48 protein-coding genes and 1 pseudogene (2 of these 49 cut by a window edge) are annotated in these 57,671 nt (G+C 65.1%); 28 read left to right on the top strand and 21 right to left on the bottom strand.

The window, feature by feature from the left end:
• Together ccsA and EPL01_RS02955 are read right to left on the bottom strand one after the other, a co-directional pair.
• Nucleotides 1–1,141: the 5' portion of a cytochrome c biogenesis protein CcsA gene (gene ccsA, locus EPL01_RS02960; RefSeq protein ID WP_135823767.1), read on the bottom strand. Its footprint begins 1,271 nt before the window's first position; only the first 1,141 of its 2,412 coding nucleotides appear in the window; the start codon lies at nt 1,139–1,141; the stop codon falls past the left edge of the window.
• Complete coding sequence (locus tag EPL01_RS02955) at nt 1,138–1,659, bottom strand: thioredoxin family protein (protein WP_246045618.1); 522 nt, start codon at nt 1,657–1,659, stop codon at nt 1,138–1,140. The genes ccsA and EPL01_RS02955 overlap by 4 nt, the downstream gene beginning before the upstream one ends.
• 274 nt (nt 1,660–1,933) lie before the next feature.
• Here EPL01_RS02955 and EPL01_RS02950 point away from each other — a divergent pair, with 274 nt between their 5' ends.
• From EPL01_RS02950 to EPL01_RS21395, 6 genes are all read left to right on the top strand, one after another.
• Nucleotides 1,934–3,385 carry a c-type cytochrome gene (locus EPL01_RS02950; protein WP_246045617.1) on the top strand — a complete coding sequence of 484 codons (1,452 nt, stop codon included), beginning with the start codon at nt 1,934–1,936 and terminating at the stop codon, nt 3,383–3,385.
• A gap of 34 nt (nt 3,386–3,419) precedes the next feature.
• The gene (locus tag EPL01_RS02945) at nt 3,420–4,109 is read left to right on the top strand and encodes a cytochrome c biogenesis CcdA family protein (protein WP_135823766.1); all 690 of its coding nucleotides are present in this window, start codon (nt 3,420–3,422) and stop codon (nt 4,107–4,109) included.
• 78 nt (nt 4,110–4,187) lie between these two features.
• On the top strand, nt 4,188–4,910 hold the full coding sequence (locus EPL01_RS02940; RefSeq protein WP_246045616.1) for a cytochrome c biogenesis protein: 723 nt from the start codon (nt 4,188–4,190) through the stop codon (nt 4,908–4,910).
• Nucleotides 4,911–4,916: 6 nt separating this feature from the next.
• Nucleotides 4,917–5,036, top strand: coding sequence for a CcmD family protein (locus EPL01_RS02935; protein WP_135823765.1), 120 nt, complete (start codon nt 4,917–4,919; stop codon nt 5,034–5,036).
• 200 nt (nt 5,037–5,236) lie between these two features.
• Nucleotides 5,237–5,953 (top strand): halocyanin domain-containing protein, encoded by a 717-nt coding sequence (locus tag EPL01_RS21940; protein ID WP_210424057.1) that lies wholly within the window; start codon nt 5,237–5,239, stop codon nt 5,951–5,953.
• 235 nt (nt 5,954–6,188) lie between these two features.
• On the top strand, nt 6,189–6,359 hold the full coding sequence (locus EPL01_RS21395) for a hypothetical protein (RefSeq protein ID WP_168215788.1): 171 nt from the start codon (nt 6,189–6,191) through the stop codon (nt 6,357–6,359).
• A gap of 113 nt (nt 6,360–6,472) precedes the next feature.
• Here EPL01_RS21395 and EPL01_RS02925 read toward each other — a convergent pair whose 3' ends face one another.
• Both EPL01_RS02925 and glmS read right to left on the bottom strand, forming a co-directional pair.
• Nucleotides 6,473–8,173, bottom strand: a complete 1,701-nt coding sequence (locus tag EPL01_RS02925; RefSeq protein ID WP_135823764.1) for an asparagine synthetase B family protein — start codon at nt 8,171–8,173, stop codon at nt 6,473–6,475.
• Between the two features lie 15 nt (nt 8,174–8,188).
• Entirely contained in the window at nt 8,189–10,000 is a 1,812-nt protein-coding gene (gene glmS / locus EPL01_RS02920; RefSeq protein ID WP_135823763.1) for a glutamine--fructose-6-phosphate transaminase (isomerizing), read from the bottom strand.
• Nucleotides 10,001–10,625: 625 nt separating this feature from the next.
• Here glmS and EPL01_RS02915 point away from each other — a divergent pair.
• Together EPL01_RS02915 and EPL01_RS02910 are read left to right on the top strand one after the other, a co-directional pair.
• A complete protein-coding gene (locus EPL01_RS02915; RefSeq protein ID WP_135823762.1) occupies nt 10,626–11,504 on the top strand; it encodes a DsbA family protein in 879 nt (292 codons plus the stop codon).
• 262 nt (nt 11,505–11,766) lie between these two features.
• Nucleotides 11,767–12,159 (top strand): cupin domain-containing protein, encoded by a 393-nt coding sequence (locus tag EPL01_RS02910; protein ID WP_135823761.1) that lies wholly within the window; start codon nt 11,767–11,769, stop codon nt 12,157–12,159.
• Between the two features lie 87 nt (nt 12,160–12,246).
• Here EPL01_RS02910 and EPL01_RS02905 read toward each other — a convergent pair whose 3' ends face one another.
• Nucleotides 12,247–13,440, bottom strand: a complete 1,194-nt coding sequence (locus EPL01_RS02905; protein WP_135823760.1) for a DUF7343 domain-containing protein — start codon at nt 13,438–13,440, stop codon at nt 12,247–12,249.
• 329 nt (nt 13,441–13,769) lie between these two features.
• Here EPL01_RS02905 and wecB point away from each other — a divergent pair, with 329 nt between their 5' ends.
• The 8 genes from wecB (at nt 13,770) to EPL01_RS02865 (ending at nt 24,623) form a co-directional block, all read left to right on the top strand.
• Nucleotides 13,770–14,867, top strand: coding sequence for a non-hydrolyzing UDP-N-acetylglucosamine 2-epimerase (wecB, locus tag EPL01_RS02900; RefSeq protein ID WP_135823759.1), 1,098 nt, complete (start codon nt 13,770–13,772; stop codon nt 14,865–14,867).
• The gene (locus EPL01_RS02895; protein ID WP_135823841.1) at nt 14,864–16,141 is read left to right on the top strand and encodes a nucleotide sugar dehydrogenase; all 1,278 of its coding nucleotides are present in this window, start codon (nt 14,864–14,866) and stop codon (nt 16,139–16,141) included. Before wecB ends, EPL01_RS02895 begins: the two co-directional genes overlap by 4 nt.
• 59 nt (nt 16,142–16,200) lie before the next feature.
• Nucleotides 16,201–17,316: a DUF354 domain-containing protein gene (locus EPL01_RS02890; RefSeq protein ID WP_394346240.1), complete on the top strand. Its 1,116-nt coding sequence runs from the start codon at nt 16,201–16,203 to the stop codon at nt 17,314–17,316.
• 149 nt (nt 17,317–17,465) lie between these two features.
• The gene (locus EPL01_RS02885) at nt 17,466–18,929 is read left to right on the top strand and encodes a nucleotide sugar dehydrogenase (RefSeq protein WP_210424056.1); all 1,464 of its coding nucleotides are present in this window, start codon (nt 17,466–17,468) and stop codon (nt 18,927–18,929) included.
• A gap of 1 nt (nt 18,930) precedes the next feature.
• Nucleotides 18,931–20,094 (top strand): glycosyltransferase family 2 protein, encoded by a 1,164-nt coding sequence (locus EPL01_RS02880; RefSeq protein WP_135823757.1) that lies wholly within the window; start codon nt 18,931–18,933, stop codon nt 20,092–20,094.
• Entirely contained in the window at nt 20,091–21,155 is a 1,065-nt protein-coding gene (locus EPL01_RS02875) for a glycosyltransferase (RefSeq protein WP_135823756.1), read from the top strand. The genes EPL01_RS02880 and EPL01_RS02875 overlap by 4 nt, the downstream gene beginning before the upstream one ends.
• Nucleotides 21,155–23,140, top strand: coding sequence for a hypothetical protein (locus EPL01_RS02870; protein ID WP_135823755.1), 1,986 nt, complete (start codon nt 21,155–21,157; stop codon nt 23,138–23,140). The genes EPL01_RS02875 and EPL01_RS02870 overlap by 1 nt, the downstream gene beginning before the upstream one ends.
• A 403-nt stretch (nt 23,141–23,543) precedes the next feature.
• Nucleotides 23,544–24,623: a rhodanese-like domain-containing protein gene (locus tag EPL01_RS02865; protein ID WP_135823754.1), complete on the top strand. Its 1,080-nt coding sequence runs from the start codon at nt 23,544–23,546 to the stop codon at nt 24,621–24,623.
• A gap of 80 nt (nt 24,624–24,703) precedes the next feature.
• Here the strand turns inward: EPL01_RS02865 and EPL01_RS02860 are convergent, their stop codons facing one another.
• Genes EPL01_RS02860 through EPL01_RS02850 form a run of 3 tightly spaced genes read right to left on the bottom strand, consistent with a single transcriptional unit; the run spans nt 24,704 to nt 28,853 of the window.
• On the bottom strand, nt 24,704–25,903 hold the full coding sequence (locus EPL01_RS02860) for a carboxylate--amine ligase (RefSeq protein ID WP_135823753.1): 1,200 nt from the start codon (nt 25,901–25,903) through the stop codon (nt 24,704–24,706).
• The gene (locus tag EPL01_RS02855) at nt 25,904–27,856 is read right to left on the bottom strand and encodes an asparagine synthase-related protein (RefSeq protein WP_135823752.1); all 1,953 of its coding nucleotides are present in this window, start codon (nt 27,854–27,856) and stop codon (nt 25,904–25,906) included.
• Nucleotides 27,849–28,853 (bottom strand): glycosyltransferase family 2 protein, encoded by a 1,005-nt coding sequence (locus EPL01_RS02850; protein ID WP_135823751.1) that lies wholly within the window; start codon nt 28,851–28,853, stop codon nt 27,849–27,851. The genes EPL01_RS02855 and EPL01_RS02850 overlap by 8 nt, the downstream gene beginning before the upstream one ends.
• A gap of 365 nt (nt 28,854–29,218) precedes the next feature.
• On the opposite strand from EPL01_RS02850, the gene EPL01_RS02845 reads away from it, so the two are divergent.
• Nucleotides 29,219–30,571 (top strand): PKD domain-containing protein, encoded by a 1,353-nt coding sequence (locus tag EPL01_RS02845; protein ID WP_135823750.1) that lies wholly within the window; start codon nt 29,219–29,221, stop codon nt 30,569–30,571.
• Nucleotides 30,572–30,614: 43 nt separating this feature from the next.
• Here EPL01_RS02845 and EPL01_RS02840 read toward each other — a convergent pair whose 3' ends face one another.
• From EPL01_RS02840 to EPL01_RS02820, 5 genes are all read right to left on the bottom strand, one after another.
• Complete coding sequence (locus tag EPL01_RS02840) at nt 30,615–32,132, bottom strand: right-handed parallel beta-helix repeat-containing protein (protein ID WP_135823749.1); 1,518 nt, start codon at nt 32,130–32,132, stop codon at nt 30,615–30,617.
• Between the two features lie 222 nt (nt 32,133–32,354).
• Nucleotides 32,355–32,933, bottom strand: a complete 579-nt coding sequence (locus EPL01_RS02835) for a metal-dependent hydrolase (RefSeq protein ID WP_135823748.1) — start codon at nt 32,931–32,933, stop codon at nt 32,355–32,357.
• Nucleotides 32,933–34,051 (bottom strand): DUF1616 domain-containing protein, encoded by a 1,119-nt coding sequence (locus EPL01_RS02830; RefSeq protein ID WP_135823747.1) that lies wholly within the window; start codon nt 34,049–34,051, stop codon nt 32,933–32,935. Before EPL01_RS02830 ends, EPL01_RS02835 begins: the two co-directional genes overlap by 1 nt.
• 97 nt (nt 34,052–34,148) lie before the next feature.
• Nucleotides 34,149–35,879: a hypothetical protein gene (locus tag EPL01_RS02825; RefSeq protein ID WP_135823746.1), complete on the bottom strand. Its 1,731-nt coding sequence runs from the start codon at nt 35,877–35,879 to the stop codon at nt 34,149–34,151.
• A gap of 286 nt (nt 35,880–36,165) precedes the next feature.
• Nucleotides 36,166–36,696, bottom strand: coding sequence for a hypothetical protein (locus EPL01_RS02820; RefSeq protein WP_135823745.1), 531 nt, complete (start codon nt 36,694–36,696; stop codon nt 36,166–36,168).
• Between the two features lie 171 nt (nt 36,697–36,867).
• Between EPL01_RS02820 and EPL01_RS02815 the strand changes: the two genes are divergently transcribed.
• From EPL01_RS02815 to EPL01_RS02790, 6 genes and pseudogenes are all read left to right on the top strand, one after another.
• Nucleotides 36,868–37,845 (top strand): DUF4129 domain-containing protein, encoded by a 978-nt coding sequence (locus EPL01_RS02815; protein ID WP_135823744.1) that lies wholly within the window; start codon nt 36,868–36,870, stop codon nt 37,843–37,845.
• Nucleotides 37,842–38,465: a DUF7269 family protein gene (locus EPL01_RS02810; RefSeq protein ID WP_135823743.1), complete on the top strand. Its 624-nt coding sequence runs from the start codon at nt 37,842–37,844 to the stop codon at nt 38,463–38,465. Before EPL01_RS02815 ends, EPL01_RS02810 begins: the two co-directional genes overlap by 4 nt.
• Nucleotides 38,462–39,730, top strand: coding sequence for a DUF58 domain-containing protein (locus EPL01_RS02805; protein ID WP_135823742.1), 1,269 nt, complete (start codon nt 38,462–38,464; stop codon nt 39,728–39,730). Before EPL01_RS02810 ends, EPL01_RS02805 begins: the two co-directional genes overlap by 4 nt.
• Nucleotides 39,727–40,536 carry a DUF7519 family protein gene (locus EPL01_RS02800; RefSeq protein WP_135823741.1) on the top strand — a complete coding sequence of 270 codons (810 nt, stop codon included), beginning with the start codon at nt 39,727–39,729 and terminating at the stop codon, nt 40,534–40,536. Before EPL01_RS02805 ends, EPL01_RS02800 begins: the two co-directional genes overlap by 4 nt.
• A 341-nt stretch (nt 40,537–40,877) precedes the next feature.
• Entirely contained in the window at nt 40,878–44,471 is a 3,594-nt protein-coding gene (locus tag EPL01_RS02795) for an Eco57I restriction-modification methylase domain-containing protein (RefSeq protein WP_135823740.1), read from the top strand.
• A gap of 20 nt (nt 44,472–44,491) precedes the next feature.
• Nucleotides 44,492–44,675: pseudogene (locus tag EPL01_RS02790) on the top strand (transposase); the annotation flags it as partial.
• 151 nt (nt 44,676–44,826) lie between these two features.
• On the opposite strand, the gene EPL01_RS02785 reads toward EPL01_RS02790, so the two are convergent.
• The 3 genes from EPL01_RS02785 to EPL01_RS21390 form a co-directional block, all read right to left on the bottom strand.
• Complete coding sequence (locus EPL01_RS02785; RefSeq protein ID WP_135823739.1) at nt 44,827–45,789, bottom strand: AAA family ATPase; 963 nt, start codon at nt 45,787–45,789, stop codon at nt 44,827–44,829.
• Nucleotides 45,790–45,846: 57 nt separating this feature from the next.
• Entirely contained in the window at nt 45,847–46,545 is a 699-nt protein-coding gene (locus EPL01_RS02780; RefSeq protein WP_135823738.1) for a helix-turn-helix domain-containing protein, read from the bottom strand.
• A gap of 123 nt (nt 46,546–46,668) precedes the next feature.
• Nucleotides 46,669–46,845 carry a hypothetical protein gene (locus tag EPL01_RS21390; RefSeq protein ID WP_168215787.1) on the bottom strand — a complete coding sequence of 59 codons (177 nt, stop codon included), beginning with the start codon at nt 46,843–46,845 and terminating at the stop codon, nt 46,669–46,671.
• A gap of 201 nt (nt 46,846–47,046) precedes the next feature.
• Between EPL01_RS21390 and EPL01_RS02775 the strand changes: the two genes are divergently transcribed.
• Together EPL01_RS02775 and EPL01_RS02770 are read left to right on the top strand one after the other, a co-directional pair.
• On the top strand, nt 47,047–47,379 hold the full coding sequence (locus tag EPL01_RS02775; RefSeq protein WP_135823737.1) for a hypothetical protein: 333 nt from the start codon (nt 47,047–47,049) through the stop codon (nt 47,377–47,379).
• A 126-nt stretch (nt 47,380–47,505) separates the two neighbouring features.
• A complete protein-coding gene (locus tag EPL01_RS02770; protein WP_135823736.1) occupies nt 47,506–48,060 on the top strand; it encodes a DUF7344 domain-containing protein in 555 nt (184 codons plus the stop codon).
• Nucleotides 48,061–48,334: 274 nt separating this feature from the next.
• On the opposite strand, the gene EPL01_RS02765 is transcribed toward EPL01_RS02770, so the two are convergent.
• Nucleotides 48,335–49,483 carry a tyrosine-type recombinase/integrase gene (locus EPL01_RS02765; protein ID WP_135823735.1) on the bottom strand — a complete coding sequence of 383 codons (1,149 nt, stop codon included), beginning with the start codon at nt 49,481–49,483 and terminating at the stop codon, nt 48,335–48,337.
• 365 nt (nt 49,484–49,848) lie between these two features.
• Here EPL01_RS02765 and EPL01_RS02760 point away from each other — a divergent pair, with 365 nt between their 5' ends.
• Nucleotides 49,849–51,672, top strand: a complete 1,824-nt coding sequence (locus tag EPL01_RS02760) for an SLC13 family permease (RefSeq protein WP_135823839.1) — start codon at nt 49,849–49,851, stop codon at nt 51,670–51,672.
• A 167-nt stretch (nt 51,673–51,839) separates the two neighbouring features.
• Nucleotides 51,840–52,262 (top strand): DUF7992 family protein, encoded by a 423-nt coding sequence (locus tag EPL01_RS02755; protein ID WP_135823838.1) that lies wholly within the window; start codon nt 51,840–51,842, stop codon nt 52,260–52,262.
• A gap of 98 nt (nt 52,263–52,360) precedes the next feature.
• Here EPL01_RS02755 and EPL01_RS02750 read toward each other — a convergent pair whose 3' ends face one another.
• The 3 genes from EPL01_RS02750 to EPL01_RS02740 form a co-directional block, all read right to left on the bottom strand.
• Nucleotides 52,361–53,791, bottom strand: coding sequence for an outer membrane protein assembly factor BamB family protein (locus EPL01_RS02750; RefSeq protein ID WP_135823734.1), 1,431 nt, complete (start codon nt 53,789–53,791; stop codon nt 52,361–52,363).
• Nucleotides 53,792–53,859: 68 nt separating this feature from the next.
• Nucleotides 53,860–54,627, bottom strand: a complete 768-nt coding sequence (locus EPL01_RS02745) for an SDR family oxidoreductase (protein ID WP_135823733.1) — start codon at nt 54,625–54,627, stop codon at nt 53,860–53,862.
• Nucleotides 54,628–54,826: 199 nt separating this feature from the next.
• Nucleotides 54,827–56,035, bottom strand: a complete 1,209-nt coding sequence (locus tag EPL01_RS02740; protein ID WP_135823732.1) for a CBS domain-containing protein — start codon at nt 56,033–56,035, stop codon at nt 54,827–54,829.
• A gap of 203 nt (nt 56,036–56,238) precedes the next feature.
• On the opposite strand from EPL01_RS02740, the gene EPL01_RS02735 reads away from it, so the two are divergent.
• Nucleotides 56,239–57,267, top strand: a complete 1,029-nt coding sequence (locus EPL01_RS02735; RefSeq protein ID WP_135823731.1) for a Gfo/Idh/MocA family protein — start codon at nt 56,239–56,241, stop codon at nt 57,265–57,267.
• A 5-nt stretch (nt 57,268–57,272) separates the two neighbouring features.
• Here the strand turns inward: EPL01_RS02735 and ppsA are convergent, their stop codons facing one another.
• Nucleotides 57,273–57,671 carry the end of a phosphoenolpyruvate synthase gene (gene ppsA, locus EPL01_RS02730; protein ID WP_135823730.1) on the bottom strand. 2,013 nt of this gene lie beyond the right edge of the window, so the window shows 399 of its 2,412 coding nt (coding positions 2,014–2,412); its start codon lies off the right edge, out of view — the gene reads right to left on this strand; it ends in the stop codon at nt 57,273–57,275.

The raw sequence follows: 57,671 nt of genomic DNA, 5'->3' as shown, positions 1-57,671 counted from the left end.
GTCCCCACAGCGAGACGAACGTCAGCAGACCCAACAGCAGGACCGCGCCGTGGAGCATGTTCGACCGCGTAATCCACTCGTCGGTCGAAGTCCGCTCCTCGCCGTCTCGCAGGAGCCAGTAGCCGAACGGGACGCCGACGCCGAGGACGGCGGTGATGCCCATCAGCACGAGCAGGGAGATGCCGATGCCGCCCGAGGCGAACGAGTGGACGGACCGGAAGACCCCGCTCCGGACGACCGAGGTAGTGTAGACCGCGAGCGCGAACGTCGTCGCGGTCATCGCCGGGGCGAGAATCGTGTACTCGCCGTCGGGTCGGTAGCGCGTCACCGCGTGCATCGTCGCCGTCAGGAACAGCCACGGGACGAGAATCGCGGTCTCGACCGGGTCCCACGCCCAGATGCCGCCCCAGCCGAGGACGGTGTACGACCAGAGGCCGCCGAGCGCGACCGCCGCGGTCAGGAACAGCCAACTCAGTCGGAGCCAGCGCGTGACGCTCCCAATCCACGTCGAGTACAGGCCGCCGTTCCCGCGCAGCAGCGAGATGAAGTGTGCCGCGCCGATGGCGAACGGCATCGTGAGCAGGGCGTAGGAGGCGAACATGACCGGCGGGTGGATGGCCATGTACGGGTCCACCAGCAGAGCGTTGAGGCCTTGCCCGCTAGTCGGAACGTACCCGTCGGGCGCGTTGGGGAGTTCGCTCCCGACCGGCGCGAACGGACTCCGCAGGAGCAACATCCCGACGAAGTAGGTGACGACGCCGACCGTCAGCGACTGGACCAGCTTCGTGTCTCTGCCCTCCATCCCGCGCAGGAGCGCCGCCGAGAGCGCGACGAACGAGACGATGGTCGCCCACAGCAGGATGGACCCCTCGTTGGCAGCGTAGACGCCGGTAATCCGATAGAGGAGCGGGAGGTAGTCGGCGGTGTTCTGCCAGACGTAGGCGTTCGAGTAGTCGGTCGTGACGAACTGGTAAGTCAGGTAGCCCAGCGCACTCGTCAGCAGGGCGACCGCGCCGCCCAGAAGCGGCGTCACGTACTCGACGTACTGGTCGTCGTCGGCCGCGTAGGCCCGCACGAGGAGTCCCGTCGCCGAGACCAGCGCGAGGAACGCCACCGCCAGCAGGATGGTCCCGGGCGTCATTGGCTCCCACCTGCGGTTGCAGTGGCGTTATTTGCTCCCGCCTCGGCGTTGGCCTTCTGCTTCGCTCGCTCCAGATACGCGAGGAAGTCCTGTTTCGGTGCGTAGCCCGAGATGCGGGTCAGCACCTCGCCCTCGGGCGTGACGATAACGTGTTGGGGCGGATAGTTGACGTTGTACTTGCGTTGCAAGCGCGAGGCTTCCGGACCGTCGTTGTCGAGGTTGACCGCGACGAGTACGAACTCGTCGAGGCGAGACTGAACTGTCTGGTCGGAATACACTTGTCGGTTGTAATCTTCGCAGTAGGTACACCACGTCGTCCAGAAATACAGTACGATGGGTTTGTTCTGCTCTGCGGCCACCTCCTCGGCCTGTGAGAAATCGGTTCGCCACGCGGTGTCGCCGTGATAGGAGTACTGCTCGTCGCTCAACACGGGGGCCGCGTGCATCGAGAGATACCCGATTCCCAGAACCAGCGCGAGAAACGCTAAGGTGGACGCCTTCCGGGGGGTTATCGGCATGCTACTCCTGTTTGTGGCCGCTGTCGCAAAAATGTACGGAATATCCATTACTCGAAATCTCGTATTCTTCCCGGTTGTTAATACCTCCCTATAAAAAAGAGGCGTGTACCCGCAATATTGTGGCCTTTCAGCCTTTTTCTAAAATGAACTTACATTTTTATCGGCCTTCAGCAGTAACGTTTAACACGGTCATGGGTATATTGTGAATTATCAGTTTCGGGCAAGAGAGCGGAAGACGAAAACGAAGCAACGAGATACGTGAGATGGACGAAATATGAGTCAAAGTAATTCAACGTTATACCTCAAACCGGCGCTTCTCATCGTCGGCGCGGCCGTATTCGCCGTGGTGCTGATGCTAAGCCTCAACGGCTTGCTGGCATTCATGAACGGCGGGTTCGCTGGAAGCGCACCCGCCGCCGACGGCGGCGGTGGCGGCAACGATACTGGCGCTGGTGACGGCGGCATTATCCAACTGCCGGGTGAATGGAGCGGTAACAAGTGGTACAGCAAGGACCTGCGAAACAACGGGTTCGAGTACAAGAACGCGACGGCCGGTAACAAGGTCCAGTTCCAGCCGAAGAAGATGAACAACTCGACGCTTCCGGAGAAGAAACAGCGTCGAGAACTGGTCAAGTACGGACGGGAACTGTTCGCCAACACGTCCAACGAGATGCCGAACCACACGGGCAGCACCCGAATGTCCTGCGCCCACTGTCACGGCGGCGGTGACATGCCGACGACGACCGGCATGGTCGGTCAGGACATCGACATGATTCCGCTGGTCGGCACGGCGGCGGGCTACCCCGAGTGGACCGGTCGCACCCAGCGGATGCGCGACATGCGACAGCGCATCATGGGTTGCTTCCTCCGGAGCATGGACGCGGCCAACTCCGAGGACGGCGTCCCGGCCTACGACAGCCGCGAGATTCAGGCCATGGAGTCCTACATGGTCTGGCTGAACAAGGGAACCCCGAGCCAGCGGGTGCCCTACTGGCGACACATCCGCAAGCCGAACGAGAGCGAGAAGGTGCCCGTGCCGGAAGTCAACCCGGTCCGAGGAGCCGAGCTCTACCTCGAAAACTGCGCGTCCTGTCACGGTAAGGACGGGCAGGGTACTGCCGGTCAGTACCCGCCGCTGTGGGGCGAGGAGTCCTTCAACGACGGGGCTGGCATGGGTCGGCTCTACACCTCGGCTGGCTTCATCCGCGAGGCGATGCCCTACGGCACCGCCCACACGTTCGAGAACTGGAGCGACGTCCACGACGTCGCCGGGTTCATGAACGCTCACAAGCGTCCGCACCTGCCGCGACAGCCCAAGGACTGGGCCGAGTCGGGCGTGAAGAAGGAAGGCATCTACTACCAGCGCGCTCAGGAGTACTGGGGCTACGACATGAACCCCATGACGAAGAAGCTGATGCTCGCTGGCATCCCCATCGGAGAGCAGCCGCTCAACGAGAGCGACATCCCGGACGACGTCGCCAAGTACGACGACCCGATGAAGAACGCTTCGGTCAACGGGTCGTGGAAGACGACGTGGTACAACAAGTCGAACACCTACGCGAACTGGGAGATGGGCGAGGGGTCGCTCAACGAGACCGACGACAACTCGACCTCGAACACCGACAACTCGACCTCGAACAGTTCGTCGCTGACGGCGCAGGGTGCGATTGCGGACGCGATGGCCGACGATGCGGCCGTCGCGTCGCGCGAGAACCAAGCGAGCTAAGGTTCTGCACCGTCTTCACAATTTTGCACACGTGATGGACGTACCAACGACGACCGCGGTGTTTCTGGCAGGCGTCCTGACGATACTGACGCCGTGTTGCCTCCCGATGATTCCGGTCCTCGTGGTCGGCGGGACGGGCCATCGGTTGCGCCCGGTCGCCGTCGTTGCGGGAAGCACACTCACGTTCACGGCGCTGGGAGTCGCTACCGGGTCGATTGGAGCGCTCACGCCCGACTCGGTTCGACTCCCGTTCGCGGTCCTGATGCTCGCGTTCGGGGCCGTGATGGCCGACGACGACCTCAACGCGATTTACTCGAAGCACGCTTCGCGGTTCGCCGGGCGGGCGAACGCCGCGACCCGAGTCTTAGACGAGGAGCGCTATCCCCTCGCCAACGCCTTCGTCGTCGGCCTGCTTCTGGGAGTCATCTGGCTCCCCTGCGTGGGTCCGGTCCTCGGAGGCGTCCTCGCGTACGTCGGGACGACGGGCGACGTGGCCCGGAGCGCGTGGCTCCTGTTCTCCTACGGGGTCGGCTTCTCGGTGCCGCTTCTGGCCGTCGCCTACACGGCCAAGCACGGCGGGCGGCGCGTCCTCGACTCGGTCACCGACCGGTCGTTCGCCGGGAGCGTCCAGACGGTGACGGGGTACAGCTTCGTGCTGTTGGGCGTCGCAATGCTGTTCGGACTGGACAAACTCGCGCTCGCCACGCTGGTCGAACTGCTATGATACCACGACTATGATAGGGACAGAAAACGACACGACGTTCGGGCGAACCGAATCGGAGCGAACGAAAAAGAGGGAGCGATGACGGGATTCAGCAACGTACTCGGCCGACTGACGCGGGCGATGAAGTGGCTGGTAGAGAGCAGAGGCGTCAAGTGGGGGACGCTCGTCTCGGGCGTCGCCTCGATGCTCCTCGTGTTCGGGGTCGCCTCGGACACGATGTACGGCATCGAACACGGCGGGAACTTGATTGCCTACTGGCACATCTCGCTGGCGTGGGTCGCCGCGCTCGCACTCGGGACGACGTTCGTGGGAAGCGCGCTGTATCTGCGCTATCGCGGGCGCTTCTGGAATCGACTCGCCCACAGCGCCGGGGAAATCGGCTTCATGTTCGCCACGCTCACGCTCGTCCTCGGCAGCATGTGGGGCAAGATTATCTGGAACTCGTGGTGGGAGTGGACCGACGTGCGACTGGTGACCTTCCTCGTCGTCTGGTTCATCTACGCGGGCTACCTCGTAGTCTACTCGGCGACAGAGCGTGGGAGCGACGAGGTCTACGCCTCGGTCTACGGCGTCGTCGGGTTCATCACAGTGCCCATCTCGTACCTCTCGACGCGTCTCTGGACGCCGACCTTCCACGAGACGACGGTGGGCAACCCGCAGGTCAGCGCCAACATCGACCCCCTCGCGCTGATGGTCTCGCTGGCCGCGGCGAGTTTCCTCTACCTGTATCTCGTCGGCATTCGCATCGAACTCCACGAACTGGAGGACAAAGTACTTCGACTGCACTCCCCGAGGAGGTGACAACGCATGGAACCACTACTGCTGGCCGGATACACGACGCTGTTCGTCGTGTTCTTCGGCTACGTCGCGTACCTGCATCGACGGATGGAGAAACTCGAACGCCGACTGACCGACCTCCGAGAGTGAGTTGTCGGGCCGAGGTGACTGACCTCCGCGGGCGAGTCGTCGGTCTGGAGTGACCGGCCTCAACGAGTGAGTCGTCGGGCCGAGGTGACCCACCTCGGCGAGTGAGTCGTCGGTCCGGGGCGACCGACCCCGAGTTCGGTCGGTCCGAGGCGACTAAGAGATGTATACTTTTATCACAAGCGCACAATACAGTCAGTATTATGTCTCCCAACACGGATACGAGCGGAACCACGCGGCGGTCGTTCCTCCGCGGCACGGCCGCAAGTGCCGGGGCGGCGGCCGCCGCCGGAGCGTCGATGAGTACGGCTAGCGCCCAGAGCGAACCGGACTACGGCGACTGGTTCAGCGGTGTGAGCAACTTCGACGGCACCTACGACTTCACCGGCAAGAGCGAAGTGAAGGTCACGGTCGGTGCCAAAGGCAACGGCGGCGCGTTCGCGTTCTCCCCCGCGGCGATTCGCGTCGACCCCGGTACGAAGGTGGTCTGGGAGTGGACCGGCAAGGGCGGCTCGCACAACGTCGTGGACAACGGCGGGTCCTTCGAGAGCGACATGATTTCGACGGCGGGCGAGACCTACTCCCGCACGTTCGACTCGGAAGGCACCTTCAAGTACTACTGTCAGCCTCACAAGATGATGGGCATGAAGGGCGCTGTCGTGGTCGGCGGCTCCGGCGGGAAGGACCCGAGCGAACTGAGTTCGAGTTCCTCGGGCGGTTCGGGTTCAGGTTCGGGCTCGTCCGGCGGCTCCGGCTCGGGCTCGTCCTCGGACAGCTCCGGCGGCAACCCCGACGCGAAAGACGCCGAGTTCTTCAGCGGTGCGACCATCGTCACGAGCGTCGTGATGTCCTTCCTCTCGCCGCTGGTGTTCGCCGCGCTGCTGTTCCTCAAGCGCCCCGACGACGGCAGAGAGGAGTAGCCTCACAGTCGGCGGATTCGGACAGGCAGTCGGGAGCGCCAGTTCGCTCCTCCCGAGTGCTTTCTCGCCGACCCTACGACCCCGACCGTGAGACTGTCGGCGCTGTGTACACTTCCAAGCTCGACTGTGTGTCGTTCGCAAGATTTGAAATACCGTACAAGTTTGAACTCAACGCCGTCGAGCAGTCGAAGTATCCATGCGACTTATTGCCGTGCATAATCTTGTAACAACTATAATGAAAGACAAACTCGGCGGGGCCGCGCTGACGGTCGGCGCGGTCGTCCTGTTCGTCGCGGCGGGCACCTTCACGATACTCGGCAACGCCGCGATGGGCCTCACGGTCCTCGTCCTCGCCGCGAGCGCGCTGTTGACCGGCACGGCGGGCGAAGACGACCGGGCGGTGTAGAAACGACCGGGCGGTGTAGAAACGACCGGGCGGTGTAGCGCCCGGTGAGGGCGAGGATGAGGGTGAGAGATTTCGAAACCGCGCCTGATTTCTCCAGAATATCCAAACCTACCTCACACCGAGCGCAACCGGAATCGCTCGGCGGGCGGCGACAGAATTTCGAGCGGTTCGGGGTCGGTGTCGCGCTCCAGTCGCCCGAGCCACGTCTGCACGTCGTTGATGCGGAGCTTCAGCCGAACCGGGAGGTCTTGGAGGTCCGGCCTGTCGCGGAACAGTTTCTCGTCCAAGTCCGCCCGGTCGTACTCCCGCCTGCGGTCGGGCCACGCGTTCTCGAAGTCGCTGAGCAGCGGCGTCCGCGCCCGGACGAACTGCTCGATTTCGTTGAGCGCCTTCGAGTCGTGCGGTCGGTCCGGCGGGCGGTGGCGCAGGACGTCGTCGTCGATGCGCTCCAGCGCCCGGCGGAAGGTCCGGGTGTTGCGGCGCTCCGGGGGCGTCCGGAGGTGCCAGTCCAGCAGTTCGGCGTCGGCCGCCGGGAAGGACTCCAGAAAGTGGTCGGCCAGATGCGTCCGGAACGAGAGCGTGGGCTGGTTGGCGATGCCGACGACCGCACAGCCGTTGTGCGGCGAGTCGTACCGACCGTCCAGTCGGTCGAACTCCCGGTCGAGGGCGTCGCGGGCGAACGCCTCGCTCTCGACGCCGACGTCGAACCCGGTAGCGTGGTCGCTGAGCGAGACGAAGCCGAACTTGTCGGTCACGAGTCGGCGGGCCGGGTCGAAGTCGGTCGCCAGTCGGGACCGGGGAAGCCGGTATCCCCAGACCTCGACGCCGTCGCGGGGCAGGAAGTGCCCCCGGAGGAAGGTGTCGAACAGCAGGCCGTGGTACATCGCGTCGGCACCCATCCGGTCGGCGTAGGCGGCGTGGTGGACGTGAATCGACTCCCGAATCCCGTTGCCGTACCGGACCGTCTCGAAGTCGGTGGTCAGGTAGTCACCGTCGGCCTCGAAGGCGACGTGTTCGCTGTCGTACTGTTCGGCGATGCGGGCCGCGGCCTCCGACTCGCGTGCACCCTGCCGGGAGACGGTGTAGGACTCGTCCACGTCGGTCGGCCCGGCGAGGAAGGCCCGCGAGTCGTAGCCCGCGCTCAACAGCAGGCCCTTCCGCCCCGGCAGTCTCGCTCGGCGCTTCAGGGCGCGTTCGAGCCGGACCGCGAGTTGCTCGACGTGGTCGAACTCGGTCGGCCGGTAGGCGAACCGGTCGAAGGTCTCGGTTCCGTCGGCCCGGAGTCGCCCGTCGAAGGGCACCCGCCGGAGTTCGTCCACCAGCGTCGAGTTCCCTAGCACCACGCCGAGGTGAAGGAACTCCAGCAGGCTGTCGCGGCGCACCGTCGGGTCCGACACGGTCCGGGCGATTTCGAAGGCGTCGGAGCCGAACACCCGGACGCCGGGCGCGTCGGTGTAGAAGCAGTCCCACGTCCGGGCTTGGTCGGTGGCGACGTACGCTTCCCGGCCGGTGTCTACGACCGCGAGGTGCGAGCCGTTCACGTCGGCCAGCGCGTCGGGTCCGGCCGCGATGGCTCGTTCGAGCATCCGTCTGGCCGGAGTCGTGGTCTCCTCGGGGAGCGAGGCCTCGCCCCAGAGGACGCAGAGTCCGTCGTCTCCGGCGTGAACGTCAGTCCGGCCCGGAATCCCGAAGCCCACGTCTCGGATGCCGACCGTAATCCGGCTCCCCTCGACCACGCAGTCGAACGACGAGGGCGAGCGCAGTCGCTCGAAGTCCGCGCGGTCGCCGAAGACGCCGAACAGTTCCGTGTTCATCGGTCCGGTCTCCACTTATTCGACGGTGACGCTCTTGGCGAGGTTGCGCGGCTTGTCGATGGAGCGACCGAGGCTGTCCGCGGTGTGATACGACAGGAGCTGTAGCTGGACGTTCGCCAGCAGGCCCGCGAGGTCCGGGTGGGTGTCGGGAATCGGCAGGTGGGCGTCGGCCACGTCGGTGATGCGGTGGTCGGCGGGCGAGACGGCCACGATGGGCGCGCCCCGGGTCTGGGCCTCTTGGGCGTTGGTCACCGTGGTCTCGTCCTCGCCGCCCGTGACGACCGTGAAGATGGGCGTCTGGGGCGTGACCAGCGCGAGGGGGCCGTGCTTCAACTCGCCCGCGGCGAAGCCCTCGGCGTGTTCGTAGGTGATCTCCTTGAACTTGAGCGCGCCCTCGATGGCGACCGGGTAGGCCAGTCCCCGGCCGATGAAGAAGAAGGCGTCGCTCCCGAGATAGTCGTCGGCGACTCCCTCGGCGATTTCGCGGTCGAGGACCGTCTGGACGTGGTCGGGCAGGCGCTTGAGTTCGTCGTAGTACGCTCGGGGGTCGTCCCACGGCGAGTCCCCGGCCGCGTCGGCGGAGATGCGGTGGGCAAGAAGCGAGAGCGCGACCACCTGCGAGGAGAACGTCTTGGTCGCGGCCACGCCGATTTCCGGCCCGGCGCGGATGAAAAGCGCGTCGTCGGCCTCGCGGGCCGCCGACGACCCCACGACGTTCGTGACCGCGACGGTCCGCGCTCGGCCCGCCGTGGCCCGGTCGAGCGCGCCGAGGGTGTCGGCGGTCTCACCGCTCTGGGTCACGGCCACGACGAGGGTGTCGCTATCGACCGGGATGGCGTCGTCGTACTCGCTGGCGCGGAAGGCTTGGGCGGCGACTCCGGCCTTGTTGAGCAGTTGCGCGCCGTACTTCGCGGCGTGGAAAGAGGTGCCGCAGGCGACGAACTGGACGCGCTCGACGCCCTCGAAGGTTCCCGCGGGGAAGTCGTCGAGGTCCGGCTCCTCGCCCTCGTCGTCGATTCGGCCCTGAATCGCGTTCGTCAGCGAGGTGTTCTGGGTCTCGATTTCCTTGCGCATGAAGTGGTCGTAGCCGCCCTTGCCGGTCTCCTCGGGGTCCCACGAGACGATTTCGCTGGACCGCTCGACGGGTTCGCCCGCGAGCGTCGAGAGTTCCACGTCGTCGGGGCGGATGACGCCCACCTCGTCGTCCTCGAAGTAGACCACTTCGTCGGTGTGTTCGAGGAAGGCGGGCACGTCGCTGGCGAGGAAGTACTCGCCGTCGCCCACGCCGAGGACGAGCGGCGACCCGCGCCGGGCGGCGAAGACGGCGTCCTCGCCCTCGACCATCGCGGCGATGGCGTAGCTTCCGTCGAGGTCGCGGACCGCCTCTCGGAAGGCCTCCTCGGGGGCGTGGTCTTCGAGGTGGCGCTCGAAGAGGTGCGGGATGACCTCGGTGTCGGTGTCGCTGGTGAACTCCCGGCCCTCGGCCTTCAACTCCTCGCGGAGTTCGGCGTGGTTGTCGATGACGCCGTTGTGGACGACCGCCACGTCGCCCGAGGAGTCGGTGTGGGGATGTGCGTTGTCGTCGGTCGGCGGGCCGTGGGTACTCCACCGCGTGTGCCCGATGCCGATACCGCCGTAGATTCCGCTGTCGCTCACCGACTCTTTGAGTTCGTTGACTTGGCCGCTGCACTTCTGGACCGCGAGGCCAACGCCGTTCTCGACCGCGATGCCAGCCGAGTCGTAGCCCCGGTATTCGAGGCGTTCGAGGCCGCCCAGCAATCGGTCCACGCCGTCGTCAGCGCCGATGCGGGCGATGATGCCGCACATGTTAGCTCACCCGCCCGTAGACCGCGCCGTTGGTGGTCGATACGTCGGCGTTCGCGTCCGGACATCTACTTCGAGTTGAACTGTAGTCCATGTCTTCCGACTCGGCCGGACGGTGCATTACTATAAAGCGGGTAAGCGAGATTTTATCGCTCGGATAACGGCCCCGACGCCCTCGGGCGGTTACTCGACTGCAACAGTTGCATTTATTTCAGACAGCGAGCCGACCGTTTCGGGGGAGGACCCGCGGAAGGCGGCGGTTTCGGGGGAGGCAGTAGCGCACCCACCGACCGGTTTCGCCCGGTGACCCAACCACCCTCTCTAGCACGGTGATCCAGCCACTCTCCCTGGTGGACTGAAAGGGCGAGCGCGGTTCGCGCAATGCTTGGTCGTCTCAGCACGGCCACTATCTCGGGCGCGCAGAACTGCGCGCCCGAGATATCCTGCTGAGCGACCGCGAACCGCGCGAGGGCTTTCGAGGCCGTTGCTGTCCGGTTTGCTCCTGCGGTTTCGAGCGCGAGGGCTTTCGAGGCTTCTGCTGTCTCGTCTGTTCCTGCGGTTACTCATCCAAAACCCCGAATCGCTTAGCCGGTCGATAGTAAATGGCGTTCGGACCGACTCTCGTCTCGTGTCTGACCGCCGTAAACTGCTGGGCGCGGTCGGTTCGGCGCTTCTCACGTCGTTCGCTGGCTGTGCGAACGTCGTCGAGGAGACCGCCGACGGCCCCGACCCGACGACGACAGAGGCACCGCCGACGAGCTACACCCAGCCGAACGAGACGACAGCGCAGGCGATGAACGAGACGACGGGCGAACAGACCACCGCCGGGAACTCCTCGGAGGGCAACGTCTCACGACCGGGTGACGCCGACGGGACGACCGACGAGGAGGCGCTCGGCCGCGTCACAATCGAGAAGCCCGCGGTGAAGCTCCCGAAATCGCTCGTCCCGAGCGACCCCGGCCGGTACGACTACGCCCGCCTCGGCTCGGCGGACGCCGACGCGACCGCGGTCCTCTACGGCAACTGGAAGTGCCCTTACACCCAGGAGTTCGTCCTCCAGATGCTCGGCGACGTGGTCGAGGAGTTCGTCAAACCCGGCGACGTGGCGCTGGAGTTCCGGGCGCTGAGCTACCTCGACGGCGAGCCGTTCCTCGGCCCGGACGCGCCGCGGGCCGCGCGGGCCGGACTCGAAGTCTGGAACTCCTCGCCCCGCAAGTACTGGCAGTACTTCTCGTCGGTGTTCACCAACCAGCCGCCGGAGAAGTACGACTGGGCGACCCCCGACAGGCTCAGCCGGTTCGCCAAGTCCGCCGGGGTCAAGTCCGGAGCCGTCGAGAACGCGCTGTTGACCGGCGCGCACCGCGAGAGAGTGCGTGCCACCACGAAGGCGGCCGCCGAGCAGGGCATCGCCACCGTCCCGCGGGTCGTGACCGACGCCGCGATCACCGCGCCGACGGTGGACTTCGCGGCCACCAAGCGGCAACTCCGGCGCGCGACCGACTACTGAGGTCTCGACGCGAGCGAGAGAGGGAGGCAGAAAAGGAGACAGACTTACATTTCCTTTAGCAATAAGTATATGTCTTTAGCGATTCCATAAATTGCTTGCCGACGTTCACCGCGAGCGGGCGACGTGACGCTACTGGGATTCTATGTGGTGGATGGTAACAGCTAACGATGTGCGCGGTGAAGTGTACTCGGAGTACCCGAGGAGACGCCACGGAGGCGAGACGCCATCGTGTCGAATCGAGTGCTTGACCCGGAGGAGACCCATGAAAGTAGCGAAGGAAGACATTCCGACCAAAATCGACAGTCCGAACGCCGTGGCGCAACACCAACCCGACTTCGGCGACGCGACCGACTACGGAAACATGGCCGCTGAGCATTTCACGATAGCGAAAGGGACCGACCTCACTGCGCTTCTGGAAGGGCTGGAAAACGACCGCTGCCAGTCACCGCACTGGGGATACGTAGTGAGCGGCGCGCTGACCGTCACCTACGCCGACGACAGCGAAGAGGCCGACGAGGGCGGCGACATGTTCTACTGGCCGCCCGGGCATACGGTCCGGGCCGACGAGGACACGGACTTCGTTCTGTTCAGTCCGCAACACGAACACGGCGAGGTTCTCGACCACATTCTCCAGCAAATGGAAGAGCAGTCCTGAGAGGCCCTCCTCGCGTCGTATCTTTCGGTTTCGACTCCCGCGAAGCGTCGAGAGCGCACGCGAGTCAGTCCCGCTCGTCGTCCCGCGTCAATTCCCGTCCTCGTCCCGAAGCGACTGCAACTCGACCGGCTCCTCGCCCGGGAGAACGATGATGTTCTGCCGCCCGGCGCTGATTTTCACCACCTGTCCCTGCGCGTCCATCCGCGCGAGGAGGCGGCTGACCTTCGACTTCGACCACGGCGTCTCCGAGACGATGTCGCTCTGGGGGAGTTTCCCGTCGTTGTCTTCGAGGAGCTGAATCACGCGCTCGCGGTCCGAGAGCGGCGGCGTCGGGTCGTCCCTGATTTCGGCGTCATCGGTGCGCTCGCCGTCGCCGTCGGTCGAAACCGATCCGCGCCCGTCTCCTCTGGCGGTCGCTCCGCGGTCCGACCGGTCGGCGTCCGCGGGCGCTGAGTCGGCAAGCGCCGACTTCGGCAGTTCCGACTCGGCCGGGTTCGACCGGTTCGCCGCCCCCGAGCGCGCGCCACCCAAGCGCCGCCGGAGCGCGCCGACGGCCCCCGGCGCAAACCGGGACACCAGCGCGACGGCCACGCCGAGGACCACCATCGCGGCCACGGCGAACCCGACCGCCGTCCGGGGGTTCGTCGGGTCGGTGCCGAGCGAGGCCTCGGTCGCGTCGCCGAGGAGGTCCCGGTCGGTGTCGGCCCTCGTGGGGTCGGTCCCGGCGCGCCGCTCGGCCCGGTTGGACAGGCCGTCGGCGTCGAAGTCGCCGGTCGGCGAGAGGACGTGAATCCGGAGGAACTGGCTCGCCACAATCGTCTCGTTCGCGCCGACCCGCGCCATCGTCACCGTGACGTTCTGCGCGCCGAGCGCGGTCGATTTCGCCACGTCGAGGCCGACCTCGGGGTCGGCGGTCGGCCCGAGCGATGCGTTCGTGCAGTCGAGTTCGGTCGCCTCGGTCAGCGCGCAAATCCGGTACTCGCCCGCGGTCGCAATCTGACCGACGGTCACGGTCAGCGAGTAGGGCCGCGACTGCCAGAGGTAGACGGTGTCCTCCTCGCGCGCGGCGACCGCCTCGCCCGAGGCCGACACGTCCTGAACCACGGCGTCGGTCTGAGTCGTCTGGGCCGATACGGTCGTCGGCGGGGTCGCGTCGGCAAGCGCAAAAGAGGCCGCCCCGGCGACGAGGACGACGAACGCGACCGCGAGCAGTCCCGCGACGAGGCGCTGCCGCCACACGGCGTCTCGTGTCTCCGTATCAGTACTCGAACTCCCCGTCATCGCGGTATCGGCTTTTCGCGGTCGCTGCGGTCGATTTCGCGCCGGAACTCTCTCGTCGGCCCGCGACGCGGTGCCAGCCAGCTAAAACACTGCGTGTCCGCGCTCATACCTCCTAAATTCCGAGCTAATCGGGTAATACTATCCGGGGGCTAAACTGGAATCGCTCCGGGATTTGGGGGTGCCGAACCGGCGCACCCCGACTCGGTCTGAAAACCCTAAATCGACCAGCGAACGCCTAAATCTGGCTTACCCGCCGGATAGTAAAGCCCCTTCCGTGGTTTCCGAGAGACGAGCGCGTACGGTCTCCGTACGCATCACCGACCATACGCATGAACTCGTCACAAATCGCCATCGTACTGGGTACGAGACCCGAAATCGTCAAGCTCGCGCCCGTCATTCGAACGTGCCAGCGCCGCGACGTTCCCTGCACCGTCGTCCACACCGGGCAGCACTACTCGCCGCAGCTGACGGAGGTGTTCTTCGACGAGTTGGAACTGCCGCGGCCCGACCGCACGCTGGGGGTCGGCTCCTCGACCCACGGGGAGCAGACCGGGAATATGATAGCGGGCGTCGAAGAGGTCCTGCTGGAGGCCGACCCCGAGACCGTCCTCGTGCAGGGCGACACCAACACCACGCTCGCGGGGACCATCGCCGCGAGCAAACTCGACGCCGAACTCTGCCACGTCGAGGCCGGACTCCGGAGCCACGACCGGGAGATGCCCGAGGAGATAAATCGCATCATCTGCGACCACACCGCGGACAGGCTCTTCGCCCCGACCCCCGCGGCGGCCGAGAACCTGCGCGCGGAGGGCATCCCCCGCAAGCGCATCGAGGTCACCGGCAACACGGTTGTCGATGCGCTCGAACGCCACCGCTCCATCGCGGCCGACCGGAGCGACGCCCTCGAAGCGTTCGGCGTCGAGGCGGGCGAGTACGGCCTCGTCACGCTCCACCGCGCCGAGAACGTGGACGACCTCGACCGGTTCGCGGACCTCCTGACCGGCATCGACCGCGTGGCCCGCGAGTTCGACTTGGAGATGGTGTACCCGGCTCACCCGCGCGCACGAAAGGTTCTAGAGGACCTCCCCGTGCCCGACTCGATACGGGTCGTCGAACCCCTCGACTACTTGGAGTTCCTGCGACTGGAGAGCGACGCGGGCCTGATTCTGACCGACTCGGGCGGCGTCCAAGAGGAGGCCTGCGTGCTGGACGTGCCCTGCGTCACCCTGCGGGAGAACACCGAGCGCCCCGAGACCATCGCGGTCGGGGCCAACCGACTCGGCGGCGTGACCCCGCCCAGCATCGTGGAGGCCGCCCGCGAGATGTACGAGGCCCGCACCGGGTGGGAGAACCCCTTCGGCGACGGCGACGCCGCGGACCGCATCCTCGAAACCTCCGCCGCCACGGTCGCCAAGGAGGTGGCCTGATGACGGTCTGCGTCCACGGGCTGGGCTACATCGGCCTCCCGACCGCCGCGGTCTTGGCCGACGCCGGTCACGAAGTCGTCGGCTACGACGTGGACTCGGAGGTCCGCGAAATCGTCCGCGGCGGCGACTCACACATCGAGGAGCCGGAACTCGCGGACCTCGTCGCCGAGGTCCGAGAGCGCGGCACTCTCGAAGTCGCCGCCGAGGTGCCGACCGCCGACTACCACCTCGTCTGCGTGCCCACGCCCTTCGACGAGGAGGCCCGCGAGGCGGACCTGCGCTACGTCCTGAGCGCCGCCGAGAGCATCGGCGAGGTGGTCCGGTCGGGCGACGCCGTGATTCTGGAATCGACGGTCCCGCCGGGGACGACCGCGGGGCCCTTCCGCGAGGAAGTCGAGGCCGCTAATAAATCGGAACTCGTCGCCGGAACCGACTTCGAGCTGGCCCACTGCCCGGAGACGGTCTTGCCGGGCAGCATGCTCGCCGAACTCCGCGAGAACGACCGACTGGTCGGCGGCGTCACCGACGACTCCGCGCGGGCCGCCCGGCGACTCTACGAACCGGTCGTGGACGGCGACATCGTCACCACCGCGAACCCGACGGTCGCCGAGTTTGCAAAGTTGGCCCAGAACACCTTCCGCGACGTGAACATCGCGCTCGCCAACGAGGTGGCGAAGGTGGCCGACGACTACGGCGTCAGTTCCCGCGAAGTCATCGAAGCCGCCAACGTCCACCCGCGAGTGGACATTCTCCGCCCCGGCCCCGGCGTCGGCGGCCACTGCCTGCCCGTGGACCCGTGGTTCCTCGGCCACGACTCGGACCGACTCGACTTGGTCGAGCGCGCCCGGGAAATCAACGACGGGATGGCGGGCTACCTCGCCGACGTGCTGGCCCGACGCCTCGGGTCACTCGACGGCCGGAAAATCGCGCTCCTCGGGGTCGCCTACAAGGGCAACGTGGACGACACCCGCGGGAGTCCGGGCCTCGCGCTCGCCGAGGAGCTCCGGTCGCGGGGCGTCTCGGAGGTCGCCGTCCAAGACCCCCGCGTCTCGGACTCGGCGCTCGGAAACGACTCGGACTTCAGTCTCGAATCGCTCGTGGGCGTGACCCACGACGCGGACGCCATCGTGGTGACCGCCGACCACGACGAGTACGGAACGCTCTCGCCCGGCGTCGTCACCGACCGGACGGCGGGCGAGGTAATCGTAGACGCCTGCGACGCCCTCGACCGCGAGCGCTGGCGAGGCGTCGGCGCGGAGGTCGAGACGGTATGAGCCGCGGCGACGGGCTGGTCGGCGACGAGTCGGAGAACGAGAGCGCCCACAGAGATTCGGTGTCTGGAAGTACGAAAGCCGAACGAGACGCCGTGAGCGTGAGTACGACGGCCAGCGAAGACACCGCGAGCGCGTCGGTCACGGCGTGGGTGGACCTCGTGAGTCCCTCCCACCCGTTCCTCTTCGACGGACTGGTCGAGTCGCTGTCGGACCTCCGAGTGAAGACCACCGTGCGCGAGAAGACCGAGACGGTCGCGCTGGCCCGGCAACTCGGCTTCGACTTCGAGGTCCGGGGCCGGGACTTCGACAACCCCCACCTCCGGAAAGTCGGCATCCCGCTCCGGACCGCCCAACTCGCGGCCGACACCCCCGAGGCCGACGTGTCGCTCTCCTCGCGCAACGCCATGTGCGTCCTCGCCTCGAAGGCCCGCGGGATTCCCTCCATCCACTTCACGGACAACGACATCACGGCCTACGCCGACGGCCTGTGGGCCGAGGAGCTGTACAACTGGCTCGAAGCCCGCGCGACCTACACCGTGGTTCCGGAGGCCTTCGACGTGGGCGAGCTGGAGAAACACGGCGCGTCCCCGGCCTCGGTGTACACCTACTCGGGCTACAAGGAGGACATCTACGTCGCCGACTTCGACCCGGACCCGACGTTCACCGACCGACTCCCCTTCGAGCAGTACGTCGTGGTCCGACCCGAGGCCCTCGACGCGGCCTACGTGGACGAGGCCTCCTCGCTCGTCCCCCGGATTCTCGACGGCGTGACCGACGCGGGCTACAACGTCGTCTACCTGCCGCGGGGCCGGGGCGACCGCGGGTACGCCGCGGGGTACGACGACAAGCGCGTCCACGTCCCCGACGGTGCCTACGACGGCCTCCAGTTGGCCGCCCACTCGCGGTGCGTCCTGACCGGGTCGGGGACGATGGCCCGCGAGGCCGCCTGCATGGGCAAGCCCGCCGTCTCGTTCTTCCCGAACACCCCGCTGTCGGTCGACCAGCAGATGGTCGAGGAGGGCCGCATCCTCCACTCTCGCAATCCCGACGAAATCGCGGACTACGTCGCCGGACTCGACGCCGACGACGCCCGACTCGACCGCTCGCGGTCCAAGCGGGTCCGCGAGGAAGTGGCCGAGTTGACCGACCGGCTGGTCCGCCGAGCTACGAGATGAGTGGTCGGACCGCGAGAGGAATGGTCGAACCGCAAGATGAACAGTTCCGCCGAATCCGACCTCGTTCCGCGGATTATCCCCTCTTTAGTAATGGCGATTCGCCGTCTGAGCAACGATTACGAGAGCCGATTCACCCCCGACACAAAACCATGAGTTCGTACAACGAGAACACCGAGCAGACAGACCCTCCCGAACGGACAGACCCTCCCGAACGGACAGACCCTTCTGACCAGCGCGAACAAGCCGACCAGACCGGCCAAACCGACCAGACTGACCGGACCGAACAGACCAATCGAAGTTCGACCGGCGAGCGCGCACCGACCCCGCCCAAGTCCGTGCCCGTCTGTCTCGTGGGACTGGGCTACGTCGGCCTGCCGCTGGCCGTCGAGTTCGACCACGCGGGACAGCGCGTCGTCGGCTACGACATCGACGAACAGCGAATCGACCGACTGGAGAACGGGACCGACGTGACGAACGAGGTCGGCGACGCCGCGATTGCCGAGAGCGACGTGCGGTTCACCGCCGACCCCACCGCCATCGCCGACGCCGAGTACGTCTTCATCACGGTGCCGACGCCAGTCGACGAGTTCCAGAACCCCGACTTCCGGTTCGTCGAGCAGGCGGGCGAAACCATCGGCGAGTACCTGACCCCCGGCGCGACCGTCGTCCTCGAATCGACCGTCTATCCGGGCGCGACCCGCGACGTGCTGGTTCCGGCGCTGGAGTCGGCCTCGGAACTGAGTGCTGGCGAGGAGTTTCACGTCGCCTACTCCCCCGAGCGGGCCTCGCCGGGCGACGACGACCACGGCCTGCGCGAGGTGGTCAAAGTCGTGGGCGCAGACGACCCCGAAGTGCGGGACGACGTGGCCGCGCTCTACGAGTCGGTCGTCGGCGCGGGCGTCCACCGCGTGAGTTCCATCGAGGCCGCGGAGGCCACAAAGTGCATCGAGAACGTCCAGCGGGACATCAACATCGCGTTGGTGAACGAACTCTCGATAGTATTCCACCAGATGGGGCTGGACACCCAAGAGGTGCTGGACGCCGCCCGGACCAAGTGGAACTTCCACGACTACTCGCCCGGACTGGTCGGCGGCCACTGCATCCCGGTCGACCCCTTCTACTTCGCCTACGGGTCGGAGATGCAGGGCTACACGCCCAAACTCACCCTGAAGGGCCGGGAGATAAACGAGTACATGCCGAAGCACGTCGGCGAGGTCACGCTGAAGGCGCTCAACGACGCCGGGAAGGTCCTCAGCGAGAGCGAGGTGCTGGTGCTGGGACTGGCCTACAAGCCCAACGTCGCCGACATCCGGACCTCGGAGGTCGAGGGCGTCATCGACATCCTCGAGGAGTACGACATCGACGTGGTGGGTCACGACCCCCACGCCGACGACGAGGCGATGGCGGACCACTTCGACATCGAGGTCCGCGAGTCGCTCGGCTTCGAGGGCGCGGACTGCGTCCTGCTGGCGACCGCCCACGACCGGTTCGAGCGCCTCGACCTCGGGGCAGTCGCCGACGCCGCGGCCGAGGACCCGGTGCTGATGGACGTCAACGGCATGTTCGAGGCCGAGACGGCCGAGGACAGCGGGTTCATCTACCGGAGGCTGTGAGATGTACCGGGACACGCGCGTCGGGGTGGTGGTCCCGGCGTACAACGAGTCGGACCTCGTCGCCACCGTGGTCGAGACGATGCCCGAGTTCGTGGACCGCGTCTACGTCGTGGACGACTCCTCGACCGACGACACGTGGCAACACGTCCAGCGGGCCGCCGAGCGCGCCAACCGGCGCGCTCGGCAAGAGCAGGAGGAAGCGGAGAACGAGAAGGAGGACGACGATGCCGCCGAGAGCGCCGAAACAGACGAGCGCGAACAAGCCCGCGAACCGGCGAAGGCTGACGGGGGTGAGCAGACAGCGGGTCTGCGAGCCTCGTCGGAACCCCGTTCCGACGGAGGAGTCGGCGTCGAGGAGCGCGTCGTGCCGATACGCCACGAGGAGAACCGAGGCGTCGGCGGCGCGGTCACGACGGGCTACTCGCGGGCGCTGGACGACGACGTGGACGTCATCGCGGTGATGAACGGCGACGCCCAGATGGACCCCGACGAGCTACCGCGCCTGCTCGACCCCATCGTGGCGGGCGAGGCCGAGTACGCGAAGGGCAACCGACTCCTCGAAGCCGACTTCCGCGAGGGGATGACCAACTGGCGACTGCTGGGCAACTGGTCGCTGACCTTCCTGACGAAAGTCGCCAGCGGCTACTGGAAGACGATGGACCCGCAGAACGGCTACACCGCCATCTCCGCGGACGCACTCGAAACGCTCGGACCGGAGGACTTCTATCAGGACTACGGGTTCTGCAACGACGTGCTGGTCAAACTCAACGCCCACGGCTACACGGTCGCCGACGTGCCGATGGCCGCGGTGTACGGCGACGAGACCAGTAGCATCGAGTACTCGTCGTTCATCCCGAAGCTCTCGTCGCTGTTGGTCAACCGGTTCGTCTGGCGGCTCCACACCAAGTATCTGGTCCGGGACTTCCACCCGCTGGCGCTGTTCTACCTGTTCGGGGTCGCGTCGATGGCGGTGGGAGGCGTCGCGGGGCTGGCGGCGCTGGTCTCGGGGAGTGAGGACGCGGGCGAAGACGGAAATGCGGTCGGAAGCCCCCAGACGCGGGGCATCGCCGCGCTGGTCCTCCTCCCGGTCGGCTGTCTGGCCCTGCTGACCGCGATGACCCTCGACATGCGGGCGAATCGGGACAAGGAGGTGCGTGCCGAGTGAAGGTCCTCCAACTCGTCACCGAGCGTCGGCCCTTCTTTGACGCGCAGGTGGAGGCGCTGGAACGCGCCGGGGTCGAATCGACCGTCTGCGAGGTGCCGGGGTCTCACTCGGCCGCGGAACCCCGGACGGCGGCCGAGTACGCCCGGTTCTCCCCGAAGGTCCTCTCGGCGCTCGGCGACCACGACCTGATTCACGCCCACTACGGGTTGACCGCGCCCTTCGCGCTCGCCCTTCCCCGGCGACCGGTCGTGCTGACGCTCTGGGGGACCGACTTGATGGGCGAGAGCGAGTGGATTCGCCGCATGAGTCGGTTCGCGGCCGGACTCGCCGACGCGACGATTCTGCCGAGTCGCCGGATGGTCGAGACGCTCGACAGGCCCTACACTCACGTCCCGTTCGGCATCGACACCGACCGCTTCCGGCCGATTCCGCGGGAATCGGCCCGCGAGCGAGTCGGGTGGGAGACGGAGGGGGACGACGGAGAGGACGCGAAAATCGTCCTCTTCCCCTACGACACCGACCGCCCGGAGAAGGACTTCCCGCGGGCCGAGCGCGTCGTCGAGCGCGCCGACGCGGACGCCGAGATTCGGGCGATTACCGGCGTCTCCCACGACGAGATGCCCCACTACATGAACGCCAGCGACGCCCTGCTGGTGACCTCGACCCGCGAGAGCGGGCCGATGGTCGTCAAGGAGGCCGCGGCCTGCGGCCTGCCGGTGGTCTCGACCGACGTGGGATTCGTCTCCGACGTGCCCGGCGCGTCGGTCTGCGACTCCGACGAGGAGTTGGCCGCGGAACTCGACCGGGCGCTGGCCGCGTCGGATTCGGCCGCTGCTGACGCCGAGTCCGACAGAACCGCCCCGGAACTCCCCCGGAAGTGGGAACTCGACGCGACCGGGCGGCGACTCCGCGGCGTCTACGAGCGCGTCCTGAGCGAGCGCGGCGCGACCGGAGACAACCTATACATTGCTAATCAAAATGTTAGTATATTTAATACAAATTTAAATATGTCCGAAAGTGAGACGAACACGTCCGAACCCGACAGCGGAGGTATCACCTGATGTCCACGCGGTTCGACGGCTTCCTCGGCAACGTCCGCATCGACAGCACGATGGCCGGAATCGGCGTCGTCATGGCGCTGTTTTTGTTCCCGCTCCGGTTCTTCGCCTCCCAGATTTACATCGAGACGATTCCCATCGTCCTCGGGGCCGCCTGCCTGATTTACTTGGCGGGGGTCTACACCGAGACGGGACGGAATCACTCGCTTCCCCGCCTTCCGACCACCGTCGCCGCGACACTACCGAGCGTGGTCGTCGTCGGCGCGGCGGCGCTGGTCGTCGTCGCGGTGCAAGCTGGCGAGCGCTCGCTGTTGTTCTACGACATCGCGGGCGTGCTGGGAACGCTCGTGGTCGGGCAGGTGCTGTTCACCAGCGAGGAGGACTTCGACCGGCGGTGGTTGCTCGCGCAGGTCGTCCTGCTCGCGGCCGCGATTCGACTGCCCGCCCTCTACGTGAATCCGGGGTTCATCGGCATCGACCTCTGGACGCACGTCCCGCGACTCGCCGACGCCATCCTGACCCAGGGGTCGCTGAACGCCATCGACGACAACAAGCACTTCGCCGCGCCGTTCTACCACCTCTACGTCGTGGCGAACTCCCTGCTGCTCGACGCGTCGCTCCGGACCGCGCTCCACCTCTCGCTCGGCCTCGTCATGCCGCTGACGCCGCTGTTCGTCTACGCGACGGCGAACCTGCTGGTCTCGACGCGGTGGGCCGTCCTCGCGGCGGCGCTCTACGGCGTCGCCGACTACCCAATCGAGTGGGGCATCCACCTGATTCCGACGAGTCAGGGCCTGCTGATGTTCCTCGCGGTCACCTACATGGTGGTGCGACTGATGCGAGTCGAGCAGCGACTCCGGGACTTCCTGCTCCTGTTGGTCGTCTCGGTCGCGCTCATCCTGACCCATCAGGTCTCGACGTTCATCATGCTCGTCCTGCTGGGTTCGACGCTGGTGGCGAGGCTCCTCGTGGAGTACGGCCCCTTCGCCGGGACGAACACCGTCTTCAACCCCTTCGACGGCGAGAAGACGGTCCGAGTCGCGGGCCTGCTGGTGTTCGACGCGGGGTTCACCCTGTTCATGTGGTCGTTCACGCCCTACGCGGGGGCCGACCAGCCCTTCCTCTCGCTGGTCCTGAGCTACCTGCTGGAGACGCTCACGTCGAGCGCCGGGTTCCTGAATCTGGTCGGCGGCACGAGCAGTAGCTCCAGCGGCGGCGAGGCCGCGAGTAGCGCCGCGCCCACGCTGGTCGAAGAAATCGCGCTCTACGTCGACACGACCGGCTTCCTGCTGTTCATGTTCCTCACGTTCGTCGGCTGTCTCTACGTCATCCACCGCAAGCGGGCCTCGCAGGCGACGTTCACCCTGCTTGTCGGGACCGCCATCATGCTGGTGTTCGTCCTCGGCCTGCCGATGTTCGGCATCGACAACTTCGTGCCCCAGCGCTGGATCGCGTTCATGTACGCCCCGATGGCGATTCTGGGCGTGGTCGGCCTGCGCTACCTCTCTCGAACCCTCGACTCGCGGGCCTTCGTCGCGCTCGCGGTCCTCCTCGCGCTCGCCTTCCCGAGCGTGATGGTGATGTCGAGCAACGGGACGGTGGACGACCCGGTGTTCGACGGCCAGCGCGAGCGCCTGAGCTACACCGAGCAGGAACTCGCCGCCGTGGACACCATCGCGCAGATGACCGGGTCGCCCGACCGCGACCGCCTCACCGGTCGCCAGATTCTCCACACGGACCACCCCTACCAGACCGTCTTCACCAGAACTCGGTCCTACCCCGCGGCCCCGGCGGTCGTGAATAAATCCCGGCCCGTGACCCACGACATCGTGGTCTACAGGGGCTACCAGCGCGAGGGCGCGTCGTTCTTCCTGACCGCCGAGGAGGGAAGCGGAGCGATTCGGGACATCCCCCAGTCGCGGCTCTGCCGCCGGTCGATGGGCGAGGTCTACGTCAACGGGGACGTGGCGATGTGTTCGACGCCCTGAGCTGATTTTTCGACGGTTTGAGGTCGGTTTTCGTTTCTCCATCGCTTTTCTGAGTCGTAGCAGGAAGACGAACCACCAGAATCGGAACGAAGGTCTCGAAAGCCCTCGCGGGCCTCGCGGTCGTTCAGCAGGATATTTCGCGGGCGCAGTTCTGCGCCCGCGAAATAGGGCCGTGCTGAGACGACCACGTAAACGCGAGGCCCGCTCGCCCTTTCAGTCCGCCAGGGCGTAGTTTGTGTCACCAAGCGACGTAGGTGGTTGTCACGCTATTTTAAGCGGTGGATAGCACCGACCGCGGGCCGTCAATGTCATCTAAATTTGAGGAATAGGTGGGTGCCTATCCACCGGCTACGTCGCGCATATCCGGCGCGTAATAAACTGCGTGCCGGTCCGAGCGGGGTGTATGGAGTCCGACGAAACGACCCGACGACGATATCTGATGGCCGCCGGAACCACAGCGACCGCACTCCTCGCCGGATGTCAGGGGTCGAACCCCGAGGAGACGACCACGACTGCGGGGGAGACGACCACTACGGGCGGGACGACCACGACCGAAGGCGAGATGACGACCACCGAGGCCGAGGAGACCGCCACCGAGAGCGAGGACTACCCCGAGGACACCAACCCCGACGACGGCTACCCGCCGGAGTTCGACGACCAGCCCTCGGCGGTGGACTTCGACGCCGAGTCCTTCCGGACCGTACACGAGCAGGCCGAGAGCGGTTCGACCGTCGAGGTCCCGCTGGTCCCCCTCGACGTGGCGTACAACCTCTACGCCCGCCGCGAGGCCCGGATGGTAGACGCCCGCGCCGAGGTGGGGTATCAAGTCGAACACGTCCTCGGCGCGGTCCGGAGTCCCGCGCCGACGGGCACCAGTAGCGACCCGACGGGCGACTGGCCGAAGTCCGACCGCGTCATCACCTACTGCCACTGCCCGACTCACACCGCCGTCAAGCGCGCGGCGAACCTCATCGACAGCGGCTTCGAGGAGGTCTACGCCCTCGCTGGCGGGTATCAGGCGTGGCAGGTCGCCGACTACCCGACCGCCGGAGCGGGCGTCCCCGCGACGGCGAAGACGTGGACCATCGAGGGCGAGGCCGACGGGAGCGACGCTGGCGGGGTCGCCTACGTCTACAACAGCAAGACCGACCAGGTGGCGAGTGCGAAAATCTCCTCGGACGGCTCGTACGCCATCGACTTCGCGTTCGCGTCCGTCTCGGGGGCCGACAGCGTGACCGTCGGCACGCCGAGTTACGAGGTCAAGGGGACGCTCTCGGCGTTCGCCGGAGGGACCGTCACCGCCGACGGAGTCGTTGGTACCACCACGACCGGGTTCGGTGGGACGACGATGAACGAGACCGCGACGAACAGCACGACGACGATGAACGGGACGACGAACGAGACGATGACGAACTCCACGACCGCGATGAACGGGACCGACGACAGTTCCGACGTGAGTGGCTTCCTGAACTGGCTCCGCTGAGGGGAGCAAACCGCTCCCGTTACCGCTCGGCAGACCGGCCGAAGAAATAATTTTCGTTGTTTTCCGATTGTTCTACTTGCTCAAATGCGGCGCTCGATGGCTTGCCGGAGGCCGGTGCTGGCCTGTCGAAGCGTCGGGCCGGGGTCGTCCAGACGGAAGTAGTCGAAGTCCGGCCGTTCGTAGCACGACCGGAGAATCTCGCGGGTCGTGCCGACCAGCGACGGTCCGTCCACGAGCGACGAACGCTCGCGGACGATGCTGACCAGATGTTCGAGTTCACCGGCCAGATAGTGCGTCCCGACCCCGACGTCGTACCCGGGGTCGATGCGGTCGGTCCGTCCGGTCACCTGAAGCCAGTACCAGAGCGGGAACGCCGCGCCCGCGCGGGTCGCACACGCGAGCGACTGCCACATCCGCGGGTTGAGTTCGACGGGTTTGAACTCGCCCGTCTCGGCGTCTTCGACGTACTCGATGCAGGCGAGTCCGTGCCAGTCGAGACTGGAGAGGAGCGACCGGGACACCCGGTCGAGTTCCGGAATATCGACCGTCTCGCGGTAGACGCCGCCACCGCCGGTGTAGGAGTCGCCCCGAATCTGGCGGTGCTGGAAGGTCGCCAGCGGTTCGCCGTGGTCGAACAGCGCGCCGACCATGTACTCGTCGGTCCCCTCGACGTACTCTTGGACGACGGGCGTGTGGTTCATCCGGGACCGAATCGCGTCCGCGTCGGGCGATTCGTCCGCGGGGACGTGTGTCACGAGCTTCTCGATGCTCGACTCGCCGGGGTCGAACGAGTCGACGTACTCGTCCACGAGCAGGTTGTACCGGGACTTGACGATTCTGTCCGAGTCCCAGTCGTCCGCGTCGCCCAGCGGTTCGGTCTTCGGGGCGGGAACGCCAGCGTCGTCTGCGGCGTCCATCAGTCGTTTCCTGTCGTGGGCGCGTTCCAGCGTGTCGAGGTCCGGCACCGCGATGTCGACGTACCGGTCGAACTCGTCGCGGAACTTCGAGAGGAGGTACGGACCCTGTGGCCGGTGGGGGACGATGGTCCGCACGTCCGGACGCGCCGCGAGTCCGAGGAGCGCGTCCCGGTAGGCGTAGAGGTCACGAGTCGGCGGAATCGTCACCACCTCGTCGCAGTACCGCGACGCGGTGACCGGGAGGTCCTCGTCAGCGACGGCGACGATGGTCCGCACGTCGGCCCGCGCCAGCGACCGGACCGAGGCGTACCCGTGGGGGTATCGTGACGCCGGGATGACGACCGCGTCTCGTTCGTCAGCCATTCAGCGTTCACTCCGTCGTTCGGTCGCTCCGCGGTCGGTCGCTCCGCGGTCGGTCGCTCCGCGGTCAATCACTTCGCGGTCGGCCGCTCCGCGGTCGGTCGCTCCGCGGTCGGTCGCTCCGCGGTCGGTCGCCACGTGTTCGGTCACGGGGAGTTCCAGAAGCGTCATGAGCGTGTACAGCTCGTTCGTGTTGTTCGCCCCGTCGAGATGGTCTCGGTAGCAGGTTTCGACACCCTCGCGGTCCAAGAAGGGAAGCTGGTCGAGGAGTCGCTCGTTGTCGGCGAGGGTCTCCTCGACGAAGTCGCCGCTTCGCAGGAACTCCTCGATGTCGGTCCACGGCCCCTGCGTGAAGTGGCTTTCCGGCGACCAGTCGGACTCGAAGTGGCGCTTCCAGAAGGCGACGGCCTTCTCGGCGAACGAGTAGCCGTAGTGGGGGTAGTCGAGCGGGACTCTCGATTCGCCGTGCGGGAGTTCGGCCAGTTCCGGGGCGAGTCGTTCGAGCGCCCGGTGAACGACGTTCCGCCGGAGGCGATACTTCAGGGGCATCTGGAGGTGGAGGTCCACGAGTCGGTTGTCGAGGAACGGCGACCGGTACGGCATCAGTTGGGAGGAACTCCGGGTGAGTATCTGCTCGGTGTCGTTCGACAGCGGGTAGTACTCGCCGCAGAGGACGAGTTCGCGGATGGAGTTGTACGTGATGCCGTGGTGGTCGATGCGGTCGCCGTCGTACCCGACGTTGGCGTCGAGAATCTCGCGCATCGACACCGAATCGTCCACGTAGGCCGGTAGCTCGACCGCGGTCCGGTGAACGAACTCCTCGACGGTCTCGATCGGGTCTTCGACCGACAGGTGAAGCGTGCCGAGCGACCCGAGCGACACGTCCGGCGACGGAATGCCGTGGTCTTTGAACAGCGTGTCGGCGTACATCCCCGAGAGGAGGACGTCGGCCTCGTCGGTCAGCGCGTCGGCGAAGCCGGTCGTCCGGGCTTGGCTGAACCACCCGTCGAAGTTCGAAAGCGGCGCGTTGCGCGCCAGCGCCGCCTGCTGGTGGTCCCGACCCCGCTTCAGCAGTTCGAATCTGGCGTCGGCTCTGGCGGCGACCCGGGTCGTCGTCCGCGCCTCTCGGTTCAGCCAGTCGTTCAGGTGGAAGGCGGTGGCGTCTCCGTTCAGCGCGGCGAGGACGAGACGCGAGTCGCTGCCGCCGCTCAGCAAGACGGCGTAGTTCACGTCGTCGCGCACCCACTCGTCGAGGACGGTCTGGAGCGTCCGAGTGAATCGGTCCACGAAGTACGAGAACGGCCGGTCGAGCGGGTCGAAAATCGGCTCCCAGTACCGCGACTGCTCGACCGACATCGAGTCGAGGTCGATGGTCGTCACCGTCGCGGGCGGCAGTTTCTCGACGCCCCGTAGCGGCGTCGTCACGCCGAACGACCGCTTGTACGCGAGGTACTCGTAGAGGTACGGCCGGTCGAACGCGGCCTCGAAACCGGGGGCTCGGGCGAGCGACTGGATGTCCGTCGAGAAGAGAAACCGGTCGGACTCCGGCCGCGCCCGGAAGACGGCTTTGGTCCCGAGGCGGTCGGTTGCGACGTGAACCGTCTCCTCGGACTCGTCGTAGACGACGCCGACGAAGCTCCCGTTGAGCTTCGAGAAGCACTCGACGCCGTGCTTCCGGTAGCACCGGGCGCAGTACTCGACGCAGTCCATCTCGGCCGGGCGAGGAGAGTACCGGTCCTCCTCGCGGATTCCGTACACGTCGCCGACGAGCCAGAGTCGCGCGTCGTCGCCGACTTCTCGGACCGGGGTCTCCGCGAGCAGTGGATGGACCGAGGCGTGGACGCTCACCGAATCGTCGTCGTAGGTCGCCGACGTTTGGGTGTCCGACCAGACCAGCGATTCCGCGACCGGACCCGCGTCGGCCCGACTACCGATTTCCCCGCATATCTCACTCATCGTTCAGCTGAGTCCGGCGAGTGGCGAGTACCGCGAACGCGAACACCGCGAGCAGGGCGGACCGACCGCGTCGGCTTCCGGTGGCGGCGAACCACGCGAGCGAGGGCACCTGTCGGGGGCCGACCGAGGCCCGCCGGAGATGCGAGAGTCCGGGGAGGAACTGGCCGTCTCGCAGGAAGTACTTGGCGAGGATGAGGTCGTGAGCGCCGTACACGTCGTAGCCTTGGCGCTCGGCCTCCCAGACGAGGTCGTTGTGCTTCTCCAGAAACTCGATGCCTGCCTCGGCCGCGGCGTCGGCGTCGGGCGACCCGGAGTAGTGGCGCACGACCAACTCTTCGGGGACGTGGGCGAGTTTGCCCTCCAGCAGGACCCGAAGCAGGAAGTCGGGGTCTTGGAACCAGTCTAACTCCTCGTCGAAGCCGTCGATTCGGCGGGCGACCTCGGTCCGGACCAGCAGGGTCGAACCGGCACCGGTGTGGAGCGTGTCGGCCAGCGTCGGTCCCACTAGCTCCTCGCCGCCCTCGACGCGCTCGCCCGGCGTGTCCGTCGAGAGTATCGACGCGGCGGTCTCTCGGATGAGGCCGGAGACGCCGGGCACGGTCACGTCGTAGTCGGTGTAGACCGCGACCCACTCGTCGTCTGAGTCTGATTCTTCCAACTCGGATTCGCCCTCGACTTCTTCGAGGCGGTCGAGTTGGGCTTCGAGTTTCCGGGGTCGCCACTCGTCGTCCGAGTCGAGGAAGGCGACGAACTCGCTCTCGGCGGCCTCGATGCCGGTGTTTCGCGCCGGGTTCGCGCCGCGGTTGGTCTCGTGGGCGAGGTACCGCACCCGGTCGTCGTCGTAGGCGGTCACGACCGCTTCGGTGTCGTCGGTCGAACCGTCGTCCACGACGAGGAGTTCGAAGTCGTCGTAGGTCTGTGCGAGGACGCTGTCGATGGCTCTGGAGAGCAGTTCAGCGCGGTTGTACGTCGGGATAACGACCGAAACTGTGGACATCGCAGGGGAATATGAACCGACGGGCCATTACTACCGACCGGCTAAACCCGGCCGCCGCGGACCGGCGACCGGGTTTGATTCCGCATAAGTCCACAGACTGTTGCAGGGCGCTGGCGGCCGTAGACCCTGCCTTCCAACGACTTAGCTGTAAGATAGTAAAGCCCAGAACCGCGGAACGTGGGGAAGCATGCCGTGACGAGAACTCGCGGTACGACCGGCGTACCGGGCAGAGAAACCAGAATCCGCAAACGCAGACACAGCATGAAACCCCCGAAATCGACTCATCGACACCGCGAATCGAAGCCCGCACACCTGCTGACAGGGCAGGCCGCACCGAGGAGGACTGCACCGAGGAGGGCCGCGTCGTGACCGACGCCAAAGCGACCACCGTCCTGCTCGTCGCGCTCCTGGTGGCCTCCTCGTTCGGGACGGCCACCGTGGGAGCAGGAAGCCTCGCAGGAGATGCAACCGGAAACGACGCCGCCGGAAACGACGCCAGCGAGAGCGCCGGAGACACCGAGACCTTCCACGTCGTGCAGGGCGAGGAGTGCTACGAGGTCACCGCCCTCGGCTCCGGCGAGAAGACCGTCTCGGAGTTCTACGACTACCGAGCAGGTGCCGGGACGCTCTACGGCTCCTACGGCGAGGACTCGCAGGCAGTCCAAGAGAATCAGGTCAGCCACGTCTTCGTCTACGAGGGCGAGGAGGGTCTGAGCCTCGTCATGCTCCACGACGACCTCAACGAGACCGGCGGCGGCGCGGCCACTTTCGACATCTCGGGCCTGCCCGAGGAGCGCGAGTGGGTAATCGAGGACGACGACTACGCCAACCGCGACGACAACTTCGACCACGGCGAGACTAGTTCGACGATCGACTGGATGTGGGGCGACAACCGCACCGACGGCGCGGCGGTCCGCGGCCTCGACGCCGACTTCGAGGGCATCACGGTCGAACCGGCCTTCGGCGAGGAGTCGTGGGCGTACCAGAACCGGTCGAACCCGTGGCCGTTCGCCACCGACGAAATCGAAGACTGGCAACTCCAGTCGGGCACCGGCGAGGAGTTCTCGCTCGACAGGGACGAACCCATCAAAATCTTGAAAGGGAGTTGCGGGGGCGGCGAGGACGGAAGTGAAGACGAGGACGAACACGGAGACGAGAACGAAGGCGAGGACGGACACGACCGCGATTCGAGCGCCGCACTCTCCGTCTCGCCGGAGACCGTCACCGAAAACGAGTCGGTCCAGTTCGAGGCCAGCGGACTCGCCGAGGCCTGCGAGGACGCGACTTACAAGTGGGACTTCGACAGCGACGGCGACACCGACGCGAGAACCGACGACCCGACCGTCAGCCACACCTACGACGACGCCGGGAGCTACAACGCCACGGTCACCATCGTCCGCGAGGACGGGACCGAGGAGTCCTCCTCGACCAGCGTCGAGGTGACGGCCGACGACCAGAAGCGAGTGTGCAAACCGGCGGAAGAGGGTGAACCCGAAGACGGCGAAGGCGAGGATGAAGAGAGCGACGAAAACGAGGATGAAGAGAGGGACGAAAACGAGGATGAAGAGAGCGACGAAGACGAGGATGAAGAGAGCGACGAAGGCGAAGATGAAGAGAGGGACGAAGACGAGGATGAAGAGAGCAACGAAGGCGAGAGCGAAGACGGCGAAGGCGAAGACAGCGAAAACGCAGAGAGCGAAAGCGAAGGCTCGGCGTAGCCGTCGCTCTCGGGCCGCGCGTATTTTTCCCGAAAGGGCAATCCTACGTCGTATTTCCGTACCGAGTCCCAATCGAGGCTCCGGCGTTGCGGACGCCGCCGTAGAGGTCGCAGTTCACGACTTCGATGTTCTCGCCGTCGAGGAGGTAGAGCGCGGGGTAGTCGCCCCACGAGTCGGCGGTCGCGTCCTCGAACCGGGTCCGAGAGCCGGTGTTGTACAGCGGGTAGTTGCTCGCCATGTAGACCCCGCCCTCGACCAGACAGTCGTCGCCGTGAACGTCGAGGGCGCGGCGGTCCCGTCCGGGTTGGTAGACTTCGAGGTCGTGGAACTCGCAGTGGTCGCGGCGGCAGAGAACCGCCGGGCGTCCCTCCTCGCCGGTCGCCCACCCCGAGACGGTCAGGTTCCGGGCGACGACCGGGCCGGGCGCGTTCCCGAAGATTGCGAGGCCGTACCCGCCGCCGTCGAGGTGGACGTCGGAGTCGGCGACCGTGACGCGGTTCGCGTTCGGCGCGACCACCATCGCGGTGTTGGGCCGGTCCGCGACCGCGATGTTCGCCTCCTCGATGCGGGCCGACTCGACCTCGTCTTGGACCGAGAGCGCGTAACCGTTGGGTTCGGACAGGCTGATGCTGACGTTCTCGACGAGGAGGTCCCGACTGGCGTCGAGTCGGATGCCGCGCTGGTTCACGTCCTCCGGGCGATTGCGGTCGACCTCGATTCGCGTCCCTTTGATGTAGCTCGCGTCCCCGGCGATGCGGACGTTGGCGACGTTGCTGTTCCGGTAGCGCCCGCCCTCGACCAGCACCCGACCGTCGGGGGTGTCGGCGTAGAGGCCGTTGTCCGGAAAGCCGCCGATGTCGAGGCCGCGGAGTCGGAGCGTGCCCCGGTGGTAGGGACTCACGAGGACGCCGGTCGGGCCGACATCGATGTTCCCCACCGCGTTTTCCGAGTACGCGCCGCCGTCAGGGGCCGAGAATCGCTCGACCGACCCCCAACCGTCGGAGTCGAGGACGTTGAACATCGCCGGGCCGAGCGTCCCCCGGTCGTGGTGGCCGACCACGTCCACGTCGCGGACGAACAGGCCGGTGGTGACTTGGGCCTCGATCGCTCGCATCCCCGTGTCGGGGGCGGTGAGGTCGAAGGTGAAGCCCGAGAATTCGAGGCTCTGGCCGGGGTCCTCGAGGACGCCGAGTCGGAACAGCCACGGCGCGCTGTAGTCGAAGTCCGACGTCGGCACGATGGTCGCGTCGTCGCCGACGAACCCGACGTGCTGGAAGTCGGTGAACCGGAACATCTCGTCCATCGCGTAGGTGCCCGGCGGAAATCGCAGGAGCGTGTCGTGGGTGTCCGGCCCGAGGAGGCGATTCAGTACCGGATTTATCGGTTCGTTCCCGGTGTTGTCCCCACCGGCCTCGACCACGTCGATGACCGTTCCGTAGTCGGTCGAGGCGCTCACCTGACCCGAGAGCGCGAGCGTCGCGGTGACGGTCGCCGCGGCGGTTTTTAAAAATTCGCGTCTGTCGCGTCTGTTCGACTGGACGGGTGAGTCTTCTGAAGGCATCCAGTTCGGGCGTCTCACGAGGACACTTTATATAGGGGCGACCGTTTCCCGCGGTGAACAGTTTACCAACTGTTGCCAAGGATGTATCGAGACGGAGGGAAGCGTGTCGAGACAAGTAGATGTCAAGAAAGGCAATATATGGGCAGCGGAAACGTCGGAGTGGGGGCGTCAGGCCGAGGAGACCGAATCGAGAACGGACAGGAGAGAAATAACCGCGTCTCGTCACTCAGTCTGGGCCGCGAGCATCGACCGGAACTCCGCGAAGACCGGCGCGCCGTCGTAGAGCCAGACCGCGACCACGACGCCGACCAGCGCGAGTTCGAACAGCAGGAGCGGGCCGAGTTCGAGCGCCCAGAGTCGGACCAGCCACTCCCGCAGGTAGTACAGCGTCCGGGCGAGGAGTCCGGCCTCGGTCGGCGACGCTGGCCGCGTCACGACGGGCCACAGCACCGCGCTGACGGCCAACTCGTCGCCCAGCAGGAAGGGGTACACCACGTCGCCGACCAGATGCGAGAAGTGGCCGACGACGAAGGCGACCGCGAGCGAGGGCGCTCCCCGGTAGCGCAAGACCAGCCAGAGCGCCACCGCGAACGTCGGGAAGACGTACGCCGAGTGAGCGACGGCGTAGCCCGAGGGGAACACCCCGAACGTCCACGAGAGGGGCTTGTCCACCAAGTCGGGGAAGAGTGCGCCCAGTCCCGCCGCGAGCGCGAGTCGGCCGTCTGGAGATTTTCCGCGGACGACGTGACTGTAGAGCGAGACCAGCAGGTAGCCGAACGCGACGTGTTCCCACGGCCACATCAGTTGGCTCCTCGTGAGGCGGCAGTCACTTCGACCGGGAGGCGGAGCGCCCGGTAGGCGCTGTCGAGGCTCGGGTCCTCAGGCACGTCGCCGCGGTAGACCAGCACGACGACCCGGAGGTCGTCGCCGGTGGTCTGTGGCGTGACGCGGGCGGTGACGTTCCGGGTCTCGCCGTCGGCGAGTTCGAAGCTCCCGCGGTCGATTTCGGTCTGAGCGAGGACCTCGGCCGAGGCGTTCGCGCCGGTCGAGGAGTTCGTGCCAGCCGACGCGTTCGCTCCTCGGGTAGCGTTGGTCGCGTTGGCGGTGTCGCCCGTGGGGCTATCGACGCGCTGGAGCGCGACCACGTAGCCGTACTCGACCGACGACCCCTCGCGGTTGGTGACGCCGAACTCGAAGGGCTGGGTCTGGCCGCGGACCAGCGACGAGGGGTACAGCGACGTCGTCTCGTCGGTGACGTCGCCCGACTGGACGTAGAGTTCGGTGAAGGCCTCGTCGGTCGGCGTGGCGACGAGCGCGTAGCCGACTGACGAGGCCAGCACCAGCAGGCTGACCGCGAACAGGAGCGTCGGCCACGAGCGAGACGTGGCGGTCGAACCGAGCGTCGGCGAGGACTTGCCGAACCCGGACGACCGACCCGGGAAGTTCGACAGCGAGGGGACGCCGGGCGCGTACCGCTCGTCGGCGGACTGGCGGGCGCGACTCAGGACCGCGCCGACCAGCAGGACGAAGGTGGTGACGAAGACGGCGACTTGAATCGGGCGGGCCGCGATGGGGAACGGCGAGAAGTGGACCGCCAGCGCCACCGCGGGCACGACGACGAGACTCCAGAGGACGGCGAGCGCGGCGCGCTCGATGCCCCCGATTGCGTGGTTGCCGCGGGCGAACGCCTTCTCGAGGCCGGTTCCGGACGGGCCGATAGTGGACTCCTCTGGCGGTTCTCCTCCGGTCGGGTACGCCAGCGAGACGACGGCGTAGCCCGGCAGGAAGATAGTGGTCGGAATCAGCAGGGCGAAGCGAACGATACCGTCGAGCGAGAGGGCGGTCGCGGCGGCGGCGAGCGCCAGCAGACCGAACGCGACCAGCAGGTCGAGGTATCCGTGTGCGGGGCGTGACTCCATCGGCGAGAACTCTGGAACCGGCGGGCCTTTATTATCCGCCGGATAAGGCGGGTTGGCAGTGTGTTAGGTCGGTCTGCACGCCGAAAAGGGGGTCGGTTCAGATGTCGTTGCCGTACATCGAGAGACCGTCGGACCCCGCGTCGAGGACGCCGCCGACCAGCGTGTTGTCCTTGACTTTCGCGTCGGAACACGAATCGTTGAGCCGGAGCGCCTCGTAGTCGGAGTACGAGTCGGCGTAAATCGACTCGATCCACGCGCTGTCGCCGTTGACCACGATGGGGTGGTGAGTCGTCTCGAAGGTGCCGCCGTAGACCAGACAGTCGTCGGCGTTGATTTCGAGCGCGCGGCGGTAGTCGCTTCCGGGCTGGTCGATTTCGAGTCCGCGGAACTCGCAGTTGTCGCGCTCGCACCGAATGGCGTTGCGGAAGACGCTTCCGGGGGCCGAGCCGGTGACGCGAACGTTCGTGACGCCGACCTCGCCGGGTTGGTTGCCGCCGCAGATTTCGATGGCGTTGCCGCTCCCGTCGATGTCAACGTGGACCTTCTGCACGTAGGTCGGTCCGGCCTCCTCCTCGATGACGATGGCCTGATTCGTGCGGTCGGTGCGCTGAATCACCGACGAGTTGTGAATCTTGGCCGACTCCACGCCGTCGAGGACGGTGATGCCGTTGCCGTTGGGCTTGTCGAGTTGCACCGTCGAGTCGAGGACCTGCAACCACGACCCTTGGTCGAGGCGAATCGCGCGCTGGTTGTGGAAGTGGTCGTGGTTGTCGTCCACGATGACGGTCGCGCCGACGATTTTGCTGTGGCGGCCGCCGATTCGGAGGTTGCTGGCGTGGCTGTTCCGGAAGACGCCGCGTCGGATGACGACGGTCCCGTTTGCGTTGCCAGCGTAGACGCCGTTGTCGGGGAAGCCGCCGAGTTGGCAGTCCACGAGTTCGACCGTTCCCTCGTGCCAGCGACTCACCATGATGCCGGACGGCCCGCGCCAGAGGTTCCCGTCGTTCGGCGTGTTCGACACCCACTCAGCGCCAGCGGGTGCCCGGAAACGCTCGACGGTGCCGGTACCGTCGGGGTCCATCACGTCGAACAGGCCCGGACCCCACGTGCCGCTGTCGTGCTTGCCCACGATGTCGATGTTCCGGACTTCGAGGCCGGTCGAGACTTGGGCCTCGATGGTCCGGATGCCGGTGTGTGCGGCGGTCTGGTCGATGGTGAAGTCCTTGACCAGCAGGTCCTCGCCGGGGTTGTGGTAGACGCCCAGTCGGAAGAGTCGGCGGTTCGGCTCCTCGAACTCCCAGTAGTCGCCGGGGACGATGGTGGCGTCGTCGCCCACCATGCCGAAGTGGTCGAAGCCGGTGTGGCGGAACTCCTCGTTCATCCGGTAGCGCCCCGGCGGGAAGACGAACAGGGTGTCGTCGCCCGCGTGCGCGTCGAGGACCGGCGTGATGGACTCCTCGCCGGTTGTGTCCGCGCCCGCGTCGGCAACGTCCACCACGGTGCTGTATTGGTCTTTCAAGTGTTCGATTCGGGAGCTCGACGCCGCGCTGGCCCGCCCGACCAGCGAGGAGGCCCCGCCGGAGAGCAGGCCCACAGCGCCGAGAGACGCGAGATAGCTTCGCCGAGAGGTGGTTCGACCGCCGTCGGCGGTCGAACCGGACTCGTCGGGAGTCGATGCGTGGGAGGTGGATTGTTCGGAAGACGATGCGTGGGAGGTGGATTGTTCGGAAGACGATGCGTGGGAGGCCGCAGAGTCGCCGTCCGCGGGAGATACGTCGCGCGCCGAAGCGTCGCTGTCGTCGCCAGATTGAGGTGTCCGTGTCGTCATATTTTTTCTCTACGGTCCGTCGGGGAGGGAACCGTGAGAAAAACCTTCTGGCCACCCCAATTGGTTGCTGTCGTTCACATGGCCACGCTTTAAATCGGGGTGCGTGACCGCTCTGCGAGGCGGACTCCCGCGCGCCGGAGTCGCAGTCGCCGACCGGGACTCCGGCACACGGATTAGCTAACTATATATTTTCTAAAGCATCATTTTTATTCCTTTTGCGATTGTATATAATTCTTTAGGCGGTGCCGATGACCGGCCGAGGAGGTAGCGGCGTCCCGTTGGGCGGTCACGACTCCTCGGTCTCGACCACGATTTGCACGCTGTCGCCGTCCTTCAGGAAGTACTCGGTCGGGTCCACGGACTCGCCGTTCACCCGAATCGAGACGGTGATCCCGGCGTCACCGCGCCGGTAGGTCGTCCCGTCGTAGCGCACGGCGGTGGCGTTCGCCTCGACGCCGAACGACGACAGCGCCCCGGCCAGCGTCGGATTCCCGCTCGCTCGCCACGTGTGTTCGTCGTCGTCGGCAATCGACAACTCCTCGCCGGAGGCGAGTTTCCCGAGCGGGAGTTCGGTTCCCGCGACGACGACGGTCACCTTGCCGGACGCTTCGCCCGTCGCGTTCGCCGAGTCGTCCGACCCGCCGGAGTCACCCGCGGTCGTCTCGGTCGCGTCGGTCGTCGCGTCCCCGCCGACGCTCGGGCCGCCGGGGCCGTTCGCGCCGAGTCCGGCACACCCGGAGAATGCCACGAGTAACCCGACTACGGCGACCGTAACGGCGCGTCTAACCGCTCGTTCGTCTACCAGCGAATCAGCCATATCTCCGTGACGGGAACGGGGAGCCATTATTATCGGTCCACTATGTCGGCATTAAGCGAATCATAATTATCCTCCGACAGGCCCAGCGACCGGACGAGAGATGTACGAAACCGCTCGCCGGGTCGCTTACCGGGCGGTCGATATGCCGCCGGAGGTGGGCCTCCAGACGCCATGAGGGCCGACACCATCCTGACGGCGGTCGTCGCGCTCTGCTGTGTTCTCGCTATCGGCGCGACTTCGACCACGCTCGACTCGACCGTCTCGACCGACCCCGACGACGTGGCGGAAGTCGATTACGACAAAATCCCCATCGGGTCGGGACACGCCAAGAACTTAGACGACGCCATCGACGGCGGGAAGTCGGCGTCGAGCGACTCGGGCGCGTCCCCGAACTCCGACTCCGGAGCGGGGGCCGACAAGTCCGGAACCGGGTCCCAGAGCGCCGCCTCGAAGGACGGCGAGGGCGGCGACAGCATGGGGTCGGCCCAAGGGCAGGGCGGCCCGAGCGAGGAGGCCAGCGGCGAGGGCCAACAGGACCAGCAGACCGGCGGCGACGGGAAGGAGACCACCCAGAGCAGCGGTGGCGGCGGGCAGGACTCCAATTCGGGCAAAGGAAAGGGCCTCGTCGCTGACCAGCCGACGCTTCTGGAGCGCCTGATGGCCCTGCTTCAGCAACTGTTCGACCTCCTGCTGACGGCGCTCCCCTACGCCATCCTGCTGGCGCTCCTCGGCGCGCTCTACCGGTACCGCGACCGGATTCTTTCGAGGGTCGCGCCCTCCTCGTCCACCGACGACTCCGGAGAGGACCCGCCCGAACCCGACCCGGACAACCCGATTTCGGCGGCGTGGTACGAGATGGTCGAGCGCCTCGACTTGGACGACCGGCGCGACCTCACTCCTCGGGAGTACGCCGCCGCCGCCCGCCGACGCGGCGCTGACGCCGACGCGGTCCAGACCCTCACCGGCCTCTTCGAGGAGGTCCGCTACGGCGGCGCTCGCGTGACCGAGGAACGCCGCGAGCGCGCCGAGGAGATCAGAGACCGCGTCCGGTCGCAACTCGACCGGGGCGACGCTCAAATCGGAAGCGACGGGCGACCCGGAAACGGCGGCCGACTCGAAACCGACGGCGGAACGGAGGACCAGCGATGAAGAAGTACCGCGTCCTCTCGGGGGCCGCAGGTATCCTCGCCCTCGGGGCGGCACTCGCGCTCGGCGGCGGTCCCGCCGGGACGGCGGTCGAAGCCCTGCTGACGGCGCTCGGCAACGACTATCTCGTCGTGGCCGTCTTCGCCAGCGTGGGACTGCTCGTCGCCGCCTCCGCGCTGGCCTCCGGCGAAGCCAGCGGCCTCAGTCAGACCGAGACGCCGACGCCCGAGCGCCCGGTGACCGCGCCGACGGCGGGCGACGACGTGGACGACGCCCTCGCCAGTCGGACTGCGCTCCTGCCGGTGGTCGGCGACGACCGCCGCGAGGACCTCCGCGAGCGCCTCCGGGCCGTCGCCGTCGAGTCGTGGGTCCGCCGCGGCGAGTGGTCCCGCGAGGAGGCCGAGAAGCGCCTCGACGAGGGGACGTGGACCGACGACTCGGCGGCCGCCGCCTTTCTCGCCGGACGAGAACCCGGATTCGGTGCCCGCGCAGTAGCCCTCGCCCGCGGCGAGCCGTGGAGTCGCCGAGGAGCGCGCCGGGCCGCGACCGCAGTCGCCGAGATTGCGGCGAATCCCACCGAGCGAAATCAACAACAGAAAACATCCCGGGAGGAGTCCCGATGAGCGAGACCCGACGCTGGCGCGGCATCGTCGCGGTGGCGTTGCTTGTCGGCGGGGTCGGACTGCTCTCGGACCGGCCGAATCTGGTCCTCGTCTCGGTCGTCGGCGTGGCGTTCGCGGTCTACCCGCGAGTCTCGCCCGCGCCGCCCTCCTCGCCGAATCTGGAGGTCGAGCGCCGACTCGGCGACCGCGCTCCCTCGCCGGGCGAGTCAGTCGAGGTCAGCGTCACGGTCCGGAACGTCGGCGACGACGCGCTCGCCGACTGCCGAATCGTGGACGGCGTGCCCCCCGCGCTGACGGTCACCTCGGGGTCTCCTCGCTACGCCGGGCCGCTCCGGTCCGGCGGGGAAGCCACCTTCGAGTACGTCGTGACCGCCGAGGAGGGCAAGCACGGCTTCGACCCCGCGACGGTGGTCGTCCGCGACGTGAGCGGTGCCCGCGAGGTGACGACCACGGTGGCCGCCGAGACCGAAATCGACTGCACCGTCGAGCAGGGCGCACCGCCGCGCCGGAGCCTCGCGGTCGAGGAGGCTGGCGACCTCCTCACCGACCAAGGCGGGGCCGGAATCGAGTTCCACCAGACCCGCGAGTACCGCCGGGGCGACTCGATGAGCCGAATCGACTGGAAGCGCTTCGCCCGCGCTGGCGAACTCACCACCGTCGAGTACCGCGAGGAGAAGAGCGCCGCCGTCGTCCTGCTGGTGGACGCCCGAGCGCCCTCCTACCGGGCCAGCGGGGACGACCCCCACGCGGTCGTCCGGAGCGTCGCCGCCGCACAGCGACTCGCGGGTGCCCTCCTCACCGACCGCAACCGGGTCGGCGTGGCCGCCCTCGGCAGAGAGAACTGCTGGCTCGCGCCGAGCGCCGGGACCGACCACCAGACGCGAGTGACGGGACTCCTCTCGACCCATCCCGCGTTCGCCGCGTCACCGCCCCGCGAGGGAGAGGGAGAAGCGGATTCAATCGAGGACCAAATCGCCCGCGTCCGCCGCCAACTCAGCCCGGACACGCAGGTCACCCTGTTCACGCCGCTGTGCGACGAGGGCGCGGTGACCGCCGCCAGCACGCTGGAGGCACACGGCCACAGCGTCACGGTCCTGAGTCCCGACGCGACCGGCGACGGGACGCCCGGCCGCCGACTCGCGTCGGTCGAGCGCGAAAACCGTATCTCCTCGCTCCGCAAGCGCGGGATTCCGGTGGTCGATTGGACCGGCGACGACGGTCTCGCCGGGGCGGTCGCCAAGGCCAACGAGCGAGGTGCCATATGACCGCGAGCGAGAGCGGAGAACCGACGAGAAAGCAAGGAAAGCAAGGTAAAAGAACAAATAGACAGGGCGAAAATGTAGGAAATCGTGGTTACGGGCCGGACGAGGAGGCGGAAGCGGCAAGCCGAGCGATTGCGGTCGGCCGCCGCCCGACCCGACTCAGTGCCGGACTCGCGGCGCTGGCGGTCGCTGGCGGAACCCTCCTCGTCGGCGGCCCCGGCGGCTCTGCGGTCGGGGTCGTCCTCGTCGGACTCGCGGCGATGGCCGCGGGCGACGAACTCCGGTCGCGCGGGCGGCGAATCCAGTCGTGGCTCGTCCTCGGGGTCGGCGTGGCAATCGCGCTCGGCGGCGTCGCCGCAGGGCCGGTCATGGCCGACGACTTCCCCGGCATGTTGCAGGCACTTCCGGGCCTCCTGGGGGTGCTGATGCTCGGTGCCGGGGTGGTTCCGATGCGAGGGCAGGGGTCGCGCAGACTGGTGAAACTCGGCGCGGGCCTTCTCCTCGTCGGCGTCATGATTGCTGGCATCTTCCGGGCGGTCCCGGCCGGGACGCTGGTCGCTGGCGCGGCGGTCGCGCTCGTCGGCTGGGACCTCGGCGAACACGCCATCAACGTCGGCGAGCAGATGGGCCGGACGGCCTCGACGTGGCGCGCGGAGGGAGTTCACGCCGTCGGCGCGGGCCTCGTCGGCGTCGCGGCGGTGCTGACCGGGGACCTCGTGGACGGCGTGGGTTCGACCGGGCTATCGCTCCCGGCGCTTGCCTTGCTGGTGCTTGCGGTGGTCCTGCTTAGTGTGGCGCTTCACGAGTAGGTCGGGATGGCTTTGTTTAACCCACTCATTTCTAACAAGTTTGACACAGCCGTGCGTGATTAAGAGGATATATTGAGCACGCTCATCAACAACTCGTCCAAGGACTGGCAGAATTAGCGTGCTGAGTACAGGGCGTGTATCGGTCACGAGGTCGTCTCATCTAGCGAGAGACGGATTTGTGGATACAGAGAAAGGATTGAGCCCGGAATACTTCGGACTTTGCGAAAAAGAACCGGTGGCAATCAGGATGGTGAGAGCGGTTGGAGCTATTTTGGCGGTGAATCTTGGAGTTTCTATGATTGCGAAATACTAAGAGGGGAGCAGCCCTCCGTCATGAGTGAATGACTGGTCAGAATCAAAGCATCACGGATGTCCTACAAGATTTTGTCTCCGAATTAGATGATATCACTGAGGTTCCTCAAGAAATCGAGGATCTGCTTTCCGAGAGAATCAACCTTGGAGACATTGATTTTGACCGTGAACCGGAAGACTTCATCGAGCGAACCCTTATTTTCCCTTTGATTGATGCAACAGGACTAAACCGGGTTTCCGGACGCCCGTCCAGAAGCAGGACAGCAGGGAACAAGACGGAGCGTGAAGCACCGGATTTCCGGCTGGACGAGGAAAATGGTGTAGAGGTGATAGGGGAATCCAAGCCACCTCACAATATCGAAGAAGCGGTTTCAGATCTTACACAGGAATATCTTAGGACGATTTGGTGGAGTAACTACGGTATCGCCACCGACGGATTCCAGTGGATTGTATACCGTGCAGACCGTGCGGCAAACGACTACCAAAAAGTTAGGGAGATCAACCTAATCCCTTTGATCCGGGCAGTATCTATTTCTGAAGGAGTAATCGACGGTGACCCTGAGACAGAAATCGAAGAGGGAGTCAACGAGTTCACTGAGATATTTGCTCCTGATAACCTGCTGCCGATTCTAAAACAGGAGGCTCCGAAAGAGTTCCGTGACACACGCGCCAAAGACGTTGAGAACTTCTACAACTTCTACATCGAGCTCTTGTTCGGGGAAAGCGAGGAAGAAGATATCTCCTATGACACTACTTTGGAGGAGGATATCGTTGCACCTGACTCAGCAACCCGTCAAGACAAACGATTATTTGCTGTTACACTGGTTAATCGGTTGCTGTTCGTCAAATTCCTTGAAGGTGAAGAGGAAGACGATGAACTAGCTGTTCTTCCACACGGGTTTCTCCGGCAAAGAGTAAAGGACTACGGATCCAAATCTGGAAACCCTCTTCCTGGATCGCTCTACAAATCCGTTATAGAGCCGTTGTTCAACGATTTGCTGGATACCAGAAAAGAAGACCGGTCTGAAATCCACAGGGGGGATTGGTTCGACGATGTCCCGTACCTGAATGGCGGCTTGTTTCAGCCAATCGTAGAAGATGAGGAAGAATACGATGTCAGGAACAGGACTCTGAGAACCGTTATCGAGGACTTGGTAGAGGCAGGAGCTGTTGAACTAGAGTCGGAGGAGGACACTATCGACCCTGCTATTTTGGGAAGTGTGTTTGAACGGACTATCAACCATTTAGGCAGTGAAAGCGGGCAGCAAGAGGAAGGTGCATACTACACTCCGGATGATGTGACTTCGATGATCAGCGAGGAAGTCGTAGAGTCTAGAATAAGGGATGAAATCAGTGAAGCCTTCGCCAACGGGTTGGATAAAGATCAAGAAACCAGTGATGTTATAGAAGTCTGGTTGAAGCAACGGTCTCTGTCACGGACTCTCCGAGACTTTGGGCAAAGAGTCGAACTCGAGATCTACGAAGACTATCTGCCGCCCAGCAAAGACACAGGGAATGTTGATTTCCCGGTTGAAGTTGACTTCGGAGATGAAGATGCAATCGATGAGGCGATGGAGGCTGTCAGGGGTATACGGGTTGTCGATGCTGCTTGTGGTTCAGGACACTTCTTGACCACGGTGATGGACGACATAGTCCAGGTACAGGAAGCACTTCTAATCGGTAAAAACGGTGGACGTGACCCGACGAAGAAGCAGGTCTACGACGAGAAAAAGACGATTGCATTGGATTCCTTATTTGGAGTTGACATCAACGATATAGCCGTTGAAATCGCTAAGCTACGGGTCTGGCTGAAAATGGTGGAGGACAACGGCTGGAAAGAGAAGTACGGTGAACTCCCGAGTATAGACTTGAATATTGTCGCCGGTAACTCACTGGTAGGTTTCCCGGTTACAGGATCCGCAGGGATGCAGACACAGATCGGGGCGGTAGACGACAGAGTACGCAGACTCAAGGAACTGAGGAAACAGTACAAAAAGGTGAACGGCGACCTCGAAGACGGCGAAAATGAAGGAGAGGATACGGAGATAACCCGTAGAGAAATACTGTCGCTCGAAGAGGAGATCAAAGAGGATAGAGACGAAAGATACCTTTCCTCTCTCACCCATACATCTAAAACATCTTTCGGCACCAGCAGTGAACTCAAAAAGTTCCTTGAAACAGTCCCAGAAGGAAATCTCCAATCAACTATCGAGAAAATCAAGGTGGAAAAGGAATCTGGAGATCACTTTAATGATGAAACCAAGAAAGACTTGGAGGATCTTGGTGCAAGGGTTCACTCCAAGTCAGCTGATTTCATCCCAGAGAAATTGATTGATGAAGGCAGCGGGGTAATCGAACAGGAGGAAAAGCTTGTAGAAACCGTGATCCAGCTGCTGGAAGATGATTACGTTGCGTCACAGGTTATCCGGCAGCCAACCTCCTACGACATCGAGAAAATCCACGGCGACCCGGTGCATTGGGATACCGAGTTCCCGGAAGTCTCACTCGAGGACGATTCCACTCCAAAGGTAGGGGAGTTCTCCGGTTTCGATATCGTGGTCGGTAACCCTCCTTACGGAGAAGATGTCCTCGATGAGCACGGAGAGATCTTCATAGAACCGTATGAGACATCAGGGCTTCCAGACGTAGCAGCCCCATTTGTTGAAAGACAGTTGGCGTTACTTGATGAAGACAATGGGAGTTTCGGGAACATCGTAAAGCTTGGATTGTTCTACGACTCCGGATACGAACCATTCTGGAATTTCCTTGAAGATAGTATCAACTGTCGTGTAGCCTGTTATCCTGACCGGCCTAAACAAGTGTTTGAACACGCCGATGTCCGGGTAGGAATCATCACAGGATTCCCCAGCGAAGACGGATCCATCCAGACCAGCGACCTTCTACCGATCAGTGATGAAAACCGGCAGGAACAATTCGAAAACATTGATTACAATCCCATCACCGGGTTTATGCTTCGAGACGGAATCGGTGAAGACGGTGATGGAGGCCCTTACCTGCCGAAGATCGGTCCGGATATCAAACACGGCATCCTAGAAAAGCTTCGGGATAGCTACGATGAGAAAATGGTTGACCGGTACCAGCGAGGTATAGACGACACGGATGACAAGTACCAGGTTTGGAGACGTGAAGGTGCCCGGTACTTTATCAACCCGATGCTCGAGAAACTGTACGACGCCAGGGAAAATGAGCCATTCTGGTTTGAAACCGAGTTAGAGCAGAAAATGACGTTCATTACTCTTCAGTCAACGCTGTACTACGCCTACTGGACTACGTACGGGAACCAGCATCACCACAACTGGCCGCACATTGAGGCGTTCCCGTTCCCTGATCAGGAAACATTAGAAGAGAACAGAGAAGAGATCATGGATAAAGCTGACCGGTTGTGGAGGGGGATGAGCAACTTGTTTAGCACGGATGCAATAGGTCGTCCGGATTGGACTATCCGGCCATTAAAACCGTTGCTGAATGAAGTTGACTCGTTGGTCGGAGAGATCTATGGCTTGGATGAAGAGGAGATCGAATGGTTGCAAGACTACCACACGGATCTCGGAGAGAAAGCTGGTAGAGGGGCTGCCCCAGACGACCAGATACGAAACTACTGAAATCTATTATTTACTCAGCTACGAAGGACCGCTACATCATTCTCGACGACACATTACCGAGAAAGCCGGGGATGAAGTCCCGGCGTCGGTCGCTTCTACAATCATACCGAAGGTGATACTGTTTGGGGCCAAGACTTCGTCTACGCCTTCTACGCTGATGACAAAACGGAGAGTGTCATAAAAATCCTACACACCAAACAAGAATCGCTCAGTGCAACCTCCGTATTCAGCACGCCCTCGATAATATCTTTTGTACTTGGCAAGAAGTTCCCCGATTAATTCGCACCACGAATCGTGTCCGGAGCTACTGTCAGACGGACGGTTTCGGCCGGGCATCGAAATCGGAAAGTGGAGTTCACTTCGCCCGCTTAACTGTCGGAACGGACACCTCCGAGAGAACGTCCTCGACGATGTCGTCCCGACCGACCGCGTCCACCCGAGCGTCGGCGGTCAGGACGAGCCTGTGGGCCACGACCGGGCGGACGACCGCCTTCACGTCGTCGGGGACGACGAAGTCTCGGCCTTCCAGAAGCGCCCGAGTCCTCGCGGTCTCGAACAAGCGTTGGGTGCCTCGCGGGGAGACGCCGACCTGCGTCCGGGGGTCCTCGCGGGTGCCTCGGGCGATGTCCACGACGTAGGACTTCACGTCGCGGTCGAACTCGATTCGCTCTACGAGCGACTGAATCTGCTGGAGTTCGGTGGGGTCGAGCTGGCGCTGGGCGCTCGGGGCGCGGTCGTGGCGGGCGTCCCGGCGTTCGAGGAGTTCGAGTTCGCCCTTCTCGTCGGGGTAGCCGAGGCTTGTCTTGACGAGGAAGCGGTCCTTCTGGGCCTCCGGCAGGGGGAAGGTCCCCTGCCCGTCCTCGACGGGGTTCTGCGTGGCGATGACGACGAAGGGCTGAGGGAGTTGGTGGGTCTCGCCGTTGACCGTCACCTGCTCCTCCTCCATGGCTTCCAGCAGGGCGGCCTGTGTCTTCGGCGAGGCGCGGTTGATTTCGTCCGCGAGGACGACGTTGGCGAACAGCGGGCCGCGGTTGAACTCGAACTCGCGGCTCTGCTCGTCGAAGACCTCGGTCCCGGTCACGTCCGAGGGGAGGAGGTCCGGCGTGAACTGGATGCGCGAAAAGGAGAGGCCGAGCGCGGTGGCCATGCTCTGGGCGGTCAGGGTCTTGCCGGTGCCGGGGACGTCCTCCAGCAGGACGTTGCCCTTCGCCAACACGCCCGAGAGGATTGTCCGGAGGGTCTCGCGCTCGGTGATGACGGCGTTCGAGATGGCGTCGAGAACGTCGGTGCAACGGCGACTCGCTTCGGACGGGTTCATGGTCCACGCTTAGTGGGACAGCTACGTAGTAATGCGATTGCTAACTGAAGGAAGTCCTCAGGAGTCGCGGGGGAGCAAGGTGTTCCCGACGAGTTCCCCGGTCGCGCGCCGGAGGTGTTGGGAGACCGCGGAAGTCGAGAGGTCGAACTCCTCGGCGAGGTCGGTCTGGGACACCTTCCGGGGCACGTCGAAGTAGCCCGATTCGTAGGCGGTCCGGAGGATGCGCTCCTGTTCGGTACTCAGGCCGTAGCCGTGGTTGCGTTCCAGACCGTCGGTGTCGGTGATGCGCTCGACGCCGAGGTCGATGTCGGCGTCCCGGCACCCGCGGACGAACCGGACCAGCGCCTCCCTGTCTGGCAGTTCCATCCTGACCGTCCACCCCTCGCTGGTGCCGCTGGCGTCGTGAACGTAGGCCTCGGCCGAGTCGAGCGGGGACAGACGCTCCCGGCCGCGGGCCGTGAGTTCGACGCGGTACACCCGGCGGTTCGGCAGGTCGGTGACCAGCGTCGGGCGGGCGACGGTCGGGTCGTCGGCGAGGGCCTCCTCGAATGCCGCAGAGTCGCCGCCGAACCCGGCGACGAACACCCGGTCGGTGCCGAGAATCGCCGACTGGGGACGGACCGACGTCTCCGGGGCGTCGTCCAGCGCGGGCACCAGCGGCAGTTCGGGATGCGAAAGCTGGACGCGGGCAAAGACCTCGTAGGGGCGGCGTACCACGTCCGAGTCCGGTCGCTCGTCGTCGCCGTCCCGAGTCATCGTCCGTCGGTCGTGGCCGGTAGTTCGCACACGTGTTCCTGTCGGTCGGGGGTCGGTCGAGGTCGATCCGTTTGGGGTCGTATCGGTGGGGCGGTTCGGTAGGGTCGTGTCAGTCGAGGGCCTTCAGCGTCGCTCGATGCGGGTAATCTCCACCATCCACTCGGTGTCCTGTCCGGAAGTCACGTCGAGCGAACGCGGCGTCTCGACGTTACTCCGGCTGGCGGTTCGCAGCAAGTCCGCGAGCGCGGACTCGAACTCCTCGGTGGTCATGCCGTCTGCGGGGGTGTCGGTTTGGCTCACGTCTCTCTTCCCTCGCAAATCGCCAGACATCGAGGTGTGTTAAATCGGCGCGACCGTTGTCGGGCGTTCCGAGGCCTTAGCAACCGCATATGCTCGCTTCGTCGGGGGCGGCCTCACCCCGGGTCGTCCGGAGATAGCACTCGTTGAACCGGACAACGACACCTCATACTTAAGTCCGAACCTGTGGACGTACTGGACAGAATGAGTCGGCCGCAGGAACCACCAGACTCGGAATGGGGTCGGCCTCCGGAACTCGGGCCAGCGGGAGCGGGCGGTGGGGACGAGGACCTCGCCCGGCGCATCCGCATCGCCGTCGAGGACGCCGGGACGCCGATTACCGTGAGCAAGCTCGCAGAACGCCTCCACGGCGCTGACGACGCCATCGACGACGCCACCGAGTACGGCGACCTCCACGAAGCGTTGTATCGGGACTACCTTCAGGCGCTCGACGCCGAGACGGACCTCGTCTTCGACATGGAACTCGGACTGGTCTATCCGTCGGATTCGACCGCCGAGGAGTTCGGCGGCGGGTAATCGCTCCCCGGACTCCTCGCCGCGCCATTCTTGACAACTGTTGCGAACGTCGTTGCAGCAATCGGCGAGCGCGTTAACTGCACGATAGATAAGGGAGTACGGTCCCTTTACTCGGATATCTCGGGGATGAATCTGAAATCGAACGAGGCCAGACCGGGCGACCGAAGGAGTTACGACGGCCAGTCGCGCGAGGAGTGGGACGACGACCAGACGTACGAACTGCTCGCCAACCGGCGACGGCGCGAGTGCGTCCGGTACCTCGCGCGCCGGACCAGCGACGAGTCGGAGACGGTATCGGTGCGGGACCTCGCCGACGGGGTCGCCGACGCCATCGCGGGCGGCGAGTCGGCCCCCGAGAACCTCCGCCAGAGCGTCTACACCTCGCTGTCACAGCACCACCTCGACAAACTCGACGAGTGCGGGGTCATCGAGTACCATCCCGACTCGCGGTCGGTTTCGACCGGCCCGAACTTCGAGACGATACGCCGGGTCTCGACCGACGCGACCGCCGAGCGCCGCGTCGGCGCGATTCCGCCCTGGACCAGCGCGCTCACGCTCGCGGCGTTGCTTCTCACGGCGACGGCGTATCCGCAACTGCCGACGCTCCCGGTTCTCGGGGTTGCCGCGCTGAATCTAATTCCGGTCGGCCTGTTCGTCCAGACGCGCTTCGCGGGGGAGTGAGTCTGCGGTCGGAGGAGTCGAGGTTAGAAGGATATAATTGTTGTCTTAAGAAATTATATTCTATTCTTTCCATATCTAATTATTTCTTTATCGCGCTGATTTCGTACCGTCCGGCAAGACTCCTCGACGGTATTCGAGGCCTTTCCACCCTAGAGAACGATATATCTGAATACGGTTTATTTCAGGATTAGCTAGTCGTCTGCTTCTTCGGACTGCGCTTATCTTCTGTATCCTCGGATTACGCCCTCCTGCGTACAGATTCACTCGACTCTGTTCAGTTGTCGAGTTCGTCGAACGCCTCTCCGGCCTCCTTCGCCGTCTCCTCGGCGGTGATGTTCTCGTAGGCCTTCATCGTCGTGTCCGGATTCGCGTGTTTCAGGTGCTTTTGGGCCCACTCCAGACCCTTCGTCCGAAGGAGCGCCCCACCGGCACCGCGTCGGCCGCCGTGGAGTTCCAGATACTCGCCGTCCTCGGTGTCGAGGCCGGGCACGTCTGCGGCCTTCGAGAGGCGTTGCATCAGGTTCCGCGCTCCGGCGGTCGTCAGCGCGGGCGGGGCGATTTCGTACTCGTAGCAGATTTCCAGCGCCGTCGCGTCGTCCCGAATCTCCTCGATTTCGCTCTCGTCGTGGCCCTCGGCTTCGAGGCCCGCCGTCGCCGCCGACGCGAGCGACGGCGCGTGCAGGGTCGGGAAGACCGGCCACTCGTCGTTCGGCGGGTCAAAGACCTGCTTCCAGCGGTCGAGCGCCCGGACCGCCTGTTTCGGGACGCCCGTGTCGGTGTACTCCTGCTTGCCCTTTTCGAGGATGGTCATCGTTCCGCCGTCGAGGTCCACGTCCCGCCAGCGCACGCCGTCGCGGCGGTCGTCGTTCCGGTCGCGCAGGACCTCGCCGCCCCGGACGCCGGAGTAGCCGACGGTGGCGACGAGCGCCCGGTCGCGGGCCTCGGCGAGGGCGTCTGACCCCCGCTCGTCTATCGCCTCGTAGGCGCGCTCCTCGACGTACGCCACGATGGCCTTCCGTTGCTCCGGCGTCCAGAACTGCTGTTCGTGGTCGGCCTGCTCGTCGGCGTCGGGAAGCGGTTCGTCGGCGCGGGCGCTTTTGGCCGGGTTCTCGGCGAGGTAGGGCCGTCGCTGGCACCACGAGAGGTAGGCTCGCACGTAGTCGTAGTACTTCCGCGCCGAGGAGGCCGCGAGGCCGTCGCTGTCGTCGGTGCGGCGTTTGAGGTGGCGCGCGTAGGCTTCGAGGTCCGTCACGTCGAGCGCGGCGAAGGTGTAGGTACTGCGCTCGTCGTTGGTCCACGCGACCCACTCGCGGACGACGCGCTCGGCGTTCCGGCGGTAGTTGCCCGAGTCGTTGCGCTTGCTCTTGTCGGTGAGGAAGTCCGAGAGCGGTGCGTCGAGCGGCTGGTCAGTCTTCGTAGGCATGGTGTTTCTAATCGCTGAGTCGGGGGTTTTGCTGTCGAGAGGCCGGTTCTGCACGATTCGGCGGTTTCGTGCGCCACCGAGGGCGCGGTCCCACTAAAATTTACTCGTGATTCCTGCGCTAATCACAAGTGCATTCGTTCGAAGAGAGATATGGACCGAGAGCGCCGCAAAAGCCCGAAATCTTCTGAATCGCGGGAGAGAATGCATTTTTAAACCGTATTTAGCTATACGGAATTTGTGGCGGGGGAGTCACAGCCGATAGGGATACCAGCCCTTTTCCCTCGTTAGCGAGTCTGTACAGTATGTCCTTCTCTCCGATTTCTCAGGCGACTCAGGGATTGGCCTCGACACCGGTGACGGCGGAGATGCTCGTCGTCTTCGCTCTCATTCTCCTCGCTCTCGTACTCTTTGCGACCGAGCGGTTCCCGATCGACGTCACCGCCATCCTAATAATGGTGTTGCTGATGGTGCTCGAACCGTGGACACAAATCACTCCGCGGGAGGGGATTTCCGGGTTCGCAAACCCGGCGACGATCACCGTCTTGGCGATGCTCATCCTGAGTACGGGCATCAACCGAACCGGCATCGTCCAGTTGATCGGCCGGAAGATGGCCGCGTTCGCCGGGGACGACCGGCGCAAGCAACTCGCCGCAACGGTCACCGTTACCGGTCCGGTCTCCGGGTTCGTCAACAACACGCCGGTCGTCGCAATTCTCGTGCCCGTCATCGCCGACCTCGCGCACGAGGGGAACACCTCTCCCTCGAAGCTGCTGATGCCGCTGTCGTTCGCGTCGATGCTCGGGGGGACGCTCACACTAATCGGGACATCGACAAACATCCTCGCCAGCGATATCGCGGCCCAGCTCGGTGCGGAGTCGCCCGGACTCGGGCTACACGCGTTTGGAATGTTCGAGTTCACCAAACTCGGTGTCGTCGTCTTCGCCGTCGGGACGCTCTATCTCATGACGGTTGGCGTTCGACTGCTCCCCGAGCGGATTCCCGCCGACGAGGACCTCGTCGAGGAGTACGCTCTCCAAGAGTACCTCGCTGACGTCGTCGTCCCGGCGAACTCACCGCTTATCGGCCAGACTGTCGAGGAGGCGCTCGGCGACGACGACCTCGATATCGACGTGTTACAGCTGATTCGCTACGGCGAGCGGTTCGACGAGCCGCTCGCTCGAAAGGAGATTCACGAAAGCGACACGCTCCGACTCAGGACGAACCGAGAGACACTCGGGGACATCATGGATACGGAAGGCCTCAGACTATCGGGCGGTCCGCGAACCGAGGACGACCTGCATCCATCGGAGGAGGAGGAAGAGGAGGACGAACCCGTTCTCGTCGAAGTCGTCATCCCGTCGGGGTCGTTTCTCGTCGGCGAAACGCTGGCGAGTTCGTCGTTCCGACAGCGTTACGACGCGAACGTGCTGGCCTTTCGTACCCGTGGAGACGTGGTCCGGGACCGGTTCGAGGACATCCGTATTCGCGTCGGCGACACGCTCTTGGTTCAGGCACCGCCCGACAGCCTCACTCGACTCGTCGATAACGAGGACTTCATCGTCGCCCACGAGTTCGACGAGGTGACCTACCGGAGCGAGAAGATTCCGTTCGCGGTCGCCATCATCGCTGGCGTGGTCGCACTGCCAGCACTGAACGTCCTGCCGATTGTCGTCTCGGCACTTGCAGGCGTCGTGGCGATGGTCTTCACCGGCGTCCTCGAGCCGACCGAACTCTATTCGTCCGTCGAGTGGAACGTCATCTTCCTCCTCGCTGGCGTCATCCCGCTCGGCATCGCCCTGCAGCAGACGGGGGCCGCAGCGCTGCTCGGCGATGCCGTCGCCTCAACGGCGACGTTCCTGCCAGCGATTGGCGTCCTGTGGGTATTCTATCTAGCGACCGGGCTGTTGACGAGCGTCATCAGCAACAACGCGAGCGTCGTGTTGATGATTCCGGTGGCCGCCAACGCCGCCCAGTCGATCGGGGCGAACGCCTTCGCGTTCGTCCTGGCTGTCACGTTCGCGGCCTCGACGGCGTTCATGACGCCGGTGGGCTACCAGACGAATCTCTTCGTCTACGGCCCCGGCGGGTACACGTTCTCGGACTTCATTCGGGTCGGCGCGCCGTTGCAGTTCCTCCTCTCTATCGTCACTGTCCTCGGAATCGCGTTCTTCTGGGGCGTCCGCGTATGAGCTAGTTCCCACGGGATGGCGACTCACCGGAGATCGGATTCGGAGGTCGGCGATGAGGGCGATGGGGGAGTCGAATCGTTACCCGACTTTATTGTTCTGCCGGTGTAACGTTTCGTATGGCACTCGATGTAGCGGTTCCGGAACCACCAGACCTCTCGAACCGAGGGATGCCGCGCGAGTTCGAGTGGCAGGACGAGACGCTCGGGTCGGAGGACTTCTACCGCGAGGACCTCGAAGACCTGCTCCAAGAGGGCGCGTGGAAGGAAGGGTTCGACGAGTGGGCGGACTACACGGACCTCGACGAGGAGCACGTACGAACCGTCAGCGACCTCGGCTTGTTTCAGGCGTTCGACTTCTTCTGGGACCCCACCGAAGACCGGCTTCGCTCCGACGCCCCGACGATACCGGACGACTGGCGGGAGCGAGACGCGACCGAGTCGCTCGATTCGAGTACGGTTTCGATGATCGACACTGCGTTACAGGACCTCGGTCGAGCCGTACAGGAGACACTAGAGGACTACCTCGAACGGAACGACGAAGCGTCCGATTTCGGCTGGGGCGAAGAAACGTACGGCAAACGAGACGAGTGAGTACCTATTAGCGGGTTTTTCCGACCCGACACGTCGAGGAGACTAGACAAAGAGAACGGGAGATAGAAAGCTGTAGATGGGAGAGTGGCGATCTGGCGTCAAGAATAGAATACGACGCCGTTGCCGGTAACGAAGAGGGCACCGGCCTCGGTACACACCGGCCCGTGATGAGTCCACCCCTCGAACGCGGTGCTATCGCGGACAGTCCCGGTTCGGGCGTCAAGGCGGAGCAGGCGGTTCGAATCGTGCTCGCGGTTCTCGGCGACGAACACCGCTTCTCCCGCCGCGGTCGGCGGTGTGACCCACGTGTCGGTTCCCCCGGCGACGCGCGTCCAGAGCACGTCGCCGGTTTCCGGGTCGAACGCCCGGATGCGGTCGCTGGCGGTGGTGTAGGCTTCGAGGCGGGCCACCAGCGCGGACGAGGTCAGCGCCCCGAGTTCGTAGGAGGGTTGGGCGTACTGGTGTCCGGGGTCCCCCGAACCGAACAGAGTGTCCTGTTCGTGACGCCAGACCTCCTCGCCGGACTCCAAGGAGACCGCCACGAGCGGGCCGTCGAATATCGTCACGTAAGCGAAGTCGTCACCGAGGACCGGCGGGCCGTCAGCCATCTTTGGAATCGTGGTTTCCCACGTCACCGCACCCGTCGCCGCGTTCAGCGCGACGAGCGACCCCGAAGCGTCCTCTCCCCCACCGCGCGAAACGTAATAGGCGGTGTCGCCCTTCACGGCGGGAAAGGGGGTGAGAGAATCGACATCGAGTTGTGTCTGCCAACACTGTTCGCCGGTTTCGCTGTCGAGCGCGACCACAGTCTGTCCGTCTTCGCGGACGGTTGGGTCGTCTAACAGAACCTTGCCGTCGGCGAGTCCGAGCGGCGGCGCGTACCCGTGGAGGTCGCCTATCGAGTCAGACCAGCGTTCCCGTCCATCGACCATTCCGAGTGCGAGCGCCGTCCGACCCCGGTCTTCGATGTTCGTGTGGTAGTAGACGCTCTCGCCCGCCGCGACGACGGGACGAGCCTCGCGGTCACCCGGAAACGGGACCCGCCACGCTCGCTCGCCGGTCCGGAGGTCGAACGCGAACAGCGACTCTCGGTCGTTCCCTTCGACGGCGGCGACGAACGCCACGTCGTTCGCCACGGCCGGTGGGCCGTGGTTCGAGACGCCCCAGCTAACGCGCCACTCCTCGGTCAGCGATTCCGGGGCGGTACTCGCGGGTGCCGTGGCGGTGTGTCGCCGGTCGTGGTTCGGGAACGACCACTCGTCGTCCTCGACGGCGACCGGGAGCGCGTCGCAGTCGGGTGGTGCAAACGGTCGCGCACCGACGAGGTAGCCCCCCGTGCCGCCGACGAGGAGGCTTCCCCCCGCGGCGGCGAGGAGCCGACGCCGGGAGAGCGCCGATTCGGTCGTCTCCGCTTGCTCGGTCGAAGTGGCCTCGCTCTCGGTCGGGGACGCCTCGCTTTCGGAAGTTGGCTGTCGATTTTCGGTGTCGGTATTGGTATCGGTTCGACCCGAATCTGGCGTGGAGGGCATTATCTACGGTCACGGCTTGTTCGGATCGGAACTTCAGTCTACGGAATCAGCAGAGATTGGGGGAAAAATTATCGGGTGTAGGTGTACCCGCCGTCCACGACCAGCGACTCGCCGTTGACGTACGACGAGAGGTCGCTCGCCAGAAAGAGCGCGGCGTCGGCGATGTCGTTCGGTTCGCCCAGTCGGCGCGAGGGAATCGACTGCTCGAAGGCTTCGCGGCCCTGTTCGCCCATCTCGGCGTCGTCCAGCATCGCCGTCTCGACGCCGCCGGGGTGGATGGCGTTGACACGAATCCCCTCGGGACCGAGTCGGTGGGCGAGCGCGTAGGTCAGCAGGCGGAGCGCGCCCTTCGAGACGCAGTAGGTGACGTACCCGCCGTTACCGACCAGACCGGCGACGCTGGAGACGTTGACGATGCTCCCCTCGCCGTGTGCTATCATCTCGGCGGCGGCCGACTGCGCGCCGAAGTACGCGCCCTTGACGTTGACGTTCATCAGTCGGTCGTACTCGTCGGGCGTGACCTCGAAGAACTCCTCGTTGCGGAAGATGCCCGCGTTGTTCACCCAGACGTCGAGATTTCCGAGTTCCTCGGCCATCTCGACCGCCGCGTCGAGGTCGTCGGTGTCGGTCACGTCGCACTCCACGAACGCGGTCTGGCGGTCGGTCTCGTCGGCGATGAGTTCGTGGGTCGGCGTGCCGCCCTCCCGCGGTTGCTCCCGAACGTCGGCGACCACCACGTCGCCGCCGTGGTCGGCGAAGGTCCGCGCGATGGCGCGTCCGATGCCGCTGGCCCCGCCGGTCACGACTGCGACGCTGTTTGCTAGCAGTTCACGCATACCGCGCCTAGACGGGATTCGGCGTGATAACTCTGTGTCAGACGCTAGTAGTATTGGGGTAGAAGTGCAAGTGTCTGAGTTGGTCGGGACAGAAGTGCAAGCGTCCGGGTCGATTCGGTTTCGTCCCCACCATATCTCGGGGTACGCTGGCGTCCTCAACGTCGGTTGCGGCAGTTCGAGGGCGAGGAGTCACCAGCGCTCAGCGCCGTCGGGCGCTCCCGGCCAGCCACCAGCCGAGGAGTTTTTCTTTCTCCTCGGCCGAGGGGTGCTTCTTACTTCGGGCGTACTCCTTGCCCTCTAGCACCTGCCGTTCGAGGACGTTGCTCGCCAGTCGGAGCGCGTGAGCGGCCCCGTAGCCCTCGCCTGTGCCGACGAAGTGGCCCTTGTCGGTGAACAGCCGGATTCGCGCCAAGATGAGCGGCGTCCCCCGGAAGGTCTCTTTGTGTTCGTGGAGGTAGACGTCGGCTTCGAGGACGGACAGCTGCCGGTACTTGTCCGCGATTCGCTCTATCATCCCGGAGACCTCCTCGCGGGTGATGTCGTCCATCAGGTCGATGCCGATGATTCGAACGTCGAGGTGGTCCTCGTCGGTCACCGTCAGCACGTCGAGCGCGTCGGTCTTTGTCACGATGCCGACCGATTCCCCGCCGGTCGTGACCACCAGCGAGGAGACGCCCTCGGCCAGCATCGTCTCGACCGCCTCGTCGAGTCCCGCGTCGGGCGACGTGGTGAGAACCGGCTCGGACATCACGTTCCGGACCGGCAGGTCTAACATCCGGTCGAGGTCGCCGCGGCGCTCGCCGAACCCGCCGTGAGAGCGGCCGCCGACCGAATCGAACCGGGGCGGCGACCCGCCCTGCTCTTTGCGAATCTCGCGCCCCGAGAAGTTCACCACGTCGAAGAGGCTGGCGACGCCGACCGCTTCGTCCTCCTCGACCACCGGGAGGTGGGTGATCTTGTGTTCGCGGAGGAGGTGAAGCACCTCCCCGAGCGTGGTCTCCGGGTGGGCGGTGACGAGGTCGCGGGTGTAGACGTCCTCGACCGCCAGCACGTTCAGGAAGGGCGCGACCGCTTCCAAGACCGCATCGGCGGTCACGACGCCCCTGAGGTCGCCGTTCTCGAACACCGGCAGGAGTTGGACGTTCCCGCCGACCATCAGGCGGGCGACCTCCCGGACGTTGGTCGAGGGAGTGACCTTGGCGACGTGCCAGACCAAGTTGCGGGCCTTCTCGTCGGGCGGGTGACGACCGGAACTCAGCTGTCGGCGGGTAACCAGTCCGCGGTACTCGCCGTCGTTAGTGACGACGACGGCCCGTAACGGCTCCTCGAACGCGCCGAGGAGTTCCGAAACCGGGGTGTCGGAGTCGACGGTCTCGAACTCGGTCGAGACGATGTCTCGGATGTCCATGGGGAATCAGTCAATCGGATACGAGCCGAGACGAATTGAGCGTTTCCCACTAATTCTGGTAGGTTTTAGTATAAATATATATTTCTTTTGGGATTGTTTCTATTTCTTTCCGCCGCGTTAGGTCCCGAGGCGGCGCGAAATCGAGGTGCGGACCGTGCGCTACGACACCCCACACTTTTACTCGTTGACACCGTCGCGGGCGTATGGCCGTGGGAATCGGTGCGATCGGGGTCGGGGGAATCGGCCACTTGGAACTGAACTTCCTCACCGAGCTGGGGAACGTCGAAATCGTCGCCGCGGCGGACGTCTCGCCGGGTGCCCGCGAGGTCTTCGAAGCCGAGTTCGACGCGCCCGCCTACGGGGACTATCTCGACTTCTTGGAGGCTCACGCCGGGCAACTCGACGGCGTTCTCATCGCAACGCCCCACGCCTACCACTACGAACAGGCGACCGCCTGCCTCGAAGCGGGCGCGCACGTCCTGCTGGAGAAACCGATGGTCGTGGACGTCGCGGACGCGGTCGCGCTCGAAGCGACCGCCCGCGAGCGCAATCGCCTCCTCCAAATCGGTTACCAGCGACACTACCACCCGGCGTTTCGGGCGATGAAGAGCATCATCGACAGCGGGCGCATCGGCGACGTTCACACCGTGGTCGGCTACATCGGGCAGGACTGGATTACGCCCCATCGGGGCACGTGGCGGGTAGACCCCGAAATCTCCGGCGGCGGGCAACTCTACGACACCGGGTCGCACCTCGTGGACGCGCTGGTCTGGATGCTCGGCACTCCTCGGAGCGTGACCGCCTCTGTCGAGTACGCCACGCCGGGCATCGACGTGAGCGCGGCGCTCACGGTTCGATTCGAGCGCGAGGAGGGGCCAGTAACTGCGAGCGTGGCGGTGACGGGCGACGGCGTGGCGATGGACCCCCGTGAGGGTTACGTCGTCTGGGGCACGCGCGGGAGTCTGGTCTACACGGGCGACGACCTCTACGTCGAACACAAGGGCGCGACCAGATACCCCATCGAGAACGGACTGCTGTCGAACTTCGACGCGGTGACTCGCCGAAAGGTCCGGAACTTCGCGGACGCGATTGCCGGGCGCGCGGAGCCGATGGTCCCGGCGAGCGAGGGCGTCCAAGTCACGGCGCTGACCGAGGCGGCGTACCTCGCTAACGACGAGGGTCGGGCGGTGGACGTGCAGGAGTTGCTCTCGGAGGCGGGCGCAGAGAGGTGAGCTTTTCAGTCGCTCGCATCGCTCTCGTCCGTCCCGCCCTCGTCCGTTCCGTTCCCGTTCGTTCCGCTTCCGTCCGTCCCGCCCTCGTTCGTCCCGCTCTCGTTCGTCCCGCCCTCGTCCGTCCCGCCCTCGTCCGTCCCCTCCTCCAACTCCGCGACCCGGACTATCGTTTCGAGCGCCACGTCGGGCGTCACCGAAATCGAGTCGATACCGGCGTCCAGCAGGAACTCGACGTACCCCGGCACGGTCGAGGGCGCGTCGCCGCAGATGCCCACCCGGCGGTCGGCGTCGTGGGCCGTCTCGACCAGCGAGCGAATCGAGCGCGTGACCGCCTCGTCGTCCTCGCGGAACAGCGAGGCCAGTTTCGCGGAGTTGCGGTCGATGCCCAGAACGAGTTGCGTGAG

Origin of the sequence: Halorussus ruber (assembly GCF_004765785.1) — an archaeon.
GTDB lineage: Archaea > Halobacteriota > Halobacteria > Halobacteriales > Haladaptataceae > Halorussus > Halorussus ruber.
This window is presented reverse-complemented; position numbering and strand designations above follow the sequence as displayed.

Bases quoted from the DNA above. Each gene is read 5' to 3' on its own strand.
- EPL01_RS02955 (WP_246045618.1), bottom strand. From the start codon at position 1,659: ATGCCGATAACCCCCCGGAAGGCGTCCACCTTAGCGTTTCTCGCGCTG.
- EPL01_RS02950 (WP_246045617.1), top strand. From the start codon at position 1,934: ATGAGTCAAAGTAATTCAACGTTATACCTCAAACCGGCGCTTCTCATC.
- EPL01_RS02945 (WP_135823766.1), top strand. From the start codon at position 3,420: ATGGACGTACCAACGACGACCGCGGTGTTTCTGGCAGGCGTCCTGACG.
- EPL01_RS02940 (WP_246045616.1), top strand. From the start codon at position 4,188: ATGACGGGATTCAGCAACGTACTCGGCCGACTGACGCGGGCGATGAAG.
- EPL01_RS02935 (WP_135823765.1), top strand. From the start codon at position 4,917: ATGGAACCACTACTGCTGGCCGGATACACGACGCTGTTCGTCGTGTTC.
- EPL01_RS21940 (WP_210424057.1), top strand. From the start codon at position 5,237: ATGTCTCCCAACACGGATACGAGCGGAACCACGCGGCGGTCGTTCCTC.
- EPL01_RS21395 (WP_168215788.1), top strand. From the start codon at position 6,189: ATGAAAGACAAACTCGGCGGGGCCGCGCTGACGGTCGGCGCGGTCGTC.
- EPL01_RS02925 (WP_135823764.1), bottom strand. From the start codon at position 8,173: ATGAACACGGAACTGTTCGGCGTCTTCGGCGACCGCGCGGACTTCGAG.
- glmS (WP_135823763.1), bottom strand. From the start codon at position 10,000: ATGTGCGGCATCATCGCCCGCATCGGCGCTGACGACGGCGTGGACCGA.
- EPL01_RS02910 (WP_135823761.1), top strand. From the start codon at position 11,767: ATGAAAGTAGCGAAGGAAGACATTCCGACCAAAATCGACAGTCCGAAC.
- EPL01_RS02905 (WP_135823760.1), bottom strand. From the start codon at position 13,440: ATGACGGGGAGTTCGAGTACTGATACGGAGACACGAGACGCCGTGTGG.
- wecB (WP_135823759.1), top strand. From the start codon at position 13,770: ATGAACTCGTCACAAATCGCCATCGTACTGGGTACGAGACCCGAAATC.
- EPL01_RS02885 (WP_210424056.1), top strand. From the start codon at position 17,466: ATGAGTTCGTACAACGAGAACACCGAGCAGACAGACCCTCCCGAACGG.
- EPL01_RS02880 (WP_135823757.1), top strand. From the start codon at position 18,931: ATGTACCGGGACACGCGCGTCGGGGTGGTGGTCCCGGCGTACAACGAG.
- EPL01_RS02870 (WP_135823755.1), top strand. From the start codon at position 21,155: ATGTCCACGCGGTTCGACGGCTTCCTCGGCAACGTCCGCATCGACAGC.
- EPL01_RS02865 (WP_135823754.1), top strand. From the start codon at position 23,544: ATGGAGTCCGACGAAACGACCCGACGACGATATCTGATGGCCGCCGGA.
- EPL01_RS02860 (WP_135823753.1), bottom strand. From the start codon at position 25,903: ATGGCTGACGAACGAGACGCGGTCGTCATCCCGGCGTCACGATACCCC.
- EPL01_RS02855 (WP_135823752.1), bottom strand. From the start codon at position 27,856: ATGAGTGAGATATGCGGGGAAATCGGTAGTCGGGCCGACGCGGGTCCG.
- EPL01_RS02850 (WP_135823751.1), bottom strand. From the start codon at position 28,853: ATGTCCACAGTTTCGGTCGTTATCCCGACGTACAACCGCGCTGAACTG.
- EPL01_RS02840 (WP_135823749.1), bottom strand. From the start codon at position 32,132: ATGCCTTCAGAAGACTCACCCGTCCAGTCGAACAGACGCGACAGACGC.
- EPL01_RS02835 (WP_135823748.1), bottom strand. From the start codon at position 32,933: ATGTGGCCGTGGGAACACGTCGCGTTCGGCTACCTGCTGGTCTCGCTC.
- EPL01_RS02830 (WP_135823747.1), bottom strand. From the start codon at position 34,051: ATGGAGTCACGCCCCGCACACGGATACCTCGACCTGCTGGTCGCGTTC.
- EPL01_RS02825 (WP_135823746.1), bottom strand. From the start codon at position 35,879: ATGACGACACGGACACCTCAATCTGGCGACGACAGCGACGCTTCGGCG.
- EPL01_RS02820 (WP_135823745.1), bottom strand. From the start codon at position 36,696: ATGGCTGATTCGCTGGTAGACGAACGAGCGGTTAGACGCGCCGTTACG.
- EPL01_RS02815 (WP_135823744.1), top strand. From the start codon at position 36,868: ATGAGGGCCGACACCATCCTGACGGCGGTCGTCGCGCTCTGCTGTGTT.
- EPL01_RS02810 (WP_135823743.1), top strand. From the start codon at position 37,842: ATGAAGAAGTACCGCGTCCTCTCGGGGGCCGCAGGTATCCTCGCCCTC.
- EPL01_RS02805 (WP_135823742.1), top strand. From the start codon at position 38,462: ATGAGCGAGACCCGACGCTGGCGCGGCATCGTCGCGGTGGCGTTGCTT.
- EPL01_RS02800 (WP_135823741.1), top strand. From the start codon at position 39,727: ATGACCGCGAGCGAGAGCGGAGAACCGACGAGAAAGCAAGGAAAGCAA.
- EPL01_RS02795 (WP_135823740.1), top strand. From the start codon at position 40,878: ATGACTGGTCAGAATCAAAGCATCACGGATGTCCTACAAGATTTTGTC.
- EPL01_RS02785 (WP_135823739.1), bottom strand. From the start codon at position 45,789: ATGAACCCGTCCGAAGCGAGTCGCCGTTGCACCGACGTTCTCGACGCC.
- EPL01_RS02780 (WP_135823738.1), bottom strand. From the start codon at position 46,545: ATGACTCGGGACGGCGACGACGAGCGACCGGACTCGGACGTGGTACGC.
- EPL01_RS02775 (WP_135823737.1), top strand. From the start codon at position 47,047: ATGAGTCGGCCGCAGGAACCACCAGACTCGGAATGGGGTCGGCCTCCG.
- EPL01_RS02770 (WP_135823736.1), top strand. From the start codon at position 47,506: ATGAATCTGAAATCGAACGAGGCCAGACCGGGCGACCGAAGGAGTTAC.
- EPL01_RS02765 (WP_135823735.1), bottom strand. From the start codon at position 49,483: ATGCCTACGAAGACTGACCAGCCGCTCGACGCACCGCTCTCGGACTTC.
- EPL01_RS02760 (WP_135823839.1), top strand. From the start codon at position 49,849: ATGCTCGTCGTCTTCGCTCTCATTCTCCTCGCTCTCGTACTCTTTGCG.
- EPL01_RS02755 (WP_135823838.1), top strand. From the start codon at position 51,840: ATGCCGCGCGAGTTCGAGTGGCAGGACGAGACGCTCGGGTCGGAGGAC.
- EPL01_RS02750 (WP_135823734.1), bottom strand. From the start codon at position 53,791: ATGCCCTCCACGCCAGATTCGGGTCGAACCGATACCAATACCGACACC.
- EPL01_RS02745 (WP_135823733.1), bottom strand. From the start codon at position 54,627: ATGCGTGAACTGCTAGCAAACAGCGTCGCAGTCGTGACCGGCGGGGCC.
- EPL01_RS02740 (WP_135823732.1), bottom strand. From the start codon at position 56,035: ATGGACATCCGAGACATCGTCTCGACCGAGTTCGAGACCGTCGACTCC.
- EPL01_RS02735 (WP_135823731.1), top strand. From the start codon at position 56,239: ATGGCCGTGGGAATCGGTGCGATCGGGGTCGGGGGAATCGGCCACTTG.